Here is a 57,671-nt window from a genome sequence, read left to right on the forward strand (position 1 = left end):
ACCTGTACTCCGGCGATGCACCAGCTCAACAGAAGGACAGAACTCCGGGTAGGCAAAACTTCCTACGGCTACACGGGCAGACAGAAAAAAGTGGACACGATGTAAGCAAGCAGACCGGGTATCCTGCCCGAAAAAGCACATCAACCAAAAAGGCCTCTGGGATATCCTCAGAGGCCTTTTTTTAGATGGTTTTTGAGCTGTCTTTGATCATCTCGCTCAGCTCCAAAAGCTCTTTTTCACTGAGATCTCTCCATTTTCCGACCGGCAGGTCAAGGTGGATATTCATGATTCGGATTCGCTTCAGTTGCTTGACCGTATAGCCAAGATATTCGCACATTCTTCGAATCTGCCGATTCAGGCCCTGTTTCAGGATTATTCTAAACTTGAATTTGTTGATCAGTTCCACTTGGCACGGGTCTGTGACCGTACCCAAAATCGGGATGCCCGCACCCATTCTTTTGATAAAAAAGTCGTTAATCGGTCGGTCTACAGTCACGATGTATTCCTTTTCATGGTTGTTTTTGGACCTCAAAATTTTATTGACAATGTCTCCTTCACTGGTCAGCAGGATCAATCCTTCACTGTCTTTATCCAATCTGCCGATTGGAAAAATCCGCTCTTTGTGGCCAATAAAATCAATGATATTATTTTTTTCTCCTTTAGTATCTGTCGTGGAGACAATGCCTACCGGCTTGTTGAAAGCAATGTAGACATGTTGTTTTTTGGGTTTGCCGACCAATTGTCCATCCACCCGTACCTCATCCTGAGGGAAAACCTTGGTGCCCAATTCGGGAAGTTTTCCATTGATGGTGATCCGCTTTTGCTCCAAAAGTAAATCAGCAGCTCTTCGGGAACAAAACCCTACTTCACTGAGGTATTTGTTGATTCGGATGGAGTTGTCCTGTTCCATGGTGAATTTAAAAAGGTGATTTGAACCGAAAAATACTCGATCGAAATCACCTTGTTGAAAATAGGTTAGGAATTAGTAGACTTTATTCCAATCCATTGATTTCATATGTTGCTTTCTCAGCGATCAATCTGCCTTCTCCACTCGGATTGATTTGAGCCAAAAGTTGAAGCGCCTGTTCCCTTTTAGCCTGGAATGCCATCAGATTTGATTTGGAAATCGGTTCTGAAGGAGGAATCTCTTCTTTCAGCCAATCTTCCTGCTTTCCGTTTTTCCAGAATCGGAAACAGAGATGGGGGCCTGTCGCCAAACCTGTGCTGCCGACATAGCCAATGACCTGACCTTGACGAACACGTGTACCTGCTTTGATCCCGCTACCGATTTTGGACATGTGCAAGTATTGAGTGGTGTAGGTGCCGTTATGCTTGATTTTTACATAATTGCCATTAGCAGCAGTATACCGGGCTTCTACTACCGTACCGTCACCCACCGATCGGATTTCGGTGCCGGTTTTGGCAGCATAATCTGTCCCCAGATGTGGTTTATAGCGTTTTTGAACCGGATGAAATCGGTTGAGATTATATCTCGAACTGATCCGGGTGTATTCCAAAGGATCTCTCAAAAATGCTTTTTTCAATGAATTTCCATCCTGATCGAAGAAATTCAACTCACCGTTTTGCTCAAATGGAATGGCATGAATGGGCTTGCCTTTGTGCTCAAAGAAGGCCAATTGGAAATCGGTGACATCCACGACCTGTCCTTCAATCAGTTTCTCCTGATAGACCACTTTGAAAACGTCTCCTTTTTGAAGCGCCTGAAAATCAACGGACCAACCAAAGAGGTCCGCAAATTTGTTGATAACCTTCAAAGAAACATTCTTTTTGTCCATGTCTACATACAGGGAATTTTCAATCACTCCTCCTATCTCTCGGATTCGGTATTCTGCTGGCTTTTCCGCCTTGTAGATTTCCATGGAGTCCAGATCAAACACCACAAACTCCGCAGGATTGGGCTCATAGATGAAAAATTGGGCTTTTTCGGAGTCGGAGGGGGTAATTACCGTAAACTTCTTATTCGCAGCTATCCATCTCACATCAAAAACGCTCTTCGATTTTTTGGCGATTTCATCAATGATCTGATAGGGTACATTAAACGGGGAAAGAATGGTCGCCAAGGTTTGATTTTTGCTGACTGTACCTTCTACAATGTGGAGCCCGGTGACATCGATACCGTATAGAAAAACTTGCTTGGGAGGACTGACTAACAAACTGTCTTCGATGGGTTTTTCTGGCTCATTTGGAAGTTCACTCAGAAAAGGAAGATTTCCCTGGAAAACGGCTGCGGCACTCAAGGTGACTAAGAGGGCGGCTAAGCCTATCCATAATTTCTTCATTGATACTTGATTAGTAGGCGGTTAAACTGATTTCGGGATTCAATCAAGGAAAAAGATCACTTTTTTCCAAGATAAAGATGGTGCAGTGGCGCATTTCAACCAATTTCTATGCCGTTCCTTAGATGAGATACCCCCTGTTTTTCAATAGCTCTGATTTTTAAGTTTTTAAAATTTTCTCTAAAAATCACAGATTCTTCAGTGAAACTTCTCTTTGGCTATGAATCTTCCAAAGATAGATGGATTACTCTGAAGCAAATATTTATCTTTGACCTCCCAAAATCAGGAATAAATAAAATGCTAAGAACTCATACCTGTGGCGAACTTCGTCTCGATCATGTAAATCAAAAAGTGACATTAGCCGGCTGGGTGCAGCGGGTCAGAAATAAAGGTGGATTGATTTGGGTAGATTTACGTGACCGCTATGGGGTGACCCAATTGATTTTTGAAGAAGGCTCCACAGACAAATCCCTTTTGGAAAAAGCGGCACAACTGGGCCGGGAATTTGTCGTTCAGGCGGTGGGAGTTGTAATCGAACGGACTTCCAAGAATGACAAACTTCCTACAGGTGCTATTGAAATCAAGGCCGAAGAATTGACGGTATTGAATCCTGCGAAAGTTCCTCCTTTTATTATAGAAGACGAAACAGACGGAGGAGATGACCTCCGAATGAAGTACCGCTATTTAGATCTCAGAAGAAATGTCGTCCGGGAGAAGCTCCAACTTCGCCACAGGATGATGCAGGAGACCCGCAAGTACATGGACGGGCAGAATTTCATTGAAGTGGAAACCCCCGTTTTGATCAAATCAACACCGGAGGGAGCGCGCGACTTTGTGGTGCCAAGCCGGGTCAATCCGGGAGAGTTTTATGCTTTGCCTCAGTCTCCTCAGACGTTCAAGCAACTGTTGATGGTGAGTGGATTTGACCGGTACTTTCAAATAGTGAAATGTTTCCGGGATGAGGACCTTCGGGCAGACCGTCAGCCTGAGTTTACTCAGATCGACTGTGAAATGGCTTTTGTGACTCAGGAGGATATTTTAAACACCTTTGAAGGTTTGATCAAGCATCTCTTTTCTGCTGTCAAGGGCATAGAGCTTGGGTATGTAGAGCACATGACCTATGCAGATGCAATGAAAGGCTATGGCAATGATAAGCCGGACCTTCGTTTTGATATGAAGTTTGTGGAGCTTGATCATCTGGCCAAGGGAAAAGGATTCTCCATTTTTGATCAGGCCGAATTGATAGTCGGAATTTGTGCAAAAGGGGCTGCTGAATATACCAGAAAACAAATCGATGAGCTGACAGAATGGGTCAAAAGACCACAAATCGGAGCCAAAGGGCTTGTTTACGTCCGATACAATGCAGACGGCACGCTGAAATCCAGCGTGGATAAATTCTACTCTTCAGAGGATTTGACTTTCTGGGCTCAGGCCTTTGGTGCGCAGCCCGGAGATTTGATGTTGGTTTTGAGCGGAGAGGCAAAAACTGTCAGAAAACAGCTTTCCGAACTTCGATTGAAGATGGGTGAGGATTTGGGCTTGAGAGACCGAAATGTCTTCAAGCCGCTTTGGGTCGTTGATTTCCCGCTTTTGGAGTGGGATGAAGAGACGCAACGATTCCATGCCATGCATCATCCGTTTACTTCTCCGAAGCGTGAAGACATTCCACTTTTGGAGACAGACCCAGGTGCTGTTCGGGCCAATGCCTACGACTTAGTCATCAACGGAGTCGAAATAGGAGGCGGATCGATCCGTATTCATGACCGTGCTACTCAGCAGCTGATGTTTACTCATCTGGGCTTTTCCGACGAGGAGGCACAAAAGCAGTTTGGCTTCCTCATGGAGGCTTTTGAATACGGTGCTCCACCGCATGGAGGGATTGCCTTCGGATTTGACCGACTTTGTGCGATCTTTGGAGGCTCTGACTCGATCCGGGATTATATCGCTTTCCCAAAGAACAATTCAGGAAGAGACGTCATGATCGATTCTCCAAGCACGATTGCCGACGCCCAGTTGGAGGAACTCTCGATTCGAGTGGCATTGAAAAAATAAGCTAAAAAGGGCCTCGGCCCTTTTTGCTTTTATAGGCTCCAAGTCAGAAAATGCCGGACAGGAGGAAATCTTACCATTAGATTTGGATTTCTGCCTTCCCAACTTCCCAACCCTTTTACTTCCCAACCTCCTAACTTCCTAACCTCCTAAATTACTTTGGCGCTACCAAATAAGATCTAATTCCCATCACGATGAGCAATTGGGCTGTGGCATAAGTCCCCATGATCAGAATCCCCGATTCGGGAAAATCCCTGAAAAATCTGCTGATGGCAATAATACCGTCGGATACAAAAAATAAGACAGCTCCGATAAATACCTGCCAAAAAGAAGCTGGACTACATTTTTTAAAACGATCCCTTGCGGTAGCCACCATGCTTACAATCACCAGGATGTAAGCAATGACCGGGATTTTCAGGTTTCCCAAATTGGGATTGACTAAATAGAACACCAGGGCGGCGGCAATGTAAATCGGTAGATTATAAAAGAAGGATTTGATAAAGTTTACTTCTTCCCTTCGGAGGATCGTGTTTTGGGCTAGTTTAAATCCGATGATGTAGCAAATTTGGGCCATCAAAAATGATCCCAAACCATAGACAAAAAGACTCGGCCACATCAACAAGATGTCTCCAATCCATGAAAAAATGAGCGCTGCCAAAATGGATTTGGAAAGGAGTGTAGTGGAAATCGGTTTGGAGATCTGATAGAAATACAAAATCAACCCCAAAAGAATCAGGGGTTTGGAGTAGAATCTCAAAGAGGAATTACCCTCAATCAAGAAGGTCAAATCTGCGATGGTCGCCGCCAAAAAGACGTAAAGCCAAATTATGTTTTTGTCTCTCAATGGAATATTATTCTGTGTTGGCTACAAGTATTGAAATAAATCTCTGACAAGTTATTACTATTCAATTTTTAATACCGAATCCAAAAAATCTCTTTTTTCGAACTCAGGGGTATATTTTCCGATTTTTCTTTCGAAAGGAATCCCAAATTCAAAATTTCCCATTAAAAAAAAGACAGGTATTTCTTGAAAAGCAGAAAAATTGTTTGGCAGGAGGTGTTAAGCTTTCGTTAAAAAATGTGAAATTTGGCAGGCAAAACTTAACGTTAACTACTCAGATCTACAGAGAGTCAACTTTACCTTTGCAGGGAGTTACAATCAAAACCAACTTTACCAAAATTAAAATTTATGAGGCAAAATTTACTGAAGAATTTGCTGGCAGTGGTCATGCTCGTGATGAGCACAGGGCTGGCATTATCACAGGGGGTTACCACTTCCGGTATTTCCGGTACGGTGACCGAAGCCAATGGTCAGCCGCTTCCGGGAGCGAACGTGGTTGCAACGCACCTTCCTTCCGGTACCCGTTACGGTGCAGTATCCAATTTGGAAGGTAAGTATTCCATTCCTGGGATGCGTGTCGGTGGTCCTTACAGACTTTCTGTTTCCTTTATCGGATTTGCTACTCAGGATGTAGAAGGCATTGTCCTCTCCTTGGGTGTATTTTCCAATGTGAACGTGACCTTGGTCGAAGATGGTCAGCAGCTCTCTGAAGTTTTGGTTACAGCTAGTCCAAACAGCTTGTTTTCAAACGAAAGAACCGGGGCGAATACATCGATCGACAACAGAACCATCAGTAAGCTTCCCACTATCTCCAGAAGAATCAGTGATTTTACAAGATTGGCCCCTCAAGCCAATGGGAACTCTTTTGCTGGACAAGATGGCCGTTTGAACAATATCACTGTTGACGGTTCTTACTTCAATAACTCTTTCGGTCTTGGCGGACAGCCAGGTGACAGAACAGGTGTTTCTCCGATATCTTTGGACGCAATCGAGCAAATTTCTGTAAACGTTGCCCCATACGATGTAAGACAAGGTAACTTTACCGGTGCCGGTGTAAACACGGTAACCCGTTCAGGTACCAACGAATTCGAAGGTTCTGCTTACTATTTCTGGAGAAACAACAACAACGTAGGTACTCAAGCAGGTGAAAACACCTTCAACCCAGGTGATTTTACCTATCGTCAGATTGGTTTCCGTGTAGGTGGTCCGATCATCAAAGACAAATTGTTCTTCTTCGCATCTTTCGAAGATGATCAGGAATTGAGACCGGGTACTACTTGGAGAGCCAACAACGGCAACGAACCCATTGAAGGTAACGTCACCCGAGTTTTGGCTTCAGACCTGGATGGTTTGAGCACGTTCCTGAGAAACAACTTTAACTATGAGACAGGTCCTTACCAAGGATATGACAATGAAACCTTGGCAACCAAGTTCCTGGTAAAGTTGGATTACAACATCAACGACAAAAACAAACTTAGCGTCAGATATAACCACTTGGATTCCTCTACTGACGTATTGCTTTCTAACTCTTCTTCTCTTGGTTTTGGTAACCGTAACCTGAGACCGGAAGGCTTGAACTTCCAAAACTCCAACTACAGCATTTTGGAAAATATCCGCTCGATCGTAGCGGAATTGAACACTCGAGTGAGAACCAACATGAGCAATAGCTTGATCGTGGGTTACACCTTCCAGGATGAAAGCCGTGGCAGCCGTGGAACTTTCTTCCCAATGGTGGATATCCTGAACAATGGTTCTGTTTACACTACATTTGGTTTCGAGCCATTCACTCCAAACAACGAGTTGAGATACAAGACTTTCCAAATTCAGGATAACCTCCAGATTTTTGCCGGTAAGCACACCATCACCACCGGTTTCAGCTACGAGTACTATGAGTCTGAAAACGTATTCTTCCCAGGTTCTCAGTCTGCCTACGTGTACAACTCCTTGGAAGACTTCTACAGAGATGCCAACAACTTCCTCGCAAACGGTAACGCAACCCCATCCGGCGTAGACTTAAGAAGATTCCAGGTAAGATGGAATAACATTCCAGGCTCCGAAAAGCCAATTCAGCCATTGGAAGTTAATTATTTCGGGGTGTATGGACAGGATGAATTCCAGGCCAGAAACAACCTTAAATTAACAGTAGGTTTGAGAATTGACGTTCCATTCTTCGGTTCCACCGCGCTTAGAAATGAGGAAGTTGAAAAATTCTTCTTCAAAGATCCGGTTGGAAAATACTACAACACCAGAACAGATCAACTTCCTGAAGCCAACATCCTTTGGTCTCCAAGATTCGGATTCAACTGGGATGTGTTTGACAACCAAAAAACTCAGGTAAGAGGTGGCACAGGGATCTTCACCGGACGTCCGGCATACGTTTGGATCTCTAACCAGGTAGGTAACAACGGGATTTTGACAGGTTTCGAGCAGTTGGATTCCAGGGCTAATCAACCGCTTACCTCTAGACCATTCAATCCAGATCCCAATGCTTATAAGCCTGCTGAAGTATCGGGTACTCCAGCCGCTTCTTACGAGCTCGCTTTGACCGATCCTAACTTCAAATTCCCACAGGTATGGAGAACAAACTTTGCGGTGGATCAAAAACTTCCGGCAGGTTTGGTTGCTACAGCTGAATTTATCTACAACTCTGACGTAAACGGGGTAGCTTATTACAATGCAAACCTTCCTGTATATCAGTCTTCTTTCTCCGGTCCGGACAACAGACCAAGATGGACAAACAACCGAATTAACTCCAAAATCCCCAACGCAGTGACCTTAACCAATCAAGCAATCGGTAACTCTTGGGTAGCTTCCATATCATTGGAAAGACCATTTGCCAATGGCTTGTTTGTGAAAACGGCATACAGCTATGGTGAATCCAGAAATACGGTTGATCCTGGATCAATTGCTGCAGGTACTTGGTTTAATAATCCGGTCAACAGAGATCCTAACAATCCTACGCTTGGCTTCTCTTCCAACTTTATGGGCCACAGAATATTTGCTACCGCCAGCTATACCAAAGATATCTTCAAGTTTGGTAATACTTCAGTTTCCCTATTCTGGGAAGGCCGTACCATCGGGAATGCCAGCTATGTTTTCGGTGGTGACTTAAACGGTGATGGAGGTACTTCAAATGACTTGATTTATATTCCAAGAAGCGTAGATGAAATGAACTTCCAGCAGTACACTGCCAGCGGAAGAACATTTACTGCCGCAGAGCAGGCTGCTGCTTGGGAAGCTTATATTCAGCAAGATAAATACCTCAGCGCTAACAGAGGAAAATACGCGGAAAGAGGAGCGGTCATCATGCCAATGGTATACCGAGCTGATTTCTCTTTTGCACAGCAATTATTCACCAACATCAAGGGCAAGCGTAACTCCCTGGAATTCAGAGTGGATATCCTCAACGTGGGCAACTTGTTGAACCAGGATTGGGGTATCGGTCAGACTTTCAACTCTACCCAGCCTTTGGTAGTACCTTCAACTGCTCAAGGTGGCCCCATTGGTGCTAACGGAAGACCTCAGTACAGATTGAGAAACTTCGGCACTGAGTTGATCTCTGAAACCTTCAGACCAACCGCTGGTGTAGCTGACGTGTGGAGAATGCAGTTTGGCTTGAGATATATCTTCAATTAATTCTTAGGACCATCAATCCTTTGTAAGAGCCCCGGATTTTTCGGGGCTCTTTTTTTGGAGGGTGACATATTTTCTTGAGAGACTATTTGAACCTCATAAATACTGAGTAGAGCTAACGATGTATTTAATTTTAAGTTCTGTTCTAATTCCAGTAGAGTGCGATTTATAGGCTTATGCCCAATAAGGCCCTCACCATCCACCACATCCCGAACGAGCAAGTGATAGCGCTTCACGATCCCTGTGCCCTCTGTCAGCATAGTGCTAAGGATATCGGGAAGATTATCCGGGCAGAGCACTCCCAGTAGGACTTTGTGGATGATAGCCCCGGTCGTGTCTGTGTCGAGGCTGTAGGAATTTAGCAGCTGATCAGCCTCCAGGAGTCGGAGTTCATCACGGCTTCCACCTCTTTCTCAAATTCTACCTGCGATAGCCCATCACAGTCTAAAGCAGGATCTCCGGGATCAGCCAAGGTAGCGATCAGCGGATCAAAGATCGGGTGAATCGTGGGAAGGGGATTTACTAACTGGGTAGCTATCTTTCAGCGAATTGTGCTGTAAGATGTGAGGGGTGAATGGTAGTGGGGAGGACAGGAGATAATTCCTTGAAAACACTAATCTGTACTAGGTTATAATTTTCAAACCAAAAAATTAGGAATTAGAAAAAAGACCTACTAAGTTTGTAGCGAAAAGATTTGAAAGGGGGATGTTTAGTCTAAAAATTTAATCGATTTAAAAATAATTGAACTGAAAATCAGGTAGATATAAAAAAAGACAACTTTTTTTCGACCAAACCTCATCTTTTCGTTTTTGTGATTCTATTTATTAACAGAAAGGAGGTGTAAAAAAGATATGAGTTCGATTCTATTTTTAATAGTGTTTTTTCAATTTCTAACTGAATTGATTAAGCTGATCAGAGAAATCATGAGGCCAGATGATTTCCTATAACATTTTTTTTGTCTGATTTTTAATTTAACGTTAACAGTCTAAAAAGATGAAAAAAACAATTAAGATGTCCAATTAATCCCTCCGACTCACCTTGGAGGGATTTTTCTTTTGATAAGACTCATTTTTCAGATATCATTATTCCATCAATTGGACTCCCAATTTTTCAATAACCTCATTTTTAAACCCTATGGCCCTTAGCTGGAACGAAATCAAAGATCGCGCACTGCGATTTACCAAGGAGTGGGAAGGCGAATCCCGCGAACGCGCAGAAAAAGATACCTTCTGGAATGACTTCTTCAATGTCTTCGGGATCTCCCGTCGCCGATTGGCCACTTTTGAGGAGCCGGTCAAGAAGCTGAACAATGCCCAGGGATTTATCGACCTGTTCTGGAAGGGTACGCTCCTCGTCGAGCATAAGTCCAAGGGGCGTAGTCTGGACGCTGCTTTCGAGCAGGCTTCAGACTACTTCCACGGGATCAAGGAGCACGAGCTGCCCAAATATGTCCTGGTCTCGGACTTCGAAAATTTCCGCCTCTATGACCTGGACGAAAAGACCGAGCATAGCTTCCACCTCTCCGACTTTCATAAGAATATCAAGCTGTTCGGCTTCATTGCAGGCTATCAGAAGCGCAGCTTCAAGGATGAGGATGAAGTCAATATCGCAGCGGCCGAGCTGATGGGCAAGCTCCATGATCAGCTGGAGGAGAGCGGCTATCAGGGCCATGATCTGGAAGTCTATCTGGTCCGCTTGCTGTTCTGCCTCTTTGCGGACGATACCGGGATCTTTGAGAAAGATATATTTAAGGAATTCATCGAGGTAAAAACCTCAGAAGACGGTTCTAACCTTGGAGCCCTACTGGCACAGCTTTTCCAAACGCTTAACAGGCCAAAGGAAGCACGGAGCACCATGCTTGATGAGCATTTGAATGCTTTTCCATATGTAAACGGAAAACTCTTCGAGGAGCCGTTGATGATTCCTTCTTTCAACTCCCGGATGCGGGAGATTCTGCTGCTTTGCAGTGCGCTTAACTGGGGTAAAATTTCTCCGGCCATCTTCGGCTCCATGTTCCAGTCGGTCATGGATCCCAAGGAGCGGCGCAACTTGGGCGCGCACTACACCTCGGAAAAGAATATCCTGAAGTTGATCAAGCCGCTGTTTCTCGATGAGCTATGGGAGGAGTTTCACAAGATCAAGGGCAATAAGCGCCAGCTGCTGGAGTTCCAGATGCGTCTCGGTAAGCTGAAGTTTCTCGATCCTGCCTGTGGCTGTGGCAACTTCCTGATCATTACCTACCGGGAGATTCGACTGCTCGAGCTGGAGGTGATGAAGGAGATCTACAAAGGTCAGCAAGCCATCGGTATCCAGGAGATCCTATGCGTGGATGTGGATCAATTCTATGGGATCGAGTACGACGAGTTTCCGGCCAAGATCGCTGAGGTTGCACTCTGGCTGATGGATCATCAGATGAACCTCCGGGTTTCGGAAGAGTTCGGTCTCTACTACGCCCGCCTGCCGCTGAAGAAATCCGCCAAGATCGTCCATGGCAACGCCCTCCGGATCAACTGGGAAGATGTCGTTCCAAAGGAGGAGCTAAGCTTTATCCTGGGTAATCCGCCATTTTATGGAAAGCAATATCAATCCAAAGTGCAGAAGGAGGATATGGCTAAGGTTTTCAAAGGGGTTGATGGTGCAGGCGTTTTGGATTATGTGTCCGCTTGGTATTTAAAGGCCTCTGCTCTAATTGTATCTAGTAAAATCAGAGTAGCCTTTGTTTCTACAAACTCAATTTCGCAAGGCGAACAAACAGGAGTTTTATGGGGTTATTTAGTTAAGAATTTTGGAGTTAAAATCAATTTTGCTCATCAAACTTTTAATTGGAAGAACGAAGCCAAAGGTAACGCCGCAGTTCATGTGGTCATCATTGGATTTTCCGTTTTGGAGCAAAATCAAAAGAAGCTTTTTATTTATGATAACATAAATGGTGATCCTATTGAAGTTAGAGTTAAGAGGATTAATCCCTATTTGGTGGAAGGAAGGGATGTTTTTATCCTGAAAAGGAATAATCTTATTTCTCCACAAGCCCCAAAAATGATAAAGGGTAGTATGCCCAATGATGGTGGCTATTTTTTATTCAATGAAGAGGAAAAGAATGATTTTTTGAAAACAGAGCCGAACGCCAATGAATGGATAAGAAAATTTATCGGTGGTCGCGAATTCATAAATGGCATTTCGAGATATTGTTTATGGTTAAAGGGTATAAATCCCAACCAGCTCAGGGCAATGCCAGAGGTTTTGAAAAGAGTCGAATTAGTCAAGGATTTGCGACTTAAAAGTGACAGAGAAGCAACTAGAAAATCAGCTAAAACGCCAACGTTATTTGGGGAAGACAGGCAACCTGATTTTGATTATTTAGCACTTCCTGAGGTTTCTTCGGAGAGAAGAGAGTATATCCCAACCGAATACTACACTAGAGAAGTAATCGCTAGCAATAAAGTTTATATGGTTCCAAACTGTGGGCTTTACGGATTTGGAGTCTTGACTTCAAAAATGTTTATGGTTTGGATTATCTACGTGTCAGGCAGATTAAAGTCAGACTTTTCTATTTCAACGGGAATTGTATATCACAACTTCCCTTGGCCCAAAAATCCTTCCGACAAGAACAAAGCCCTGGTTGAGGAGAAAGCCCAAAAGGTCATTGATACTCGCGCTAAGTATCCGGACAGCAGCTTGGCAGATCTCTATGATCCGCTGCTGATGCCTGCGGATCTGGTCAGGGCCCATCAGGAACTTGATCGGGCCGTCGATCAGTGCTACCGCCCGCAGCCATTTACTACAGAAATGGCCAGAATTGAGTATCTTTTTGAATTGTATGAGGAGTATTTGACTCCGCTTTTAGGCAAAGGAAGAAAGAAATGAGTTTATTGCGGGAACCACTCAATAGGTTTTCTATAAACCTTTCCGGACCCCTCGATCGTAACTTGATCTGGAAGAATAGCCTTGTTCCATTTTGGTTTGTACGAAGCTAGATCAAGAGCGGGAAAACTCCTATTTGCCAAGCTACTAGTGAATTTTGTGGGTGGAAAAAGAATCATTAATTCAATGTTTTTGTAAAACTGTTCAACCAGTTTTATAGGAGGAAGAAAATCTGAGTCTCCTGAAACTAAAACGATTTTATCACTGACCCCATTATGACAATCCTCAACGATTTTAATGGCTAGGTTTACGTCAGTTTGTTTTTCCTCCCAATGCATAAAAACTCTTCCACAACCGCCATCGGCTCGACAAATCATTTCCTTATCTTGGTATTTACCGTAATGAAGTTTTAGTTTTTCTCCGTTTAATGCTTTGTTGCAGTTCATAAGGATGTTTTGCCTTATCTGTTTGCCTTTGTTTTTTGGTCGGGCAGTGAAATAGTTAACGCAAACCAGCTCTTCGTCTTCATTTAAAAATTCCTCGAAAAGCTTAACCAGATTAATCCAGTAAAATTTTCTCCAATCAGGTTTACTCTTGGTCATTGCTTTTAGACCGTAGTAAAAATTGAAGCCATCGACGTAAAATGAGACCCTTTTCTTCATACCAGTGGATATAAAAAAAGCCTCATTTAGAGGCTTTTGGCCAATAGGATAAAACCTATTGGGGTGCGTTGTCAATACATTGAATGACATTGCAATACTAATCCAAATACATGATTTGTCAAAGTATTGTTCCGGGTTATCCACATTTATTTTAAAATAATGTGAATAAGTGGCTTAAAATCAATTTGGACGGCTCCTTATTTTTTGAAAAAATAGCCTTACATTCCTTCACCTGAGGTAAATAGCTGTTAATATACTCTCTCCCTCCTTCTTATCCAGGTCAATCGCATAGATATGATACGACTGACTGGTAGCTATTTTGTAGTGCCGCTCGATCATGATATAGTGATTGGCGCTGAAGTTCTTTAGCCATTTTTCATCCTTTCCATCCCAGAAGATTTCTGGATTTAGGGAATTGATTTCGCAAAATCATCTTTTTTAGTTCCAGATATCCCCTTTTTTTAATGAAAAATACCCAGTAGTGGGTATTTTTTCATCCATGAAACTCCTTTTCTTTAAACAAGAATTTTAATGGAGAAAATAGTTGAGTCTGACTTTTTCAAAGCAATCGCTATAGTCAAAGCGGAATTGACCCCTCCCAAAATTTGTCCAATCTAATTTGAAAAGGTAGAAACTATAAATCCGTGTCTATGAGCTGGTTTAAGAGCAATTTTAGATCCAATGACAAGATCTCAATTACTGTGGAAGAAGTAAATCCGCAAACCGAAAATGAATTTCGATTTTTCAACTTTGTAGAACGTGAGCAGGTCTTTTTTCTGGAGAAATGGTTTGAGCAGTCCAAAAGGTTAGGCCATCAGTTTAAGCCACAGTATTCAGATGCAATAGTGCAGAAAATCAGAACTGGAACCTTCAGCAACCCACACAGTTTTCCTGAATATTTCAACTCTGAATTTGACTTTATAGCCATTGATTTCGAAACGGCCAATAATAATAGAGTGAGCGCTTGCGCTTTGGGTTTGGCATTTGTTAAAAACGACACCTTTGTGCATGAAGAGAAACACTTTATTCTCCCTCCACCTGGTGAAAAAATTCTAAGTTCTCATGAGCGATTACATGGAATTCAAGAAGAGGACCTAGAATTTGCACTTGATTTTAAAGAACTATGGGATCTAGAGTTTTCTAAATACTTTAATAATAATCTCATCGTCTTTCACAATTCGAGTATGGACTTGAGTGTCTTGAAAAGACTATTCTCCCACTACAAGATAGAGAATTACAGCATCGATTACATAGACACCATGAGGCTTGCCGAAATATCGGGTAAGCCAAAGAAACTAACTGAGCTTGCAAACCTGTTTGAAGTTCCCATCATTAAGCATCACGATCCTAAAGAAGATGCAAAGGCATGCGCTACTATTTTTACGGAACTGAAAGAGCTTGTACCTAATTATCGAGACCTTATACAGATTCTAAATCCTAATCTTATAGCAGAAAAGCAGTTCTCAAGAGCAGGAAGATTGAAGATTCAAAATGATAATTTGGATATTATCTCGGAATATTCCATTTCAAAAAAAGAGCTTGAGGATCTCCAAATCGAAGGTTCAGCATTCCTTTTCACAGGGGAGCTTACGGAGGACAGAGAGGACTGTAAGGATTTTATTATGGGGTACGGTGGTCTAATTAAATCAACCATAACGAGTAAAGTAGATTATGTGGTTGTTGGAGCTGAATACGGCTGGTCGAAAATCCAAAAAATTCACCTCCTGAATTCCGAAAGAAACCTCCGAATTAGGCTTCTTTCGAATGCTGACTTTCTACGATTGAAAGAAAGATACGAGAAGTTAAATTTCTAGGATGAAATCAAGATCAAGCAAATGGGAGATAGCCCTCTCAATTAGTGCCTATTGATCTTACAAATCAATTAATCGTCTTTTCATTTTAATTTTTAACCTTTCCGGATGCCAGACTTTCCACACCTATTGTACTCCAAAAGCCCAGATAAAATCAGAGGTTTTAAAAGAAGGAGGGGACGAGATAGAGAAAAAGAAAATCAAAAGCAGGAGCCTTTACCACCTCTATCTCAAGAAAAAAAGCGGTTTCTGGCAGCTAGACTAGATGTATATGTTTCAGCGGCGGCTAATAGGATCAAAAATAAAACGCTCGAGGTCCCTTCGAATATTGATCTAATTCAGATCAATTTTATTGTCACTTTTGATCTTAAGCTAGAAAACTACTTTCTGGGAAAATACAATTTGTCAGTTATTGAAAAATCCAACTTCAACCGAAATGTCCTCTTCCGTATAGGCAAAGGGAATGAGTTTAAAGCTTTCATTAAGGATGTTACTGCCGTAAGTAGCCTCAGAGAAGGCGAAGATCATCGAAATCAACCTTATTCCCGATTGGCTTTGATCAGTGATTTCTACCTTCTGGATTCCAATGGAAGGAAAGGCGTTTTATCAGGTCAGGAAAGTTTTATCTTGACTATCTGCGATATATTGGAAAACCCTGAAGCTAGGCTGCAGCTTAATTTTATGACCGATTATTTAAATTCAAAGGGAGTTGAAATAATTGGCAATCAGGAGGCACAAAATCTTCTTTTTCTTAAAAAAGGCTTCTCCGGACTAGATCAAATTCTTGCTGATAACTTCGATATCGTCAGACTAATCACCTCAGCGAGAGTACCCCTTGTCAAACCTGGAACGGTCGCCACGCCTATTCGCGCTTATGGATTCGAGGCAGTCATCGAAGAAGAACTGCCTATTGTTTGTGTGGTCGATACGGGTATTCAGTCATCTGTTGATCCCCTCAAGAAGTTATTAACCGGTATTTCCAGTGACCATACAGGCACTGCTCCCTTTTGGGATGATTCAGGGCATGGTACGGCAGTGGCAGGTCTAATTGCATTTGGAACAGATTTTTTTAATACCTGGTTGAGGGAAATTCCCGCTAAGGCAAGATTGGCGGTGATAAAGGCTATCCATCAAGAAAACGATGACTTGAACATTGTAGCCTTAATTAATGACATTCAGGAACTGCACCTTAGATACGGGATCAGGATTTTCAATATCTCCTTAAATCTTCCCGGTTCAAAACCTTACAACGGACCTGTAGGTAAGTTTGCTTACGAATTGGACAAGCTTGCTTATGAATTGGACATCCTTATTGTCAATTCTGTAGGCAACTATAGTTTGGATGACATGGATTATTGGGTGTTTGATGGCTCTTTGGATCCTGTTGCTCATTATCCCTCATTTTATTACCAAACGAATCCGGAAATTCCTGGTCATTCCTGTGAATTTACCAATCTACAAGAGCCTGCGGAATCCATGAACAACATTTCTGTTGGAGCCTTGGCAGGAAATTTCGAAAATGGAGTCACAGATGGGATTACCCCTGCCAGAGAATATCCAGCATATTATTCCCGGAAGTTTCATTGGGATATGTCAATCACGATAAATGGTTCAAAGCTTAAGAAAAGCCAAAAGAATAAGCACTTGGTAAAGCCAGACTTGGTGTTTGAGGGTGGGGATTATTTGAGTCAGGAAGCTGCCATGGAAGTGCTCACCAGTCCCCAAGATAATTCGCCCTACTATGGAAGACTGGCCGGGACCAGTCTGTCCACTCCTTTGGTCGCCTCCCTGATAGCCCAATTGGTAAAGGAATATCCAACACTAAAGATGACTTCCATTAAAGCGTTGCTAATTAACTCGGCTGCGTCTCCAAGTGGGACCAATCCACCTCATTTTAATTCAGCAGATGGCAAAAAATTGTATCGTAAACTTACTGGGTTTGGACGGCCAAATCCTGATCGGCTATTGGAAGGCAATCCTGATTCGATCACTTTTGTGATTGAGGACTCTATTACGTTTGATGATTTCTATTCCTTTGAGCTGAATTTTCCGGATTGGGTGTTGTCAACCCAAAATAAGATCGAACTCAGGGCTACATTGGTCTACAAATTCCTTCCAGTCCCCAACAATCATTTAGCTTATCTTCCCCTGCACATCTCTTTTGGAATATTCAAGCCAGTGGATGTTTCTATCTTGTCTAAACAGGATTTGGAGAATTTCCGATTACGATCAGGAGTCTCTTGGGCAGAGGATCACTTTGGGGTAGAGGATAGGATATTTTCCAATGTTCAGATGCTTTCTTTCCCTATTTCCAGTCAACACTTTGATCCTGATAATCCTTCAGTTTCCATAGCCATGCGTTGTCATGGCAAATCAACTATTCCAGATTGGGCTTCCAGGCATTTGCAAAATGAAGAGCATCCATTCTCATTGGTGATTAGCCTTAGGGAAATCCCAAAAACAAAGGGCTCCAACCTTTCAGGATCGCTTTATAAGGATGTCATGCTGTTGAACGGCCTTCAGGCAATTGCTGATTTGGAGGCAGGATCGTCTTTGGAGGCAGAAAATTAGACTTTACCGGAGTTACTGATTGCGGTTTTTTCTTCCTCAATCAATTTTTCCCAGATTGCCTTATCAATCTCAACTTTAGCAGGTACCAAATCAGTCTCCAACTTATACAGACTCCGCTTCATAGCCGAGATAAGGGTCTTTTGGATGCTATAGAAGGACAGCCCTTTTGCCTTCTGGATCAATCTTTTAATTCCTGATTTGCTGCCCAAGGTAAATACCCCACGCTTGAGTGTCAATTGGATTAACTCCTCGATTTCATGTTCGGCGGGAAGCTCAAATCCAATCTGGGTATCAAACCTTCTTATTAAGGCATCATCCAGCATGCCAACCTGATTGGTGGCAGCGATCACGATGGTGGACTGAGGCAGGTAGTCAAACAATTGAAGGATGGTGTTCACCACACGCTTCATTTCACCATGGTCTTGGCTGTAGTCCCTCACCTTGCCCAAGGAGTCAAACTCATCCAAAAACAGAATGTAATCCCCTGAGGCAGCCATTTTAAATATTTTCGCGAGATTTTTACTGGTTTCCCCAAGCTTGGAGGAGACGATTGCTCCAAGATTTACCACCAGTAGGATTTTTTCTAGTTCCCCGGCAATGACATAGGACGCCAAAGTCTTCCCGCAACCCGATGGACCATAAAATAGGATTTTATGAGCTATGGGTAGATCCAGTGCTTGAAGTAGGTTTTTTTTGCGATGCTCCAGAATAAAATGATCAAGCGATTCTTTGATTTGAGGAGTGCAGATTAGGTCAGATAGTCGGTAGTCCGAAGTGACTTGGTCAAGAATCAACTCATCTACCCCTTTGCTGTTTGGAGTTTCAAATCGGATTCCAGAACTGGTCTTTAGGGATCCTCCCGAGGAGTGATGGCGGATGGCTTCTTTCAGAATAGACTGTAGCTGTATGGCCAGATTGGTTTTTTTGCTTTTCCGTGCATGCTCGATCATCTCCTGAAGGGAGTCCTTCAGCTTTTCCTGGTCATTTTCAAGACCAAACCGGGCAATATCTTTGATGTAATCGAACTGTGTCACTTGCGGGAGCGCATTAAATGATTATGATTTGCGAAAATCACTCCAATAATTCTGCGATATTCACTTAAATCCGCGAAAATCGCTAAAAGTATACTTACAAAGTAAGCATTTTGTTGACAAAGTCTCTTGCCATCTATTAAAAACTAATCGAGATATTTGACTTTGAGTAAAGAATTTTTGAACCGGTGAGAAAGCAATTTGATCTGTGGATAAAAATTGAATTCAAGGACTGAATTTTTTTAACCTTAACCCAAAAATACCCACTAGTCGAGGACTAAGCTTTAAGAAACAATCCGGTAGGACTGAGCGTCAAGAATTAATTCAGAAGATTAATCTAGCGAGGTGCCATTATGCAGGGAGGCCTTTTAGCCTTGGTCGGGATCTAGGGCGGACAAATCCTACCCAGTCAAAACGAGCATTTGACTACACCAGACGAAGGGTTAAGAATCCTCCCTTATCCCTAACATTTTTGCAGTCTTTTCTATATTTTAATTCAATACATTTTCCATGGCTTCCAGTGCTTTATATCTTATTGAAGGAATGCCAAGAAGTCTATCGAAACAGTCCAATGCCGTCTTTTGCTCTTCACGGTATTTAAAGGGTTCAAGCCTTAGTCTGGAATAAATTGCTAATACCAGAATCAATGGTTCATCACCAGAATAGGCTTTCTTGCTGATATCAACCTTGTCCGGAATATTCATTTTTACAAGTAAATCCAAACATTCTTTTGGATATAAAGATGAACACTCTGTCAAAAACTCCAACAGGTATCTTGGATCGTTACTGAATTGATTGGTAGCAATATATTTTTCCATGAAGCTGTAAAGCTCTCCAAAGTTTTCAATTTTAAACACCCTTAGCACTAGCCCAGAAAATTCGTGTGAAAGATCGAATTCGTTATGTGACAAACATCTTTCCAATACTTGCACTGATCGCTGATCAACTATACCATCCTTAATCAAAAAACTTTCTGCTACCTCGATGGCACATTCTATCGCTTTCTGGCCCAGCCCCATAAAACGGTCATACATTTTGAAATCATTAATATGATCAAAGAGCCAGCTGTTTACAAAAAAGTAGCATTTATCATATAATTCTTCGTGCAATAGCATTTCTTCAAAATAGAAACCCATTCTATCATGGAACTTATTGTTAAAATACTGTGCAGGATTGATGGAACATTCTAATACCCGTGAATCTTTTTGGGCGATAAGCTTCTTGAAAATTACGAAGGAACGTTCGATATCAAAGTGGTTCAAGTAGGCAAGATGAAACATTACACCTGCCAGAATTGTAGTTGATGGATTATTTTTGGGATCAATAGCGAATTCAATCGTAGAGAGCACGTCCTCCTTGTAGTTTGGATAATCGAACAGGTAAAACAAGTTATAAATCGCTGATCCTCTTGGTGTATTGATAAAATCTGAAATCGGATGATTAGGGTTTAGCAAATCATCGCGATATCCTTCTGATTTGGCAATTCCAATCAAGAAATCCTTGATATCTTCAGTAACCTGCTTCGTGTCGATTAGGTATTTAATATGCCAAGTAACATAAAGAGTAAATTCTCTGTTTAAGGATAGCTTTATTTCCCTTCTAACAAGGTTGGCGACCTCTTTAGGGTTATATTTTGCCTTGATCAATGCAGATATACCATGAGAGATGTAACGATAAGATATACCCTTTTCATTAAACAGCTGCCCAATAAAATTACAGAAATGTTCGGGACGCCTTTCCACTACGCTTTCAAAAGATCTCGAAAGCTCAAGTATACCTCCCTTGAAAAAATCAGCAGATTTAAAATCCTCATCAATTTTCCGCATACTTTTTAACCAGGCATCGTAACTGAATTTGTTAAAATTCGCATTCGATAATGGGGAACCTACACCCCCAAACCTACTATTGCCACTATCCAGAGCTCTGTTATGATCGATTCGTCCAAAACGTCTTTCCAATACAATATATATTAGCTTTAACTCACGATCTTTTTCCAGAACTATTTCGGGAAGTGCTTTTAAAAACAAGTACTTTTTTCGGCCGATGGTGAGGCTAAATTTCTTCTTTCCATTTTCTTCATATTTCCATATCTCATAGGGATGGGTGATATTTAGTAGTAGTTTTTTAACCCTTTGGTATTGCCTTAGATCAAAAAGAGATATGGCTTTAGCAATCATTCTGCGAATGTTTAGCTGGAAAAAATCATCTTCCCCCATCAGACCATTCTTGGCTTCGATGATCAATAGTAGTTGGTAGATTTCCTCAATAAATTCACTACTCCTATCCCGCATCAATTTTGTTAAAAGAGTGAGCAAAGCAACATAGTTCGTCGAGGAATGTTTTTGGATAAGTTCTTTAAGTACTTTTCTTTCGCACGTGCTGTAATATTTAAGCAGGTAAAAATCTATTGATTTTTCATCTTCGCTGTCTTTATATAACAATCCGTTATCAAGCTGATAGGAGCCTAGCAGTTCGGAGGTAATTCCTAAATATTCAAAATAATAGGCGTGTTTGGTTTCTTCCAGAATTTCTAATTGAACAGAGAGCAAAAATTCAGCGGTCTTTTGAGGGTTTTGTTGATACAAATTATCAATAATTCTATCAAAGCGATGGTCGAATCTAAAACGTTTAGTACGGCTTTTTGTCTTCAAAATTACTGGCTTGAGCTTTCCAAATACATATTCCAGATTAAAAGGAGCTATTTTTTTTAAAGTCTCAAAATACCAAAGTTCTGTATTCTCATCGTATAGAAAGTAGTTATCAAAATAGGGTAAAAGTTTGGCATCCCAGTTTTTGACACTCGGTATAATGTCTGCTATAAACTTATTTTTTTCTCCAAAATTGCCATTTTCTAAATGATCCAAAACAAGCTTTGCATTATGGTTGATGTTTCGGTAAAGAATTCTGAACACATCATTTTGATTACCATAAAGCAGATGATTTGAAATAAAAAACTCGATCCAACCTTTTGAATTGAATAAGTCAAGAAACAATTTCCCATATTCATTCGCTAGCATATCACATACCAGCTCTTTCTCCTTCTGCGATGGATTTTCTACAAGTCCAAGTTCCAGTATAAATAAATATTTGATATGATACCTGATCTGGTCGTGATCAATTATATTTTTATAGAGTTCTATATATTTTTTATGATCGGCCTCCCTAAGGTACTCAATAACGGTCTTGATCAAAGACCTGATATACAGGTTCTGTCCTTCCTCAAAAATATAGTCGATCAGTTTTCTGTCGGAGATTACGAACCATCGAGCCAGATAATACTCATAAAATGATTGATGAAAGAAAGAAAGTTTACTTTCGTTCTGTACCAGGATTTCATGGGATACTAGATAACTTATTTCTGGTTTGAATTCTTCTAGATATTTCAGCTCAATTAGATTTGGATGCTGTTCATACATCCTTTTCACAATTGCATTTAGGCATTCGGTGAGCAATAGTTCTCTCGGGATCATCACTTGACTCCATAATTCGGAATAGAGTTTAGTCAATGAGATCCTTGACTGTTTCTGCAACAGTTGCTCTAAATTTGGAATTTTGGTGAAAAGTTCAAGATTATAAGGTATCGTAAGCAGTTCGATCAGAAGTTTATTTTTTGTTTCGAGTTTAAGTAGCTTTAAAATGTCTGTTACTTCCGTCTCAGACAACTTTCCAACCTCAATCTGCTTGATAACATGTGTGTCATTGAATTTTCTCAGATCGGCATCGTAATCAAGATCGAAACTCCTGGTCGAGATTATAATTCTTGCATTTGGCAGCTTGAGCAGTTCCTGAATAAGCTTTATATATGTCTTTAGCCATCTCCTGTCCGATGATAAGGTTTGGGATAGTGCGTCTAGTTGGTCAAGTACAACTACAAATTTTTCACCTTTGTCCCGAAGTGTGTTAAAAAGTTCATTGAATGATGCTAAATCGGTAAACAGCTGTTTAGCAAGGCCGTCCAAATTTACATCATAAAACTGGTCACACTTGATAGCAAGGACATTATATTCGTTTTCATTTGCCAATTGATAATAGACATCATGCAGAATTGTTGTTTTACCAACCCCTTTTTTACCTTTTACGACAAGCATCTTTTCTAAAATCTCCTTGCCAGGCAAATCCCTCTTTACCCATGTTACAATTTCCTGGACTGCTTGCCTCTCTACATGTGCTAGCTTATTCTTCGAAAAGTAATTTTTGAGGTTCCTAACATAGTTCGAAGCAGATAAAATTTCTTGATTCAGGTCAAACTTTTTGCCGACTACAGCACTGTGAATATCTCTTACTGCGTTTTTTATTTCTATTTCAAAGGCTTCATCATACAGGCCGAAGGTTTTTAATTCATCGATAAGATCGGCTCCATCCATAAGTTTGATGCAATCATTTGGTAATCCAAAGGTGTTTATCTGCCTATGCTTCCAACTTGCCCACCATTTGTGCTCTTGGATACTTAACTTTCCGGGCAAGCAAAGTATCCAATTGCTGACCTTAAAATCACTTGAACCTATAGCAGTCTTAAAGGATTTCCTTACCTGGGCCTTTTGTGACTCCTCGAAACCGTTGACAAAAAACTTGCATTGGATGACCTTTATTGGCTGGTTTTGAATATCTCCAATAAATACATCGACTCCACCGTCACCGATATCAACCCGTACCGATTTCACGCATTCCCCCTTAAATTTATGTTTGAATAGCGTAGTACAGATGTCTTCAAATTTGCTTCGGGCACCAGATGTGGTGTATCTATTGACCAGGGAAATCCATTCGTCCATCATATATATTTATAATTGGTTAAATCCCATAAATGGATTGGGAAGAACCTCTTAAACAGACCTATAAATACAGATAGGGAGGTTTACTCAAAAGTAACCAATTCAATAAAAAAGAGAAAATATGATTTCAAGACAATTTTTTTCCTACTTCGGATTTAAAAAACCTCGTTAAACCACTCAAAAAACCTCACTTTTTCCGCATTCACCCCCAAAATACCCAGTACTGGGTATTTTTTAGTTTCAGATTTTTCCCTTTCTTTAGCAACCAACTCACTACCATCCAATTGCCAATCCTTAACGAATCAAACGATTCCAGCATTTCTGAGATTTCTTGATTTTCCGTTTCTTCAAAATGCTTCGACTCGAGGCTAGGGCTGTCTGGAATGGGCCGGAATATTCAATCTTTCGCTGCTTGATCGCCTTCTCCTTAAGGAGAATGTAGGGGTGAGGTAGAATTGGCAGTTTTAACTGCAATCTGGGATACCGTTTTCCTAAGGCCTCTCTTTTTTGGCCAGATTGCGTTTAAAACTCTTTACGTTACCAGCAATAATAGCGGACATGACACGAACTAATAAAATTAGAAATTATGAGTGACGAAAAAATAGACAAAGAACAATCGGACTCGCAGAGTGAAAAGTCATCTGACAAAGGAAACGAAAGTCCAAAATCAAGAAAGGCTTTTTCAAAATTAAGACGTGAACTTTCTGACGAAGAATTAAATTCTCCTGCTGTTCAAAAATTGCTTTTGGACAACCTTGACCAACTCGAAAACACAAATTTTGAGTTGGAAATATTTGAAGAAAATTTTCATGCTGTTGACAAAGAAAAAGCAGTTCTTGAAGAAAAACTTAAAAGCACTAAATCATCTGAAATCTTATATACGTTCACTTTGACAATTGGTGCTGCAATTATGGGCTTAGCACCAACTTTTTGGACGACAGGTTACGGATGGTTAGTTGTAATAGTTGGTTTTCTATTAGTGCTTGGTGGTTTAATTTCTAAATTTGCAAACAGATGAGTATTCAAATAAAATATATAAAGAATAATGGTTCAGCAGACGAAGAACGTATCGTTTTTGAAGTCACTAAAGATTGTGATATAGGATATTACTTAGTTTGCGATACCTCTTACACTTCAGACGGAAAAGTTTCAAATAAATTGAGACATCCATACTGGTTTCCAGACAAAGATGTTAAAATTGGCGACCTTGTTGTTTTATATACAAAAAAAGGGACAAACAACTCAAGAGTGAACAAAGACGGTAGCACTTCTCATTTCTTTTATTGGGGTTTGGACAAAACAATTATTAATAATGACAATGACTGCATAGTCCTAATTGAATCTAAGAATTGGACAGTAAAAGGTGTTAAAGGATAGAATTACTGCTGGTAACAACTAAGCTTTCGTGCGGCTTGCAAAGCCAAGCATGAAACCGCTTCCCGAAAGCTTTCGGGACGGAGAGGTTCTTATAGGGATTGAGTCAGGATTCTTGGAGGTATTTGAGGAGGCTGTTCAAGTCAAAAAGTAAATCCTACCTACCAAAATCAACATATAGTCAAAAAATTGGATCTTTTTCAGTCCCTCCAAACTTGTTTTGGAAGGGCTTTTTTGTAGCTCGGGCATAGCTTCCCCAGCCCGACAAAAATCCGGAATCAAAATGGGATGGATTCGGATGAAAAGGTCGCCTTTGGCGGGCCCCTTTTTGGCTGTCTTTGGATGCTTATCATACTCTTCTTCTGGCATCATGAGATATCATCAACCCCAAAAATTCTCTCTTCCCCCTCCCTTTTTTCTCCTTTACCACAATAATACCCAGTACCAAAACAAGCCCTTAAGAAACAGTCCGGTGGACTGTTTTAGCGAGGGGCCAGCTTGCAGGGTTGCTTAGTTCCAGATTTTTCTCTTTCTTGAGGAACCAACTCACTACCATCCAATTGCTATCCTTTATCCAAACTAAATGATTCCAGCATTTCGGAGAATTCTTGATTTCCGCTTTCTGATAGATGCTCCGGTTCAATAGAGTACAGTAAGAATTAGAACAGAATCTCTAAGTCTACCACTGCTTGATCGCCTTCTCCTTAAGGAGAATGAGGGATGAGGTAGTGTGGGAAGAGTGAGGTAGCAAAGCCAATTGAAAATTGTTAAGGAAATAAGGGTGGAATTGCAAATCCCACCCAATCAAACGAAATTTGACTACTCCCAGAAGGATTAATCATATTCCTATTTGATGCATTTGCAAATTTTTTGAGCCGTTACTGATTCAATGTTGTAAATTTGTTAGACTTACATTAAAAAAATGAGCAGGATAAGAATTAAAAATTTTGGACCAATAAAAGAGGGCATCAAAGATAATGATGGTTGGATTGACATTAAAAAAGTAACGGTTTTTATTGGAAATCAAGGTTCAGGAAAAAGCACAGTTGCTAAACTAATTTCCACGTTCACATGGATTGAAAAGGCTCTAACACGTGGCGACTACGACAAAAGGCACTTTGAAAGAAAAAACAAACTGAAAAATCAATACTTAAAATATCACAGAATTGAAAACTATTTTTCTAATCATGAAAATCAAAATAGAACTCTTATAGAGTATTTCGGTGATTCTTTCAATATAGCTTATGAAAATGGTAATCTTTACATCGAAGATGCCAAGAATGGATATTATCCATTACCACAAATAATGTATGTTCCTGCTGAAAGAAATTTTATTGCTAATGTAAAAAAAGCAAAAGCACTTAGTCTCACTTCTGATTCGTTAATTGAATTTGTGTCCGAATACAACAATGCATTGAATTCAATGAAAGGTAGTATTAAATTGCCTATTAGTAAGGTTCAGGTTGAATATAATAGATTAAATGATATCGTATATTTAAAAGGGGATGACTATAAAATTAAATTGACTGAATCCTCAAGTGGTTATCAGTCATTAGTGCCGTTGTATCTTGTTTCCACGTATTTAGGTAATTCTGTCAAAAATCAAAGTGAAAATGATAAAGAGTTAATGACAAGTGAACAAAGAGAACGTTTTAGAAAGCAAGTACAAGCTATATTCATTAATGATGACTTGACGGAAGAGCAAAAAAGAATAGCGATTTCGGAAGAGGCAAAGAAATTTAATAAAACTGCCTTTATAAATATTGTAGAAGAACCTGAGCAAAATTTATTTCCAAGTTCACAAAAGGAGATGTTGTTTAGTTTGTTGGCAGTAAATAATATGAATAAAGGCAATAAATTAATTATGACCACGCACAGTCCATATTTGATTAATTATTTAACATTAGCAGTTAAAGCAGGTAACCTTTTTGAAAAAAGTGTGACTTCTGAAGAAAAAAGTAATTTTAAAATGGCTTTATCAAAGGTAGTTCCGATAGATTCAGTCGTTAATCATAATGATTTAGCTATTTATGAGTTGAATGAAGAAGATGGGACCATTATATTATTGGACAGTTATAGAGGTTTACCATCTGACGAAAATTATTTAAATCAAGGACTAGCAGAAAGTAATGAATTATTTGCTCAATTATTAGACCTTCAACAAGCCTTATGAGTACTAATTTTTCTGAATTGAGCTGTCAGACTTATTCCTCTGCTAAGCTTTTTGGTATTTGTGATGATCCACCACCTGCCTCAATTCCAGCTTATATAGATGAGAAGAATGGTGCGAAATGGATAGCTGTTGTTGTAAATGATGACAAATTTGAGGTGACATTTACTGCGATCGACAACTGTATTGTGATAAAAAGAGCTGACGGAAAACTAGCTAAACGTTGTGATGGTGTTTTAACTTATGATTCAACAATAATATTTGTAGAATTAAAGCAAAGGGGTGCCTTAGGGAATGAATGGGTAAAAGATGCTGAAAAACAGCTTAAGGTCACAATTGGGTATTTTGAGTTTGAAGATGAAGCTGAAAACTATGAACAAAAGAAAGCATATATAGCAAATAGTGAACGTCCAAAGTTTAAAGTAAGCCAATTAAAACGGATGGAGCAGTTTTTTAATGAAACTGGTTATGTGTTAAGAATTGAGAATAGAATTATACTTTATTGAGAACAAACCTAGTTGTCATATTGGACGAATGGTGAACAACCTTCTTCACTAAGGACTAAGTAAAGCTTTTCACCTTGAAAATCCGGAAGACGTTGACTCCCTGAATCCGGAGGGTTTTCCAAAGCAGAATTTGTTTTATTGCGCCAATTTCACCTGACATTTCGAGAATGTTGACTCTTTAAAGAAGGATTCAGGCTGGATTCCGGAGCATATTGTCCCCACATTTCAAGGTTTTTGTTTCTTGTCAATTCACTAATCATTAAGTTTTATAGCTCTTCATCTATTTTAAAATTTATTGCTCTCGAATATTCACCTAAATCAATAGCTGCCACCGTCCCTATACTTTGCTGCAAATAACGAAGCAATTGAAAGAAAAATGAGACAAGGGAGACATCAGCTTTACTAAATTCAATGTTTTCTATTGTTCTGGTATGATAGTAGTCGTTGATACGCTGTTCATAGTTTGTCGTATTAACATCCTCATCACCCACATAATCTACGAAAAAAGCACCGTAATCCACTGCGCATCCCATATCTATGCTCTGAAAACCGATTAAGTTTTTTAAATGATTTTCAACAGTCTCCGTTTTCTTAAAACTATTGGTACTTGTTAAAATACCTCCTAGGATTTTTGTCAAGGGTCTTGGGTCATATTTTTTGCCTCGATCAATTATTGAAGTAGTTGTGCGTTTTAATCGTCTTACACTTTCTATTTTTTTTCCTGCATACTCAATGTAGCTGATTGAATCTTTACCGGAAGTGATCGAGCCTTTTAGGTCAGGCTTAACTTCAAATATTGCATATACACCCTCTGCTGGAATATAGTGGATGCCATTTTGAGTCAGAACAAATGGAGTGTACTGTTGGTCATAAATCACCAAATCTATTTGATCACTAAGCTGGCCTGTACTATCTATAACAATTGCCTTATCGATGCAGTATCTATTTGGTAGGTACTTTCGCAACCATTCAATCCATGTGTCCTCTAAAGAATCTCCTTTGGAACCAGGATGTAAAATAAAATCTCTGTTTGTGCTCAGTTGAGCAGACATTTGATTTTGAAGACCGGAAAATAATTGCTTTAAACTAATTTTATCTGCCATTATCTTTAAATTTCTTTAAATGGAGGTGTGGGATAAATTGTTCTTGCTAGAGCTATCGCTCTTTCGGGTTCTACACCTTTATTGGGATATGCGTCAAGTACCAATGCAGGTATTAGACGTTGAACCAAATCAGAAAAAGTAAAACCATAGGTGCGTTCACCATTGGAACCCGTAAGTTTTACTATTTCTTCAATTTGAGTTAATGTAAAGCCCAATTCTGTTAGTGGTTCGACTAATAAAATATGGCGTGCTTCTTCATTTGGCCTGCTAAAATAGATGATCTCTGCTGCGCGGCGCCTAATTGCTGGATCGAGTGAATTGGGACGGTTGGTGCACATGATCACCGCGGCTGGGTATTTTCCATTACCTAGCGCATCTATGCCTCTTATGAAAGCGTTTACGCCTGCCTTATCTTCATGGTGCATTTGATCATTTTCCCGTGATTGGGCTAAAGCATCGGCCTCATCCACCAACAAGATTACTGCCCCTTTAGATTTTTGATCACCATCTTTAAGTTTCTTGGCTCTATCAATTGTGTAATCAAATGCTGCTGAAATAAGCTGAGTCATTTGACCTACGCGGCCTTGTCCTCTTGTAGCTAGTGATAATGGAAAAAGCTCAACATCAATTTTTTCCTCACGCGCTACTGCATCTCCAATAGTGTATGCTAATTCAGATTTACCTGAGCCAACATCTCCGGCCAAAACGATTAAAGGTGGACGTCTCAAAACGAAATTGGTAATTCTGTTTGCACCAGGATGAAAGTTGTTTGCCCAATCTTTGATGCCAAATGGATTGACCAAAAGGCCTAGGATTTTTCTTAGCGTTTCTTTAGTACCATCCAATCCAACCAACAAATTGAATCGTTCTCTCATGTTGGGATCTGGAAACGAGATAGTTTGCTCGAATAATTCCGAAAATGTAGGTTTAGTTTCACCCATGATTAGAAACTTTTAAGTGACGAACGATCAAGGGTCCTGCCTCCTGAAGAATAACTTTTATCAGAACTCATGTAACCATTGATGCCTGGTGCCGATCCAACGCTTCTTATAAAGGGTAGACTTTTTTCAAAATTGGCAAGTTCAGCCGAAGTCAAATTGCTGTAATCCGAATTCCATATCATGAATGAAGCAAAAAATGCCCCATTTATATCTGCACCTGCTCTGATTTTTCCAGGGTCATCATCAACGGATGAAAGATTTGATAGATCACGAGCTGAGTACCGCAAAGTCGGTTCGATCCAATTGTCATTGCGTTTAAATCCATAGGTGACTTCAGCCAGAAATCCCTTTTTTAAAAATTCAGTTAATTCTGCTTCATATAAAGCGATAGTTGAATCACTTGGAGAGCCATATAACCGTTGTATCCTTTTTAGGTCAGTAGCAACCTTGGAAGCCAAGTATTTGGCATGCGTTGTTGTAAAAGTAGTAGTCTGTGAATATGTGTAACTTAAACTCATAAATTGATTTGTTTAGATTTGAAATGATGAACCAAATACTTTTTGCCAGTAATAGACTGTTTTTTCTTTTGTTGTTGCATTAAGAGCTGCGTCTATAGCATCACCTGCGTCTAAAGCGGCATCAACAATAGCTTGTGCTTGAATAGAAGTATAGAGCCTGGCGGCATTGTTTTTTGGATTTACTGGGTCAACTATTTTGACGCGCTCCGAAAATGCGGAAGTAGTCGGTTTTTGAAAGTAATCGTTAAAGGCAATAAGTTCTTCAAGATTGCTTGTCGCTAGATAGGTAAAGAAGCTCTGAAGTGCTTCTGGGTAGTCTGAAAAGTCGATACCATCATCCAGAAGCTTTGCCATGATTAATTCTATCATGAACGATTTGAATTTAAAATTGGGGTTTTCCAACTTTTGTACTTTAGCCCATTTTTTCACAAGTCGTATGGTCTGAGAGAAATGGTTTGGCTGTATTGATTTCCTGTTTCTGATGAATTCTAGATGTCTAGGAATGCAAGTCGCCAAATAGGATCCATCATCTTGACTAATCAGTTTTCCGTACCAATTGGGATCTCCTTCGTAAACAATTGGCACAATATCTATGTCTAGGCCGGATCCCCTAAATGAGATTGTCACCGAGTAGGTGTTCGGTCGTACTTGTTCTGGCTGTAGATTCGGAAATGCCTTTCTAAGTTTTTTTGCCAGGTATTCAACTAATTCTTTAACATTTTTAAGGTCCTCAGAACATTTGACATAACAAGCCATGTCAATATCGTTCAGATCTCGAAGGGCAGTTCCCTTTGCCAAGCTTCCGGACAGGAGTATTTTCTTTAATGTAAAATCTGGATGTTCTCGAAGGTAATTTGTTACTTTTTCCCTGACCCTTCTCGCTTGTTCGCGATATTCATCTGCCCATTCTTTCGGAAGATTTACTTTGTCTTTGGCGTATTGGGCTATTTCATCTTGCCCCACATGTATTCTTGACATATTTATTTAGTTTATTTCTCCTTTCTCACTCCTTTAAAAGGTTCCCCGTCCTTCTTCCCATCCATAAATTTCCCGGTTTCTTTGTCTCGTTTGGTCCAGATTCCAGTTTTGGGATTTAGGACTTGGGACCGACCGGTAACTGCCCCTTTTCTTGCGTTATCGCCATATGGTTTGTTTCTTGCCATTTTTTTGGATTTAGTTCTTTACATTGACTACTAAAAGCGTTAGATTAACCTAACCTTGGAAAAGCAGTCAGCCATACTACTAAAACCATTACTAACGGTATTGGGTAGTCAATGTGTAATGTTGAAAAATGAACAAAAGTCAAGACTTGAATAGCGAATCAACGGAGAACCTCCTGGAGTATATCCAATGGAAAGACGATCCTGACTATACGGAAATTGCCAAGGAGGCATTTAGAGTGTTTACTTTCCGGTATCAGTTAGAACTTCTAAGGAAACTTACTCCAATTTGTAAAAATTGGGGATATGACAAACAGGTTGCCACAGAATTAGCTTACGAGGCCTTTAACCGCATTTGGAAATATCCCAAATTTGACCTTTCAAAATCAAAGCAAAAAGATTATGACACCGCTGTTAAGTTTTATCTCTATGCTATTGCTAAACGACTTTTAGCTGACTACAAAAAAAATGAGACAGGCGTACCGAACCCATTTACAGGAAATGAAGTAATAATTCGTGAATTGCCCGATATAGAAATATTAAGCGATGGCAATAAATTCCGTAAAGCAGAGTTGGTAAAAATGTACGAGTTATTAGATGCAGCATTGTCAAGACTTACACCAAAACACAAGATAATTTATCTAACATACAAACATTACGAATCATTGACAAACGAGGGGTACAATTTACCGAGACATTTAACAAAGAAATTACAGGACGAACTTGACCTAACGCAAAACAGTATTCGTGTTTACAAGAAACAAGCAATTGAAGCAGTTAATACACATTTAAAAATATATGGCTCAAAATAAAAAACATATTACTCCAGAGAACATAACTGAATGGTTATCTTCTACGGGTTTCCTTTTCCCAAGGAACGAAGTTGAGCTTGAAAGATTTGAAAAACTAAATGGTGATGTTGATTTCGGCTTAACAGGGATAGAGATTGACCCTGATAAAATCATTAACGGCACTTTTAGAGAGAAAAAAATCGTAAAAATGCCTTCTGATATCAATCAGGAAGAAATTAACCCATATCGTATGGCAGCACGTAATGGCAATAACTTGCCAAAGCACATTATGGACAAAATCAAGAAAAATCAAAGTAAACCAAAAGATGATTCAGACGGGTCGGAAAACACAAATATGTAAATTAGCAGAATATATTGCTAATGAGTTTTCAGACAAAAATCTTACTTTACTTGATGAGATTGCCAAGTTTGAAGATGTCCCGATTCATTTTGACAACTACGAAAACGCTTTTGACGGAATGTTGCTATATGATACAGACAGCAAAGACTTTCACATTCACATAAACATTGATAACGGGAACAAGCAAAACTCTAAACGTGGAAGATTTACACTTGCTCACGAACTCGGTCATTTTTTCTTGGACGAACATCGATTGGGTTTAAAATACGGTTTGCTTGAACCACACGCTTCATTTCATAACATCAATCACAAATCGGCAATTGAATTAGAAGCAGACTATTTTGCTAGTTGCTTACTAATGCCAAAAGACAAATTCAGAAACTTTTCTGCAGAGCACAGGAGACTAACAAGGAATAAAAAGTTCTCTCTTGATACAATTCTCGGTCTTTCAAGTAGCTTTCAAACTAGCGTATTATCCACTCTTATGCGTTTCGGAGAAGTTGGAACACATGAAATATTTGCTGTAATTTCAAAAGACAATGTTGCTAAATGGTATGTAAAAAGTGCTGATTTTCCAAATTGGACTTTTAAGTTCAGAATAGGTGACGCTGTTCCCCAAACTACAGTTGCAGGAGAGTATTTCACAAAAGAAAACAGTAAATACACAGGAATAGAATCTGTATCAGCAGATGACTGGTTTTACATACCTTCAAATGATAACAGAGCAGGCAGAAAAATGTATGAGCAATGCTTTTATTCCGAAAGCTATGGATATGTAATAAGTTTAATATGGTTTGATTGAATTATTCTTAAGTAAATACCCTACTTATACATCTATTTTACACTCTCGCTATCATCTATAGATTTTAGTGAAATTACATATGTTTCAATGCAGGGTTTTGTTATTTTTAGTAATTTGGAACCATGAATTTGAACGAGAAATTATCCCGTTTGCCAAAACCTAAGCAAGAAGAAATTGCCAAAGCCTTGGATATTATTCTGAAAATTGCTAATCCTGAGAAGGTGATCCTTTTTGGAAGTTATGCCAAAGGTAAATGGGTGGATGATATTACTATGGAAGATGGAATAACTTTCCATTATCAGAGTGATTTTGATTTTTTGGTGGTGATAAAGGATGATTCAATCAAAGAATTTGAGCTAAAAAGTAAAATTGAAAATAGGGCATTCAATTCCGTTCGAGGTATTGTAAGTCCTCTTGTCCATAGCATTGATTACATCAATGAGGGGCTTATTGTTGGACAGTACTTTTTTAAGGAAATTATCGAAGAAGGAATCTTACTTTATGATACTGGGACTTCCTCTTTTGTCTCACCAAAGGAGCTTTCGCCTTTCCAGATGTTTGAAAGAGCCCAAGAATATTTTGAGATTTGGTTCCAGATGGGTAAGGATTTTTTAATCGATGGAAATAATTGCTTGAAAAGGGGAAGTTTCAGGAAGGCAATGTTTGAATATCATCAAGCCGTCGAACATTTTTATGCTTCTATTCTTTTAGTATTAAAAGGATTTAAGCCTAAGTCTCATAATATTGAAGGTTTGAGAACTTATTCAAAACACCTTAGTAGTGAGTTATTCCTATTATTCGATTTTTCTAGTGACAACCCATCTGAACGACTTCATCTGGAAGCTTTAAAAAAAGGTTATATCGATGCTCGATACAGCCGAAAGTACAAAGTTTCCTTAGAGGACTGTGTTTTCGTCAAAAAGAAGGTAAGTAAAATGCAAGCCATAGTTAAAAACGCATGTTTATCAGAAATGCAAAAACTTAAAAACTCACTCAAATCTGAATAAATCTTCAATTTTTACTTCAAGGGCATTAGCAATTTGCAATACCAAATATGCTGAAGGATTTACCAATCCCCTTTCAAGTCGGCTAATTGCTTGATAGTCTTTCTCAATAAGGTCACCAAGTTTTCCTTGAGTTAGGTTTTTTTCCTCTCTTAAGGTTTTAATTTTTCGCCCCAATTTTATTCTAAAATCCTCCAAACCTTCCATTAGGAGGGAATTTGGGCACTATATGAAAAAATATACTAAACATATTTGTTTTATTAGGTGAGATTATTTATGTTTGATTACTTATCATCCTCATTGCCGGTCTGAGAAGCCATAAACCGTGGATGATGAATAATTTGAATTACGACATTGGAAGTGCGGCCTCCCATTTATTGGATCGAGGCTCGGGCATCTTCTCAGGCCCCAGCAATGGGACAGGGAGGCTAGCACTTCCGGTACATTGGTTGATAGCCCGTATTGGTCAGAAGACCGGGGGCTCCTTTGAGATTCTGTTTCCTAGGAAACCGAAGAATCCCATCTGAGGGTTTTACGATTCACTTTTCTACTCGGATTGCTCCTTTGCGCAGGGACACACCACTACTAATCCGAGGTTCCTTTTCCTAGTCAAACCTATTCTTTGTCGCCAGAAGTATTCCTTGGCACGGTGGAAATCCATGATTTCTTTGAAGTATCTGGCCTGCCTGCCGAAGGTAGGTATCAAGTATCAAAAAGTGGACGAACCGAAATCCGAATTCCGCAATCCGAAATTCCAATTTCTTCAATTATGTCAGCACGTTCAATCCCGACTCCCAGAGTCCTCCAGAGCACCAAGCTGCTCTTCAAAAACCTGATCAAAAACCCCACCTGATCATTTTTCGCCCCTGATTGCTCCCGTACCTACGGGACTACCACTACGAATCAGGGTGTACCACGCGTCATTAAGGAAAATCCAAAAGCTGGATTGTTACCGTGAACCCACTATCTCACCGACCTGGTGTATTTCACTCCGACGTAGGAGGAGTGTATTTCGCGCTAGCATATCTCAGCAAAGCGATATCTCGTGAAGCATAGTTCAGCGGAGCGGTATCTCTTTCCTTGTGACGCTCCAAGAAGGAGCCGATCGACTGCAGCGTATCTTTTTCCTTCTACTATCTACCTATTTCTTAACCCATTGATTGCTTGTCTTATACGGAGTCAGGATGGAATGCTATTTCCTAAAGTGAAATATCATTGAAATACAGTTGAAATAAAGCCGCCTTCGACGTCTGAAATACTTGAACCCGATTCGGAACCCCATATTTCACCGACCGCAGGGAGGTGTATTTCACTCCGACGCAGGAGGAGTATATCTCGCGCAGCATATCTCAGCGCAGCGGTATCTCGCGCAGCATATCTCTCCCTAATCCAAGCAATCATTACAAACCACTAGTAGCATGAAAAAATTTCTATTCACATGCTTCCTGGCATTGCCATGCCTTTTCGGAAGCACAACGGTACTGAGAAAAGTTGCTGAGTCACCCCCCGAACCGCCTTTACATCGATTGGCGGTTCACGTCTCTCCACATTCAGGAGACACCCATCGGGGCGGGCTATTCTCCCGTCCCGATACCTTCGCTCAGCTAGATAACTCAGCAGAAACCTCTGTTGAAGCCATCTACACCACCGATGTATCGGCCATTGACGGTGGGCCCATACTTCGGTCATCGGACATCCGACACCCGACATCCCTTCCGTCTTCCGTCTCCGCCTGCCCGCCGTGGCGGGGTCTTCCATCTACTTCGAAATTAAATTTTGGTTTAGTTGATAGCTACCTTGACATGGGTGCAGGGGAGGAGGCCACCAGTCTCCAACCCGCCCCGGTCACGGTCTTGGCTCATCCAACACCTGTCATCCCGCACCCCGCATCCGTCATCTGGGGACGAATCTCCGAATACGGCGACCGATCCCAAATCAAGCTTACCATTTACCCGGAATACTACTTTCCAAGTACCAAGGCACCGGGTTCCAACCTGCTTTATCTGCCCCTCAAACTTGGGAACATCATGGAAGGTGGCTATCCCAAAGACCGATCCTTCCAGTACAATCTTGAATCCAGAAATCAGAAACAGTGGTTTTCTTTATCCCTAGGCGAGACAAGCGCCTTTTTGGACAGATTCCTTATTGAAGCCGGTGACAGTATTCAGGTTTTTCTCAACCTGGAATCCAATGCCCTGGTATTTGCAGGTCCTGCAGCAGAGAAATTTAAACTCCAGCAGGGACTTGCCCTGATCGCAGCCGAAGCTATCGCCAGAACTACGCCTGTCCTCTATACCCAAAACCCGGAACTGGTCCTTCAGGATCCGGAATACCGCGCTCAAATGGAAGAAGCCAAAGCGAGTGCTGGGCCGGTGCTTGAGATCAAAAAGCGGAGCATGTCTGAACTTGATAGACTGGCAAATTATGATGTCTATCAGGAAGGCGGCCAGTTACTCGAGTCATGGAGCTGGATTGATTCTTTCACCGGAAGAGTCCCTGAGAATTATCAGGCCTTTTTCAGAAAGGAAGCCGAACTCAGCGCATGGAAGCAATACATGAATAAAATTTATTCCCACCTGATTTATGCTTCCAAAGAAAGTAGGGATACGCTGTTTATTGAGCGTGCAAAGGAAGTTGGACTTCATGCTATCAGAAAGGCAGAAACCTTTTTGGAGGAAAATCTGGATCCAAGTTCGGCGGCAATGATGGATTACCTCTCCGCCAAAACCAAACTTCAAAGCTTGATTTTCGACAAAGATTTGATGGATGTTGCGGAATTCATCCCACAGCACTACTGGCGGGAAAAATATCTGGTAAGCCATTTCTATGAATCCTACCAGCGAATAAGCCAGGTTGATGAGCAACTGGAGCATTGGATATCTACTGTTGAGAACCCTGACTTTCGTCAGCGCCTGATAGAAATCCGAGACCTAAAAGGCTCAGGAAAGCTAGTCTCAGGATTCGAGTTCCTGGACGATAAGGGGGATTTAAAAACCTTCGAAGAGGTAAGTCAGGCCGATTTGATTCTGGTGGAATTCTGGATCACGGGCTGCAAAGCCTGCGTGGCTTTCAATGAAAGAACCTTAGCTGTCCTGAAAGAAAAGTTTGGGGAGGACCCCAGATTTCAGATTATCACCGTCTCCGCTGATTTCAATCCGGAACTCTGGAAATCCAGCCTTGAGTCCGGCAGATATACCCAACCTGAATTCACCAATCTCTATACAGGCCCACGCAATCGAAACCACCCGTTCTTGGTCCGATACGGGATCAGTTCCTTTCCCAACCGCATCCTGATCAACCGGGAAGGCAAGTTTGTCCAAACTTCCCAAGTTCCCTTTCTGGCGCCGGATCTGATTCAACTCATCGAATCCTATTTAGAACCAAATTCATCTACTAACCCTACTAATACATTATGAAGCATTTAGCAATCCTACTGCTGCTACTTGGGTCCTGGGCTTTCCCGAGCTTGGCCCAAAATCAGGAACTGTTCCGTGGCAGAGTCATTTCGGGAGAAAGCAGGCAGGCCCTGCCTGGGGCCACCGTCAAAGTTGGGGACACCCAAACTGTCACCATCTCTGATGAAAATGGAGAATTCCGTCTCAGACTCCCTCAGGGAGCCTATAAGCTGCTCATAAGTTTCATCGGTTTTGAATCGGTCGAAATCAGTGTTTCGGTTCCTCAGTCCGAACCCACGATCATCACTTTAATTCCATCAGATCTTCAGCTTGCGGGTGTGGATGTTATGTCCACGGGCTATCAGGATATCCCCAAAGAAAGGGTGACAGGCTCCTTTGTCACAGTTGACAATGAATTGATCAATCGAAGTGTCAGTCCGGATATCATTTCCCGACTCAATAATGTCACTTCCGGGTTGCTGATCAATCCACAGGCAGGAGCGAATCAACAACTATCCATCCGTGGGCAAAGTACCTTTCTTGCCAATACCCAACCCCTGATCATCGTGGATAATTTCCCTTATGACGGTCCCCTGGAAAATATCAATCCCAATGATGTAGAAAGCATTACAGTCTTGCGGGACGCCGCTGCGGCTTCTATCTGGGGAGCTAGGGCCGGGAATGGAGTAATTGTCATCACCACAAAAAACGGAGAATATAAGCAGCCTCTTAGGGTTTCCTTCAATGCCAACACGACCATCTTTGAACAACCGGATGCCTTCTATGCCCAAAAAATGAGTCCTGCCGATTTTCTGGAGGTGGAAGAGTTACTGTTTTCCAGAAATTTCTACAATTCGGCACTGACATCGCCTAACCGCAATCCTATTTCCCCGGGAGTTGAGCTCTTGGATGCCTTGCAAAGGGGACAGATCACTCAGGATGAAGCAGACAGACAGTTGGCCGCTTTGAGAGGGCTGGATTTGAGAAATGATATAAACCAATATTTCTACCAACCCCAAATTGATCAGCAATACGCCTTTCAGGTGAGCGGAGGAGGGGAGAAGCAGCGATTTGGAATTTCTCTCGGATATGATGCAACCCGTGAAAACATTAAGGCCAATGACCGAAACCGGATTTCATTCAAAGGCAACCAGGAATTCATGCTGTGGAAAGGTCGAATTACCCTATCCAACCAACTTGCACTGATTCAAAATCGGAGTACGGTTAATAATCAAGGCCTTCAGGAGTTGGTAATTTCTCCGGGAACCGAACTTTATCCCTATGCCAGACTTACTGATGACCAAGGAAATCCCCTTCCGGTGGTTCGTGATTTTAGAAGGAGTTACGTTTTGGGAGCTGAAGAAGCGGGTTTCTTAAACTGGGAATATTTCCCATTGAATGATATTGGCCAATCAGTGGTCTCCAATAGATCCACAGAAATCCGTTGGACGAGCGGACTGGTTTTCAAACTGGCAAAAGGGCTTCAGGCAGAAGCAAGTTACCAATATTGGAACAACTCCGCTTCAAGGGAAAATTACAACAGTCCTGAAAGCTATTTCTCCAGAAATCTGATCAATACTTTTTCCCAACGGAGGCAAGATGGTTCGTTTGTTTATCCGGTGCCAAGGGGAGCGATACTGGATAGAGCATCTTCAGATGGAGTCAGCCATCAGTTTCGAAGCTTAATCCGCTACTCAGGAACCGTTGGTAAGCACAGTATAAACGCATTGGCAGGATTTGAGGCAAAAGATTACCAGTTTAATTCGTATTCCAACCGCTTTTATGGCTACAACCGAAAGCTTGCCAGCACTATACCCGTGGATTATATTAATACCTATCCCTACTCTTATAATCCTTCACTTTTAAGAAATATTCCGTTTTCTACAGGATTAATGGACTTGACTGACCGATTTCTATCTTACTATGGAAATGTCGGATATACCTATGACAACAAACTGGATGTCACCTTAAGTGCAAGAAAAGACCAGTCCAATCTTTTTGGAGTCAGAACAAATCAACGTGGAGTTCCGCTCTATTCCTTGGGTTTGGGTTGGGCAATTAGTGAGATGAGTTTCTACAAGTTTGACCAGCTGCCATATTTGAAGGTCAGAACTTCCTATGGCTATAACGGAAACATTGACAAAAGCCTGACAGGAGAAACTACAGCGCTGTTTCTGACCAGTTCTCCTTTCGGTTTTAATTCCGGAACCCCTTTCGCCAGAATCATTAATCCACCCTATCCGGACCTCCGATGGGAGCGGATTAAAATAATAAATCTGGGAGTGGATTTTGAAACCAAAAACGGCAGACTTTCAGGTTCGGCGGAATACTACTGGAAAAATGGGCTTGACCTGATAGCCAGTACCCAACTACCTCCATCCAGCGGCCTGGATTCTTTCAGAGGCAATTCTGCAAATACTGCCGGACAGGGTATGGATATTATCCTGAATACCAAAAACCTTCAGGGTGTGTGGAACTGGGATACTCAAATCCTATTCAGCACCAACAAAGAGATTGTGACAAAATACCTCCTGGAGGAACCGGTGAATAATGTGCTCATCGACGGGGGCTTTGGCTTTGGTTCAGTCTCACCGGTAGAGGGCTATCCTTTGTATCCCTTGTTCAGTTACCGATGGGCAGGGCTGAGTGCTGACACTGGAAATCCGATGGGGTATTTGGACGGAAGTCCATCCGACAATTTCCTGGCAATCATCCAGAATTCTGGAATTGAGGATTTGGTGTTTCATGGATCAGCCAGACCTACGGTTTTTGGAGCGATCCGAAATACAGTTGGGTGGAAAGGATTGTCCTTTTCATTCAACATTGCCTACAAGTTAGGCTACTACTACAGACGCAATTCGGTGCTGTATTCATCCCTTTTGGGAGGGATGCCAGGGCATTCTGATTATTCACTTCGATGGCAAAATCCCGGAGATGAGCTGATCACAGATGTGCCATCAGTCCCTCTGGTGCGAAATGTCAATCGTGATAACCTTCACCGTTTTTCTGAGGCGTTGGTCGAGCGGGGTGATCATATCCGCTTTCAGGATATCAGCATCAGTTACAGGTTTTCTGAAAATGCAAAGACTAGAAAAGTATTCAGTAATCTGGAAGTGTATTCCTACCTGAATAATCTGGGCATTATTTGGAAAGCTTCTTCCGATCCACTGGATCCTGAATTCCGAAACCTTAATCCCATGCGTTCCTTTTCACTTGGCCTCAGGGGTAATTTCTGATCCTGATCCTCCGGGAGATTTTCTCATAGGGATGGATTCAACCCGGGGGATTTTAACCTTAATTCTCTCTAATTATGAAAAATATCAATTATACAATCATCGCATTTGCACTGATAGTGATTAGTGGATGCACAGGCTTTCTAGATGAAAGGCCAAATAAGGGAATACTGATACCTACCACGGCGGAAGATATCAGGGCACTGTTGGATAATGACACAGATCTTAATGTTGTCCCGGCATTTGGCTTACTTTCTTCTGATGATTTGGTAATCAACGATCAGGGATGGGGATCCCTGAGTTCTCCCTCAGAGCAAAACGCCTACATCTGGAATGAAGAGGTGTGGGCAGGTGAGGCATCTGCCGATTGGGCCAGGCTCTATCGGGTTATTTTTGTTTCAAACATTGCCTTGGAACAGGCCGAATTGCTCCCCGCCAGCGAGGAGGTTTCAAAACTGAAAGCTGAAGCGTTATTTCATAGAGCTCATGCTCACTTTATGTTAGCGCAGGTATTTTCTCCAGCCTACTTTCAGGGAGTAACTGATCAGGAACTTGGAATCCCATTAAGACTGAACACTGAAATTCTTGAACGATCACCAAGAATTCCTCTTAGGGATTATTATAAGGTGGTAATTAATGACCTTGAAATCGCCTTTGAAAGCTTGCCTATGTCGGAGCCGTTAAAGACAAGGCCATCTAAGTTGACTGCCAAGGCTTTATTGGCAAGAGTTTACCTGACCATGGGAATGTATGACCTGGCAGAAGAGGCCGCAAACTGGATATTAGAAAGGCCTGAAGTATCACTCCTTAACTATCAGGATTTAAATCCCTCAACCACTTATCCCTTTGTGGTTTACAATTCTGAAGTGATTTTTAATTCCGTCATTTTATCCCATAGTTATGCCAGTGTGGGAAATGTCAATGTTTGGATCAATCCGGAATTGTATCAGAGATATGAGGAGGGAGATTTGCGAAAGGTATTGTTTGCGATACCCCGTGCAAATGGAGGGATTTCTTTCAAAGGACAGTACACAGGGAGAGCCGCAAGGTTTGGAGGAATTGCATTGGATGAAATGTATTTCATAAAAGCAGAATGCCTTGCCAGAAAAAATGATTCTGTGGGTGCACTTAAAACTTTAAACGATCTCCTGAAAACAAGATATAAGGTGGGGAGTTTTTCGGGCTTTGAGGGGCTTTCGGGTATAAACCTGCTCAAGAAGGTGTTGGAAGAAAAAAGGAAAAGCCTGGTTTATAGGGGGATCAATTGGATTGATTTGAGGAGGCTGAACTTTGAGCCAGCATTTCAGCGCACAATCGAAAGAAAGATTTCCGGTGTAACCTATCGATTGACTCCTTTGTCGAAAAAATATGTGTTGCCCATTCCGGATAATGAATTGAATTTAAACCCAATTGATCAAACTGATCGAAGAGATTGAACTAGTGGGGAGGTATGCCCTCCCCACAACTTTTAGGGTAAAATCCTGAAAGTACCATTTTGAATGACAGTGCCATTTGGCGAGTCATACAAGCAATCTCCAGTTGATACGCACTCATAATCCTCATCAGGTTCCCAAGTGGTCACATTGATGAATTGGCCTGGGTTTGCCGGATCTTCAGCAAACAGCTGATTCGGCACGGGATTGGCAATATTCATTGCCATGGCCAAGGTTGCTCCCAGCACCAATGCCAGTGCAGGAAGCAGTTTTTGAATTTTAATCATAACCAACGACCCTTTTTTAACCCATCAAAAAGGGACAAACCGTTTCATCCACTGCCTACTCTGAAAAGGGTTTTCGGCATCTCCCTTTTGGGGTTCATTGGTATTGACCAGTCTCTCACCCTGGCCATCGAGAGAAATGAACCTCTTTTTGTATTTTTTGCAGCCAATCCTTGCAACTATGTGGCTGCGGAGCGGTGATCCCACCTCACCGCTCCATTTTTTTAACCTTTGAGTGCGCCGCGGCGACTCGAAGGTTTGAATTAGTGTTCATTGCTTGGTCAAATTAGCAACTGCTCTGTATCCAGTCCTGCCTTCCAATAGGAAGGAATAAAACCTCGCCCCTGAGAGTGTCATCACTCACGGCTTTTAGAGTCAACTGTTGTCCTGCTTCTCCAGAAGCTGGACCCTTTATGTCGACACCCCGACAACTCGACAAACTCCATACTTCCTGACTCCCATACTTCCCAACCCCCATACTTCCTAGCTCCCATACTCCCTAACTCCCAAGCTTCCCCGCCTCCAACCTCAATCCCCAAACTGCCAACCCATTCAAGCCCAGATTTAGTATAAAGTGCTCTGCCCATCCAAGACTCTCAATGATCCCGGCACAGTTACAGGGTACCCGAGGAAAGGCTCCTACCCAGATCAGTCCCACATAAGTGATAAATACCGTCAGCAAAAGAATGCTTCCAAGGTATCCCCACCAGCGTGTGACAGAAAAAAGTAGGAGCAGGGCGATTAGCAACTCGATCCCGGGTATTGAAAAGGCCAGGTATTCTTCCAGCCAGTTGGGCATGGGTTGATTCAGAAAGGCCTTGCGACTCTGATCAAATCGGATCAGTTTTTCCAATCCGGTGTAGGCCCATATAAAAGTTAAAATTGCTGAGGGCCAGCTTGTGAAATTCAATTTCCCCTTCCTATCCATACTGCGCGATCATGTTGGGATAAAATTCTGCCAGGGAGAAAAAAATTAAAACTAAATGGTAAAATGAGCCGCTATTTTGGTAAAAATGGCTTGGAAAAGGGTAAAATTGGTGAATAGGGAGTCTTCAATTTTAGCTGAAATACAGCCAATTGCACCAAAGAATCAGTGGTAGAAGTCAATGGGTAAGACAGTCCTAAGTTTTATTTTGTTATATGAATTTTCTCAAATACTTCTCCATATTTATGGCATCTGTAGGTCAAAGTTTTTACAGGGCCATGATTTAATTCTAAGATTTCTTAATTCTAATCAAGTAAATACTTGCTAGTTAATTGATTTATATTAATTTAGGAGAGTAATTAATTTTGAGTTTTTCGAAAAACTGCTTTTCAGGTGGACAGGCTTTTGCAAGGATTTAGCCGGTCTTTTTGTAAAATTTCCTAACTAATGGATTTAAAAGGTAGAATGGTGATTTATGCCCAGGACATCATGATCTTTACGGGAAGGAGCAGATCGTTTGCCTATAATGCGTTAAACGAAGTGAGGAGGCAAATTGGCAAATCCAAATCTAAATTATTGACCTTTCAGGAGTTTGCCGATTATCATGGTATCCCAGTCGATGAACTGATTGAATCAGTTCAAAAAGGAACCCAAAAAAAAGGACCGGGTAGTTCCCGATCCTAAACTGGGTATTTCCCACCGGAATGACGATCCGGTAATCTACCTGTTGAAAGTGTACATGGCTTTCGCCATCCTGATTTTGTGTTGGGATACTATCCCTGTCCGGAAATTTTAGATTCTAGTAATGGTGGTAAGGCATTCTCGAAAAAAACTGGCTGTGACGGACCTTGTTTTTTCGGAATTCAATTCTCCCATTGGATTGATTCGTGTGTTATTCAAGGCTTTCTTGAATTGCTGGTACGCATTTGAGTTTTTCATACTGTTTAATTTTGATTCAGATGAAAACTAGTATCCTCTTTTTTGTCAAAAAAGTAACAGGTAAAATCGACCATCTTAAGGGTAAAATCAGAGCGAAAGCAGGTAATTTCAGCTTTTCGAAGCTGGTTTGGGATTATCCCATTCTATTCTTGGGTATTTTCTGGACGATTTACTTTTTGCTGGATCTGATGATCACAACGTGGGTATTGGATTTATCTATTGATGATTTTCTTATTCCTATTTTTCATTGGCTTGGTGGTTTTTTTACCATGGTAGTGTATATAGGTTTCGTATTGCCATTATTTTTTAAGCAAAAAAGACGAATCCTAGCCTTGAATATTCTTGCTATATCGGCGGCAGGATTTATCATGCTGAAATTTGGATTAACCGAAGCCTTTAAAGCCATAGAAAGGATATCGATTGCTTTTATAGTCTATGAAAGTTTAAGGCTCTTTCAATACCTGTTTGTGACCGGATTGTATTGGAAAATGATTCAGGACCTTGAGGTTCAAAAGCAGAATTTGAAATTGAAGTTCGAAATGGAAATATTGGAACTCGAAAGGAGAGCCATGAAAATGAGCCCTCATTTTTTTCTCAATACGCTAACCATTTCAATCCATGAGGCGACCAGGGCCATACCCGAATTTTGGGATATCTACGGGGATTTGCTGAAACTCATCCGCTATTCATTTAAAGATTATAAGGCATCCAATTCCTTGCAGCATGAAGTTTCTGCCGTAGCGTGCTTTTTTAGGTGTCAATCTAAGAGATTTGAAAAGATGGCTGTTGACTTCCAATGTAGCGTACCTCGGGAAATTGCCAAAACTCTCCCTTTCCCCAAATTATGTCTCTTGACAGCCATAGAGAACCTTTTTTTTTACGGAGTTTATGAGGATCCTGAAAGTCCGGCATTGGTTAGTATTGATTTGAATACAGTTAATCCGAAAGTGCCTTTTCTTTCATTTAAGATTTCCAATAAAATCGATGCCAGCAAATCTGAACAAGGGCATGGGTTTGGGCTAAATGCGCTGAAAAATATCATGAAATCCCAATTTGGGAAGAATTTTGAGATGAAAATAGAGGAAAAAGATCTGCATTATTCACTTCAAATGACTGTATGTTATGCAAACTCAACCTATCCTGAAGATCGGACTTGTGGATGATGAACAAGGCCAGTTGGATTACCTGACAAATTTGATATCCAGAAATGAAGGGTATGAAGTAGCTTTTGCCAGTACGCAGCCTCTGGAAGCGCTCCAATGGATTCAAAACAATCCCATAGATATTCTGATCCTCGATTTAATTATGCCCAAACTCGGCGGCTTAGAGTTGGCCAAAAGGATTCAGGGTCTGCAAATTCCCATTATTATTTGTTCGGCGCATGGGGATTTGGCCCTGGAAGGCTATAAAATCAAAGCCTTAAGCTTTCTGGAGAAACCCTCTTCTCCGACCGATTTGACTGATGCTTTGGAGTATGCCAGAGAAATGTCTGAAAAGTTCAAATTGCACAGAAAGGTTTTTCAGGAAAATGTAATTGTAATAGGCAATAATAAGACGCTCGAAAAAGTGGTGATTCAAACTTCCGAGGTTTGTATTCTCGAGCAAAATGCGAAATTCACTAAAATCCATTTAATCAATGGTCAAATAGTGGAGGTGAAACAAACGCTGGATACTACTCTTGGACAGATGAAGAGTTCGACTATGATGCGTGTCCATAAATCATTTGCCGTAAATGCAGCTTATCTTCATAAAGTAAAGGGCTATGAATGTGAGATGAAAAACGGAGTCACTGCAAGGATCAGCAGGTCCCACAAAAAGGAATTTTATAGGCAGATTGCCGATGGTTTCTCCATCTAGATCAATACTCCATATGGCTCAAATGACGGATTGAATATGTCTGGTAATTTGAGGATTGGGCTGAATCATTTGGATGAGCCAATCTTCATTTTCCAAGATTCCGCTTCTGCTCGAGCCATATCTCCTTTTTCCCAATTCCCGGTATATCCGATACCAAAGTTCCAGTTCATGAACCCTGGCATCCAATGGAAAAAATCTGTTGACCATCATGTGCATATGATTCATTAAGAATGTTTTGGAGTAGCTGTTCCAGATGAAAGGATGACTTCTGAGAATTTCAAGGTATTTCCGATCCTCGAAGCCAAAAGATGAGTAATTATTGAGGTAGCTGAATCTGAATTTAAACTCGCTGGTCAATTGATTTTTTTGTTCTTTACACAACCATTTGAAGTACTCAAAAAATATCTCAGCCTTATCTAAGGAATAAATTATCCAAATCCATAAACCGGTTAAAAAATTCAGTTTTTGCTGCTGAGGTATGAGAAGATTGATATTGTAATCCGGGTGAAACCGGAATAGAAATTCACTTTCCAAACAAAAAAGTTTTTCCGATTTGGCATAATCCTCAAAACCATATTTTTCAGTTTCCGGAAAATAATGGGCTTTAGTCCAGGTAATCTCTTCCAGGTCGAGATGGCAGGTCAGGGATAACAAAAATTTTGACGTTTTCTTGGGCGTATAAATCCTCAATCGGATTTCATGTTCGGTCGATTTTTGGTAAACCAAGTAATACCACTTCGCCTTATACTTGAAACCTTCTATATGAAAATAGTCCCGAATGTATTCAAGTGTTTCCAACAGATCGGAATAGGGAGTTTTTAAAATCAGATAAATCCAATTCGGGTCTGAAAAATAAATGGGATTAAAAGGAGTTTGGATCGGTAGATGATCAATTTTCTGGGTGTGCCGATAGATGAATTGTGGAAATAGCGGAACCCTACTGGAATTGGAAATCAGGTCAGATTCAATCCACGGTGCTTCATTTAGGGTCAACTCTCCAGATCGATTGAGCTCTTGCCAAAGAATTTCCTGATCTGTCGGAATTTCTTTTTCAAGCAACAATTCCCGGTCCTCTATGCCTGCCAAAAATCTGCCCGGGATCTCTGTCTGCTCCAAATGGAATAGGAAAGAATCCTTGGTCTTAAAGGAAGATCGTGCCAGCTTCCAGGATTTTGGCTGAATGATCAAATCTCCCCATTTAAGTTCTAAACCTGTTCCCAAATTTTTTCCATTTGGTGTATAAGCTAAAAATTTGTAATGATCCTGTAGCGCAATTTGCCAGAGTAGCTTCATTAGTGGATGTGTGATCTGATCTCCATGAAGCGGGTGAAGGACTACTGGGATAATTTCCTTTTTACATTGATGGTGCAAAAGGTAAATCCTGTCTCCCTCGGCTCCTAGCCAAATATCATCCAGTCCAATCTGTTTTTCTGAGACTTTGGGTAGGGGACTGATTTTCCAGTCAAACAATTCGGCTCCTTCGCAGATTGCCTGAACTTTTGGAGATTCAAAAAGATCCAATTGCGCAAAAATCAAATCCTTGGATGCATAGATGCTTTCTTTAAGCGTCTTTCCGTAATCCTGAAAATAAGAATATTGGTTAAACCTTCCCAAATAAGCAAAAGGGCGATTGCAGACCATATTTTCAATGATCGGATTTCCATCTTTTCCAATTCTGAATACAAGTTGAAGGTCATGAATACCTCTTGGTAAGCGTGCTTTGGGAACGAGCTTTTTTAGATCCAGTGAATCGGGAAGGTGATTTGGGATAGTGGCCTTAGGAGGAGGAGGTGTTTTTCCAAAAATCATCTGTTTCTCCAAAAAATCAGAATCAGATAAAAGAGCGTATAAACAGATTTGTCGGTCATCGTACCTATCCACAAACCATTTGATGAAATCTTTGGTATAGGAATTTTTGGATTCCACAAACAAGCCTCCGGATTCAGCGATAAATTCATCCAAAACTTCTTTGACTTGATAAGAAATGTGCATTTGGTCAGGAACTTCAGCATTGATGCTCTGGGCCACAGAAGAAGTATATTGGTGACTTGGATAGAAAAATCCGGTAGAAAGCAGCTCCTCCAGTTTCTCTTCATCCAGGTTTGGCTTTTTAAATTCTGGTTTTTTCCCTTGACAATCGACTGCAATGTTGTGGTATGCTATTGAAAGAAATTTGTCCAAAAAATCATTTTTTTCAATTTTGGATTGACACCATTTGGAAAGTCTCCTATCATAGGTTAACGCTTGATGATAACCAAATCTAAGGGTCAATCCCGGCATGGGTATAAAAACCTGCTCTGCAAGTTTTCCATTCAAATTGTGAGAATTTAAAGGTTTGCTTTGATGAAAATGGGGATTAAGGGAAGGTGGTCCTTGCGTGGTTTTTGACCAAGATGCCAGTCCCATTCCAGCTAATTTGCCAAATGGAGTCGGACGAAATCTTCCTCTTATGAGGTATTTTCTCACCTTGAGCTGCAATGGCTCGGGAAGAGAAGCATAGGATCTAAATGCTATTGAATTAAAAAGATCGGGGCTACTGACTTCAATTGCCGCTAAGATTTTGCTCCAGTTTTGTTCCAGTTGGTCAAGATCATTGATCTCAAAATCAAACAGTGGAATTCGGTATATCAGATTCATGGCCTTTCGTTTCCCCAATTCTAACCGAACGCTATTGTCTGAAAAAGCTAAAGGAAAAAACGGTTGCCTCAACGGAAAAATTGGTCTGTTAAGAGGTAATTTCTATCAAGAGTTAGCGTTCAGACTTTCTCCAAAGAATGCATGATAGGATAGTCAGTTTGGATTAAGCAGTGACTAAATCCTTGTCCTGCTTTTCCAATTTTTAATTAAGAGTCCACAAATTCCACAGAATCCACCCACATTTTGATTTTTAATTGGCTTGATCCAGTTTCGTAGCAAGCAATTGCAGGTAGTTGATCATCAGTCTGATGATCGAATATATCGCGAGCGATATCGGGTTAAAGCTTAGGAGCTTTTGGAGAGCGATAGGAGCAGGGCGGCTTCCAGGTCAGCCCTTGCATCCGCTGCTTTTTTGGACAATACAGAATTCGAAGACTCATAAACAACTTACTCTTGATGCAAACCAAACGGTGTGTAATCTATGCCAAGGATATCCAACGGATCACCGGGCGTAGTGTACGGTATAGTCATGAGGTGATCCGTAAAATCCGTCACCTGACCGAAAAATCGAAAGGCCAGTATGTGACCGTGGCGGAGTTCTCTGCATTTTCGGGAATATCCGAATCTGAGCTTTCGGCCTACCTCAATTAAGTTGATTCCCCCAGCTAATCCAAGGCAGTCTACATTCAAAGTCTAGAGTAACTGCAGGGAGTCTTACATTTCCTTCGGGGATTGTACCGTCTCCCTACCTCCTGGATTCGGTCCGGGTATTGCCTCAGGCAATAAAATCCCGGTAAACAGACGGTAACCAAACCGTAAAATCGTCAGGGCCGCTGTAGGGCGACTACCCATTTACTATCCATCTGTTAAAACTTACAACTGACTACGAATTATGGCAATTTTAAATCATCCTTTTCTGGGCCAGATCTCAGGCAAACTGGGCAATCTGGTCATTTATCAGCTCAACGGAACCACCATTGTCCGGGAGAAGCCGCATTGGAAAAAGAGTTATCAGCCCACCACACTTCAGCTGCTGTATCAGCAAAAATTCAAGAAAGCGACCGAAGGACTGCGACCGCTGGGCAAATTGCTCGACCGGGGGTATGGGGAGTTAATTACCCCCACCCGTAAAGGCTTTCATCTTGCCCTGTCCCATACCCTAAAATCAGCCATGGTAGAGACCGAAGACGAGCCCAGGGTCAATTTTGAAGCGGTTTTAATTTCGACAGGTTTTGTTTCTCCCTTTGAAAATTACCGTTTGGAGTGGCTTGAAGCAGGTAAAATCCAGCTTCACTGGGAGTTTCGGGGCAATTACGGGAATGCCAGAGACACTGACCAGACCTGGATTGTCCTGTATAATCCTGACCAGGGCATTGTAGAGGAGTACCGGGAGTCGGTGTTTCGGAGAAGCCAGTCCCAAGAAGTTTTGTTATCTCCCAGAATAGACCTTTCCGGGGCATTTATTTACCTGTCTTTTTATCGAAAACTCAGGAATGAAAAACTGAGGTTTTCAAACTCGGTCTGTATCAATCTGGCAACCAACACAGGCTGAAGCAAAGGGAGGAGAAATCCCCAAACGATGAATATAAAGGGTCGGAAATAAGTATTCCGGCCTTTTCTTTTTCCCCTAATCTACTTAAAACCAGTGCGAGAAGTGGTAAAAAGTGCAGAAAACGGCAAGGAATGCATGTTTGGTTGAAACTTGATTTTTGGCCTTTCATCTTGGAGGTATGTTTCACTAAAACCCATTTAACTATGGCAAAACAGACGAGTATAATCACACTGAAGGGGAGAGTCGGGAGACTGTCCTTCTACAAGACCCGAGACGGCTACCTCGCCCGGGAAAAGGGAGGGGTGGAAAAATCCAGGATCATGAATGATCCGAGGTATGCCCGAACCCGGGAAAACATGCGCGAGTTTGCAGACAATGCCAATTCCACCAAGTTGGTGAAAGATGCCCTTCGTACGGTGACCACCAAGGTGAGCGATCAGCGCTTGGGCTTGCGGCTAAATCAACGGCTGATGAAAGTGCTCAAGTCGGATGAGATCAGTATCCGTGGGGAGCGCAAGGTGAAAAACGGCAACTGGGATTTGTTGGGCGGAATGGAACTGAACATCCGTGCTTCGCTGACCAAAACCCTGCTCTTTCAAATCCAGCCGGTGGACTCAGCGGCGACCTGGGAAATTCAGATTCCGGCATTTCTGCCCACCAATGAGATAGCTTATCCGGTGGAAGCACAGGGGTTTAAAATCACCGCCACGGGCGTGGGTTTGGATTTTGACGCCAATACCCGCTCTATCCAGACTTCGGCGACTCCCATTCTTCCGGTATCGGTTCCGATGGAAGCTACGGTGCTTTCCATTGATAAGTCCCAGTTGAGTGGCACCCATTTCCTGTTTGTGCTGAGCGTAGAGTTTTACCTCAATGTCAATCAGGAGGATTATCACCTGAACAACGGGGATTACAATGCGGGTCAAATCCTAGGGGTAAGTAAAACCTGAGCTGATGCGATTGCTTCTCAAACGTAGATACACTCCCCGGGGCACTCCGGGGAGGCTTTACCTGGGACATCGCCCACTCTGCCTGATGCGGGAAGCTCCCAAGGCCTGCTATGGCGGGGAGCATAGCTGCCTGAGCGAGGGCGTGTATGAGCTCCAGCCGGAACATAGCGAAGCGGAGGGTTGGATGATCCGGGTAGGGAAACAGGGCTGGATCAAATCCCTGGGCCCGGATCATCTTCCGACCTCCGGAATCATGGCCCCCGTGACCTGCTATCGGGCAGAGGGTAGACCCTTGTTTACCCGCTTGGCTTTTCAGCGCTTGTTCGATGAACTGGGCTGCTGTTGGGAGCGGGGAGAAGTAGTGGAGTTGCAGGTAGTGTCTGTGGGAGTTCCTTACCTCAGGGAATCATGCCGGATACCCTCGTACTCCTAGGTTGGGTAGGAGCGATCTTATCGCTGTTACTCTCGGTGATCGCCTATTTTCTGAAGTTGTTGATCCAGGACTTCAGGCAAATCAGGGATCAGTTTCAGGTGCTGAAAGAAGCAGTGGTCCGACTGGAAAGCCAGCAGGAATGGGTTAGGTCTTTTCTGGGCAAAGGAGCTGTTTCGAGAAGCCTGAAGAGAACTAGTATCTAGTATCTAGTATCAAGTAGCTAGTATCAAGAAGCGAGAGGCAAGAAGCAAGAGCCAAATCTCTAATCTCTTAATCTCTTATCTCTTAATCTCAAATCTCAAATCTCAAATTTTAAATCAAAACAATGAACACACTCCAAGAACTCCAATACCGGGCCGTTGCGCCCACGCCTCCTTTCTTCCAAAAGTTGAAGAGAGTGGGATTGATCATCGCAGCCGTAGGAATAGCCGTGGTCACCGCTCCGGGATTCGTTCCCGAGCTGGTGCAGTCCATCGCAGGCTACGCCATCACGGCAGGGACTATCCTGGTCAGCATTTGTCAGTTGACCGTGGATGAAGCCCGACTCGAGGATAAGCTCCTCTCGGGAATACACCATTAACCAAACAGACCCAATACAAAACCCGGACAGGCTTCCTGTACGGGTTTTTTCTAAAGGTTTAATGTATTCCCCTTAAAAAAAGTACTTCAGATAGATGCTTTTCCATTTTTTGGGTTTTCCTAAAACCATCCTTTTTCAACTAGGTTGAAAATGGGACTCATTTTCTGGAAATATGGATCCAACAATTGGGAATATGATTTTGGTCAGAATAATTGACCGGAAATGCAATGTTCTGGCAACAAACTCTAAGTAATAACCTAATGGGATATGCTCAGACAACTATGAAAAATTCTCTAATTGAATAGAGGTATTGGATTTTAGTATAAAATACTAATTTTTTTTCTTGATAATTATTAAGAAAAAATAGTGTTTATCCATGAAAATATCATAAAAATGTTCTTAAATTTTTTTGTGTTTGAATTTTCAAAAATTTTTTTTCAATAAACTCAAAAAACTTATTTCATCAAACAATAATCAGGATGTCCTAAAGAAAAAATATTTCGTCACGCTTTAAATTCGGTTTATTTCAAAATTTTATTTTGAATAATAAAAAAAATAACAAATTTCAATACCCTATATCGGGTATTTTTTATTTTATAGTTTTTGCTGAATTTTTGACATCAGAATTGTTAACCTTTTGTTTTATGAATAAGTTTTTTACCGCCGGGATTTTATTTTCCATGTATGTGTTTTTGCAACCGAGTCAACTTTTTGCCCAGTTGCCGGGGGATGTAGCCTCCCAGATTGAAAAAATTACACCTAAGTCGGCCCAAAATTCCCCCAATGCTGCCGGCATCCAAAAGTACGGGGATTTCAATGTGAACCTGTACACCGGTATACCCGATATCAGTATTCCTATTTTTGAGATAGATGCAGGGTCGATCAAGGTTCCTATTGTTTTAACCTACCATGCCGGAGGTATCCGGTATACTGATAAGGCTTCTTGGGCTGGATTAGGTTGGTCGATCCAAGCAGGTGGGCAGGTCACCCGAACTGTTAACGGCAAAGCAGACGAATCAAATTTTTTGTCCATAACCAATGACTACAACGTAGATCCCTTTAATTTCTGCGCAAATTTTAACTACAAGGAACTAACAGCTACAGGAACCAATGACCGGGAACCGGATTTGTTTTCTTACAATTACCCCGGTGCAAGTGGACGATTTGTCCTGAGACAGGGTGGGCAACCTCCTTTGTTATTTCCTGAAAGTGCAATCAAACTTGTACGCAGTCCAAATTATTTTGACATTACCGATACTCAGGGGTTAATGTATCGTTTTGGCGCGGACTGGAATGGACAGAACGGACATCGCGAATTGTTAAGTAGCTCTTCGGGATCCATTAACACTTCAGCGATCTCAACTTGGTACCTTCAGGAAATTAAAACCCAGCATTCTGATGATTATGTGACTTTTAAGTATCAGGATCTTGGGACAATCACAACCACAGAAGTTGAAAGCAATATTACCCTGATGGACCAGTGTAATACGGGAGATGCGGTTTTGCTTCCCTGTAACTCTTACAGTCCCGTAACCACTTTTGTTTCCACCAGCAGCACAATCACCCAATTAGCGTTGGATGAAATTTATTTTAAGACGGGTAAAGTAAGATTTGTTTTAGGAACTACCCGAACAGATTTGCCGGGAAGTCCATCCATTGAACGCTTGAGCAGAATAGAAATTTATTCCAAGCTAAACGGCCAATATTACCTGGAAAAATCTTATGTATTGCTCAATTCGGGCAATTTCAAGCTTGCCTCCAACAATGGAGATGCTCGAATGAAGTTGGATGGATTGGAAATAAGAGACGGTTCGAATACACTGATAAATAAGTACAGTTTTACCTACCATACCAATACATTTTCATGGGATTTGGTAGAAGGATCTCACCGCCGGGATTTATTTGGATTCTACAATGGGAAAACCAACAACACCAATCTGATTCCTCAGGAATCGGTCCAATATCAAGCCAACAGCTCTACAGGTGTAACGAATATTTCGATCGGGGGGGCAGACAGAAGCACCGATACTACTTTTTACAAAGAAGGGGTGCTCAAAAGAATCACTTTTCCTACTGGAGGATATACCGAATTTGAGTTTGAACCTCATAAGTATTCTGATGCGGGTGTAACCAAATATGGAGCAGGTCTGAGAATCAAGAAAATCATCAAGAATGATGGGCAAAACAGCTATAGCACCCTATACCGATATGGAAACAACGACGACGGATTTGGTCATAAAAATTTTGATGTCAGAAATTTCCATTTTTTAACCACCCAATATAAGCGGGATGTCGTTTCAGGTACACCAAATCAACGTCAGTTTCGGGTTAGGTCATGGGTCTCTAATTCGGTAGTAGGTCCTGGTTTTGATGACAGTCCGGTGGTTTATACCCGAATTGCTGAATATGCCAACGGCACAAATGCAAATGGAAAAACCATTTATGAGTTTGACAATAATGTCTTGATACCCGATGGGGTATTTACGGTCCAATATTCCAATAAAACTTGGAGAAACAGAAAAAGCTGGGAAAGGGGAAAACTTACCAAAGTTCTGAAATATGATAACCTCAACGCCTTAAAGGAGGTGGTTACCAAGTCTTACACCAAGTTTAAGGGACAGACCTTGAATATCGGACAGGCAGGGGCTCAAGTAATTATAGGGGAGGAAGTTGGAGGATTTTTCTACTATTGTCCGGGTACAGGAGGGGGATACCCATATGATGGCCACCGATACATGATTGCAACGCTTACACAGGACGTTGGGGTGTATCTGGAGACTACTTCCAAGCAGACGCTCTATTATGGATCGGATTCGGTAGAAAATCTGACTACCCGCGATTTTAATCCCACCTATCTTCAGCCTAGTTTTGAAGAAACGAGTACTTCACCTAATCCCATTTCTATTCGAAAAATCATCCGTTACAATTATGATATTGTAAATGCAGGAACCGTTTACACTGGGGCCCCGGAAGCCCTGAGGCAATTACTTCTCCGAAACATGCTTACTCCGGTAGAGCAGTATACGCAAGTTAGGGAGGCTTCTAGAGCCAATGTTGTCGTGGCAGGTCAAGTTACCAATTATGCTTTGGTTTCGGGTACGTCTTGGTATTTACCGTCGCAGGCTTACTTTTTGGAAACCGCATCACCTGTTCCCAGTAGCAATTACGCTCAGGTTTCGACCTCTGGAACAAGTGCACTTTCTAGGGATTCCAGATATAGGCTTAGGATGTCTATGACCGGCTATGATACCCGTGGTAATCTGATTCAATATAACCTTTCGGATGGGAGCACTCATTCAATAATCTACGGTTACGAAGGAGAATATGTAGTAGCTGAGGCTAAAAATTCAGCTTTGGGAAACATTGCATACACCTCATTTGAAACTAATGAGAAGGGAGGATGGACCTATGCCGGGGTAGAATCGGATGTGATGCAGGGAGAGGCCAAAACCGGGAATAAGGTATACCTTCTCAATAACGGTCAGGTCAGTAAATCTGTCTCTGGGGCGTATAAACTCAGTTTTTGGATCAGAAGGAATTCAGGTACAGCGGGTACCTTGACTATTAATGGCACTGCCTATACGGGTACAATAGACAACACCTGGCGGTTGGTGGAAGTAAATGGGTCGGGAAGTGTCACCATCAGCGGCTCAGGGACCCTGATAGATGAACTGCGGGTACATCCCACAGTCTCTCAGATGACTACCTATACCCATAGACCATTGGTAGGAATCCGATCCCAAGTTGATCCCCGAAATCAGGGGACTTATTATCACTATGATCCTTTTGGCCGGTTGGAAACGGTGACCAATGACCTGGGGCATGTTTTAAAGCATTACGAATACACCTACATCAAGCCTTAATCCAACTGATATGAGACTCTTTATTTTACTTATGCTTGTTAATTTTTCGATCCCCTGTTTTTCGCAGGATTTGGCTCCAAATGGTAACCTTTCCAAGGGGGATCAAAAGATGTTCGGAATCTGGAAATATGATGTTTCCATCCAAAAAAAGGAAATACCTGCAGCTAAGAATTTTTCAGCCGATGAGGCAGGCAAAGCCGAGGAAAAGAGATTTTGGAAAAAAACCGAATCATGGGTTTGCCACCTGAAAGAGGATAAGACCTTTTTAAGGGCCTGGGTCGAAAACGGGGCTTTGCAGGAAGAGGTGGGAAACTGGGTTTTTGATGAGTCATCTATGATATTGACCTTGAAGCTTGAAAAAGAAGAGCTGGCCTATGAAGTGGTTTTTCAGGAAAAGGGACAGCGTTGGAAGCCACTTAGGAAAGAGAAGGAAGAGTTTAATGTATTGTTTTTGAAACGTTTGGGGTCATGAGATCTGGCCGGTGTGACTTTTCTGCCCCTTTGTTGACAGTCCAAATGGATGGATTTTATGGAGGTATTAAAAATTTAATTATAATCGTATGAAATCACTTTTTGCGTTCGCACTAATTTTTACCCTTTGTAAGGGTTTGTCGGCACAGGTTGTCTCTTCTTCAGCCTGTACCACAGTATTGCCCTCAGCCCCGTCCGAGACTATTACCGCAAGTAATTCAGTCAATCTCATTGCACAAAATGCCCCATCAGGATTTGCGTACCGATGGTACGATTCGAATGGTACTACCTTGCTTTCAAGCAGTCAGGTATTCAGTACACCGATAATTACAGCTTCTCGGTTATTTTATTTGGCCTATGTACACTCTTCTTCCGGATGTTTGACGACGAAGGTGCCAGTCTGGGTGTACTTCTATCCTGAAAATCTCAACTGGGTAAGAGAATACAGTTCACGGGATACCCTGACCAATGCCTTTTCCCTTCGTGGCTCAGCGCATAAGGTGTCCTATAAATCAACCAACTACCATGACGGATTGGGAAGGACTGTTCAAACTGTCCAACTCTCAGCTTCATCGGATGGTTCGGATGTGGTCGGTACCTTGGCTTTCGATGCTTTTGGAAGGCAGTATCGGGACTATTTGCCATTCCCGAATAACGACTCCGGCTCCAAAGGAAAATTCCGGACCAATGCAGCTTCCCTGAACTCGACCTACTATACCACTGCTTACAGTGATTCCAAGGGCTACGCTGACAAGACGTTTGAATCCTCCCCTTTAAATCGCGTGATCAAACAGGGGGTTCCTGGTGTAGCTTGGAATAATAAAGATGTCCAAATCAATGAGTTGACCAATACCGCGTCAGAAG

At 41.5% G+C, this 57,671-nt stretch carries 45 protein-coding genes (1 of these 45 running past the window's edge); 29 read left to right on the forward strand and 16 right to left on the reverse strand.

All coding sequences use genetic code 11. The features are described from left to right. Positions 1–181 precede the first annotated feature (181 nt). Together rluF and CLV31_RS19485 are read right to left on the reverse strand one after the other, a co-directional pair. Positions 182–910, reverse strand: a complete 729-nt coding sequence (gene rluF / locus CLV31_RS19480) for a 23S rRNA pseudouridine(2604) synthase RluF (RefSeq protein ID WP_111394762.1) — start codon at positions 908–910, stop codon at positions 182–184. A gap of 82 nt (positions 911–992) precedes the next feature. Next, positions 993–2,300 carry a peptidoglycan DD-metalloendopeptidase family protein gene (locus CLV31_RS19485; protein WP_111394763.1) on the reverse strand — a complete coding sequence of 436 codons (1,308 nt, stop codon included), beginning with the start codon at positions 2,298–2,300 and terminating at the stop codon, positions 993–995. 294 nt (positions 2,301–2,594) lie between these two features. Between CLV31_RS19485 and aspS the strand changes: the two genes are divergently transcribed. Further along, positions 2,595–4,349 carry an aspartate--tRNA ligase gene (aspS, locus tag CLV31_RS19490; protein WP_111394814.1) on the forward strand — a complete coding sequence of 585 codons (1,755 nt, stop codon included), beginning with the start codon at positions 2,595–2,597 and terminating at the stop codon, positions 4,347–4,349. Positions 4,350–4,500: 151 nt separating this feature from the next. Here aspS and CLV31_RS19495 read toward each other — a convergent pair whose 3' ends face one another. Continuing rightward, positions 4,501–5,190, reverse strand: coding sequence for a lysoplasmalogenase (locus CLV31_RS19495; RefSeq protein WP_111394764.1), 690 nt, complete (start codon positions 5,188–5,190; stop codon positions 4,501–4,503). A 345-nt stretch (positions 5,191–5,535) separates the two neighbouring features. Between CLV31_RS19495 and CLV31_RS19500 the strand changes: the two genes are divergently transcribed. From CLV31_RS19500 to CLV31_RS22135, 3 genes are all read left to right on the forward strand, one after another. Then, positions 5,536–8,823: a TonB-dependent receptor gene (locus tag CLV31_RS19500; protein ID WP_111394765.1), complete on the forward strand. Its 3,288-nt coding sequence runs from the start codon at positions 5,536–5,538 to the stop codon at positions 8,821–8,823. A gap of 173 nt (positions 8,824–8,996) precedes the next feature. Further along, on the forward strand, positions 8,997–9,128 hold the full coding sequence (locus CLV31_RS22205; RefSeq protein ID WP_262510287.1) for a hypothetical protein: 132 nt from the start codon (positions 8,997–8,999) through the stop codon (positions 9,126–9,128). Positions 9,129–9,954: 826 nt separating this feature from the next. Continuing rightward, positions 9,955–12,684, forward strand: coding sequence for a class I SAM-dependent DNA methyltransferase (locus CLV31_RS22135; protein ID WP_111394767.1), 2,730 nt, complete (start codon positions 9,955–9,957; stop codon positions 12,682–12,684). 2 nt (positions 12,685–12,686) lie between these two features. Here the strand turns inward: CLV31_RS22135 and CLV31_RS19515 are convergent, their stop codons facing one another. Further along, positions 12,687–13,343, reverse strand: a complete 657-nt coding sequence (locus tag CLV31_RS19515; protein ID WP_181452672.1) for an NYN domain-containing protein — start codon at positions 13,341–13,343, stop codon at positions 12,687–12,689. 650 nt (positions 13,344–13,993) lie between these two features. On the opposite strand from CLV31_RS19515, the gene CLV31_RS19520 reads away from it, so the two are divergent. Both CLV31_RS19520 and CLV31_RS19525 read left to right on the forward strand, forming a co-directional pair. After that, the gene (locus CLV31_RS19520; RefSeq protein ID WP_111394769.1) at positions 13,994–15,157 is read left to right on the forward strand and encodes an exonuclease domain-containing protein; all 1,164 of its coding nucleotides are present in this window, start codon (positions 13,994–13,996) and stop codon (positions 15,155–15,157) included. A gap of 399 nt (positions 15,158–15,556) precedes the next feature. Then, complete coding sequence (locus CLV31_RS19525; protein WP_181452673.1) at positions 15,557–17,725, forward strand: S8 family peptidase; 2,169 nt, start codon at positions 15,557–15,559, stop codon at positions 17,723–17,725. Here CLV31_RS19525 and CLV31_RS19530 read toward each other — a convergent pair. Further along, positions 17,722–18,759: an AAA family ATPase gene (locus tag CLV31_RS19530; RefSeq protein WP_111394771.1), complete on the reverse strand. Its 1,038-nt coding sequence runs from the start codon at positions 18,757–18,759 to the stop codon at positions 17,722–17,724. The genes CLV31_RS19525 and CLV31_RS19530 overlap by 4 nt on opposite strands. Before the next feature lie 488 nt (positions 18,760–19,247). Continuing rightward, entirely contained in the window at positions 19,248–23,528 is a 4,281-nt protein-coding gene (locus tag CLV31_RS19535) for an NACHT domain-containing protein (RefSeq protein WP_111394772.1), read from the reverse strand. 583 nt (positions 23,529–24,111) lie between these two features. Here CLV31_RS19535 and CLV31_RS19540 point away from each other — a divergent pair. Next, on the forward strand, positions 24,112–24,543 hold the full coding sequence (locus tag CLV31_RS19540; RefSeq protein ID WP_111394773.1) for a hypothetical protein: 432 nt from the start codon (positions 24,112–24,114) through the stop codon (positions 24,541–24,543). Next, on the forward strand, positions 24,540–24,902 hold the full coding sequence (locus tag CLV31_RS19545; protein ID WP_111394774.1) for a hypothetical protein: 363 nt from the start codon (positions 24,540–24,542) through the stop codon (positions 24,900–24,902). The genes CLV31_RS19540 and CLV31_RS19545 overlap by 4 nt, the downstream gene beginning before the upstream one ends. Before the next feature lie 135 nt (positions 24,903–25,037). On the opposite strand, the gene CLV31_RS19550 is transcribed toward CLV31_RS19545, so the two are convergent. Then, entirely contained in the window at positions 25,038–25,271 is a 234-nt protein-coding gene (locus tag CLV31_RS19550; protein WP_146250935.1) for a hypothetical protein, read from the reverse strand. 550 nt (positions 25,272–25,821) lie between these two features. Between CLV31_RS19550 and CLV31_RS19555 the strand changes: the two genes are divergently transcribed. Further along, complete coding sequence (locus CLV31_RS19555; RefSeq protein ID WP_111394776.1) at positions 25,822–27,072, forward strand: AAA family ATPase; 1,251 nt, start codon at positions 25,822–25,824, stop codon at positions 27,070–27,072. Then, entirely contained in the window at positions 27,069–27,575 is a 507-nt protein-coding gene (locus CLV31_RS19560; RefSeq protein ID WP_111394777.1) for a hypothetical protein, read from the forward strand. Before CLV31_RS19555 ends, CLV31_RS19560 begins: the two co-directional genes overlap by 4 nt. 266 nt (positions 27,576–27,841) lie before the next feature. Here CLV31_RS19560 and CLV31_RS19565 read toward each other — a convergent pair whose 3' ends face one another. The 5 genes from CLV31_RS19565 to CLV31_RS19585 are packed head-to-tail and all read right to left on the reverse strand — an operon-like array spanning position 27,842 to position 31,300. Further along, positions 27,842–28,678, reverse strand: a complete 837-nt coding sequence (locus CLV31_RS19565) for a DUF6602 domain-containing protein (protein WP_111394778.1) — start codon at positions 28,676–28,678, stop codon at positions 27,842–27,844. Positions 28,679–28,683: 5 nt separating this feature from the next. Beyond that, positions 28,684–29,619 carry an AAA family ATPase gene (locus CLV31_RS19570; RefSeq protein WP_111394779.1) on the reverse strand — a complete coding sequence of 312 codons (936 nt, stop codon included), beginning with the start codon at positions 29,617–29,619 and terminating at the stop codon, positions 28,684–28,686. A 2-nt stretch (positions 29,620–29,621) separates the two neighbouring features. After that, entirely contained in the window at positions 29,622–30,137 is a 516-nt protein-coding gene (locus CLV31_RS19575; protein ID WP_111394780.1) for an HORMA-1 domain-containing protein, read from the reverse strand. A 12-nt stretch (positions 30,138–30,149) separates the two neighbouring features. Continuing rightward, positions 30,150–31,115, reverse strand: coding sequence for a CBASS oligonucleotide cyclase (locus CLV31_RS19580; RefSeq protein WP_111394781.1), 966 nt, complete (start codon positions 31,113–31,115; stop codon positions 30,150–30,152). Between the two features lie 11 nt (positions 31,116–31,126). Next, entirely contained in the window at positions 31,127–31,300 is a 174-nt protein-coding gene (locus CLV31_RS19585; protein WP_111394782.1) for a hypothetical protein, read from the reverse strand. A 128-nt stretch (positions 31,301–31,428) separates the two neighbouring features. On the opposite strand from CLV31_RS19585, the gene CLV31_RS19590 reads away from it, so the two are divergent. From CLV31_RS19590 to CLV31_RS19600, 4 genes are all read left to right on the forward strand, one after another. Then, a complete protein-coding gene (locus tag CLV31_RS19590; protein ID WP_111394783.1) occupies positions 31,429–32,109 on the forward strand; it encodes an RNA polymerase sigma factor in 681 nt (226 codons plus the stop codon). After that, a complete protein-coding gene (locus tag CLV31_RS21740; RefSeq protein ID WP_146250936.1) occupies positions 32,096–32,449 on the forward strand; it encodes a hypothetical protein in 354 nt (117 codons plus the stop codon). Before CLV31_RS19590 ends, CLV31_RS21740 begins: the two co-directional genes overlap by 14 nt. Continuing rightward, positions 32,415–33,251 (forward strand): ImmA/IrrE family metallo-endopeptidase, encoded by an 837-nt coding sequence (locus CLV31_RS19595; RefSeq protein ID WP_181452674.1) that lies wholly within the window; start codon positions 32,415–32,417, stop codon positions 33,249–33,251. The genes CLV31_RS21740 and CLV31_RS19595 overlap by 35 nt, the downstream gene beginning before the upstream one ends. Positions 33,252–33,373: 122 nt before the next feature. After that, positions 33,374–34,258: a HEPN domain-containing protein gene (locus tag CLV31_RS19600; protein ID WP_111394785.1), complete on the forward strand. Its 885-nt coding sequence runs from the start codon at positions 33,374–33,376 to the stop codon at positions 34,256–34,258. Here the strand turns inward: CLV31_RS19600 and CLV31_RS19605 are convergent. Continuing rightward, a complete protein-coding gene (locus tag CLV31_RS19605) occupies positions 34,241–34,462 on the reverse strand; it encodes a helix-turn-helix transcriptional regulator (protein WP_111394786.1) in 222 nt (73 codons plus the stop codon). The two genes, CLV31_RS19600 and CLV31_RS19605, sit on opposite strands and share 18 nt — an antisense overlap. A 1,211-nt stretch (positions 34,463–35,673) precedes the next feature. Between CLV31_RS19605 and CLV31_RS19625 the strand changes: the two genes are divergently transcribed. The 3 genes from CLV31_RS19625 (at position 35,674) to CLV31_RS19635 (ending at position 42,319) form a co-directional block, all read left to right on the forward strand. After that, positions 35,674–37,671, forward strand: coding sequence for a TlpA family protein disulfide reductase (locus CLV31_RS19625; protein WP_111394790.1), 1,998 nt, complete (start codon positions 35,674–35,676; stop codon positions 37,669–37,671). Then, the gene (locus tag CLV31_RS19630; protein WP_111394791.1) at positions 37,668–40,886 is read left to right on the forward strand and encodes a SusC/RagA family TonB-linked outer membrane protein; all 3,219 of its coding nucleotides are present in this window, start codon (positions 37,668–37,670) and stop codon (positions 40,884–40,886) included. Before CLV31_RS19625 ends, CLV31_RS19630 begins: the two co-directional genes overlap by 4 nt. Positions 40,887–40,960: 74 nt before the next feature. Further along, the gene (locus CLV31_RS19635) at positions 40,961–42,319 is read left to right on the forward strand and encodes a RagB/SusD family nutrient uptake outer membrane protein (RefSeq protein WP_111394792.1); all 1,359 of its coding nucleotides are present in this window, start codon (positions 40,961–40,963) and stop codon (positions 42,317–42,319) included. Between the two features lie 32 nt (positions 42,320–42,351). Here CLV31_RS19635 and CLV31_RS19640 read toward each other — a convergent pair whose 3' ends face one another. Both CLV31_RS19640 and CLV31_RS19650 read right to left on the reverse strand, forming a co-directional pair. Beyond that, complete coding sequence (locus CLV31_RS19640; RefSeq protein ID WP_111394793.1) at positions 42,352–42,603, reverse strand: hypothetical protein; 252 nt, start codon at positions 42,601–42,603, stop codon at positions 42,352–42,354. A gap of 496 nt (positions 42,604–43,099) precedes the next feature. Then, the gene (locus tag CLV31_RS19650; RefSeq protein WP_111394795.1) at positions 43,100–43,528 is read right to left on the reverse strand and encodes a MauE/DoxX family redox-associated membrane protein; all 429 of its coding nucleotides are present in this window, start codon (positions 43,526–43,528) and stop codon (positions 43,100–43,102) included. 444 nt (positions 43,529–43,972) lie between these two features. Between CLV31_RS19650 and CLV31_RS19655 the strand changes: the two genes are divergently transcribed. From CLV31_RS19655 to CLV31_RS19665, 3 genes are all read left to right on the forward strand, one after another. After that, entirely contained in the window at positions 43,973–44,209 is a 237-nt protein-coding gene (locus CLV31_RS19655) for a hypothetical protein (RefSeq protein WP_111394796.1), read from the forward strand. Positions 44,210–44,484: 275 nt separating this feature from the next. Next, positions 44,485–45,627: a histidine kinase gene (locus CLV31_RS19660; RefSeq protein ID WP_111394797.1), complete on the forward strand. Its 1,143-nt coding sequence runs from the start codon at positions 44,485–44,487 to the stop codon at positions 45,625–45,627. Next, positions 45,587–46,321: a LytR/AlgR family response regulator transcription factor gene (locus tag CLV31_RS19665; RefSeq protein ID WP_111394798.1), complete on the forward strand. Its 735-nt coding sequence runs from the start codon at positions 45,587–45,589 to the stop codon at positions 46,319–46,321. Before CLV31_RS19660 ends, CLV31_RS19665 begins: the two co-directional genes overlap by 41 nt. A gap of 18 nt (positions 46,322–46,339) precedes the next feature. Here CLV31_RS19665 and CLV31_RS19670 read toward each other — a convergent pair whose 3' ends face one another. Continuing rightward, on the reverse strand, positions 46,340–48,958 hold the full coding sequence (locus tag CLV31_RS19670; RefSeq protein WP_146250937.1) for a lantibiotic dehydratase: 2,619 nt from the start codon (positions 48,956–48,958) through the stop codon (positions 46,340–46,342). Positions 48,959–49,414: 456 nt separating this feature from the next. Here CLV31_RS19670 and CLV31_RS19675 point away from each other — a divergent pair, with 456 nt between their 5' ends. The 9 genes from CLV31_RS19675 to CLV31_RS19715 all read left to right on the forward strand — a co-directional run. Beyond that, on the forward strand, positions 49,415–49,609 hold the full coding sequence (locus tag CLV31_RS19675) for a hypothetical protein (RefSeq protein ID WP_111394800.1): 195 nt from the start codon (positions 49,415–49,417) through the stop codon (positions 49,607–49,609). A 241-nt stretch (positions 49,610–49,850) separates the two neighbouring features. Next, entirely contained in the window at positions 49,851–50,510 is a 660-nt protein-coding gene (locus CLV31_RS19680) for a DUF6266 family protein (protein WP_111394801.1), read from the forward strand. Between the two features lie 203 nt (positions 50,511–50,713). After that, positions 50,714–51,460 (forward strand): hypothetical protein, encoded by a 747-nt coding sequence (locus tag CLV31_RS19685; RefSeq protein WP_111394802.1) that lies wholly within the window; start codon positions 50,714–50,716, stop codon positions 51,458–51,460. A gap of 4 nt (positions 51,461–51,464) precedes the next feature. Beyond that, positions 51,465–51,893, forward strand: coding sequence for a DUF5675 family protein (locus tag CLV31_RS19690; protein ID WP_146250938.1), 429 nt, complete (start codon positions 51,465–51,467; stop codon positions 51,891–51,893). Further along, positions 51,869–52,096, forward strand: coding sequence for a hypothetical protein (locus CLV31_RS19695; protein WP_111394804.1), 228 nt, complete (start codon positions 51,869–51,871; stop codon positions 52,094–52,096). Before CLV31_RS19690 ends, CLV31_RS19695 begins: the two co-directional genes overlap by 25 nt. 122 nt (positions 52,097–52,218) lie before the next feature. Next, positions 52,219–52,473, forward strand: coding sequence for a hypothetical protein (locus CLV31_RS19700; RefSeq protein WP_111393442.1), 255 nt, complete (start codon positions 52,219–52,221; stop codon positions 52,471–52,473). Positions 52,474–53,117: 644 nt separating this feature from the next. Beyond that, positions 53,118–56,336 carry an RHS repeat domain-containing protein gene (locus CLV31_RS19705; RefSeq protein ID WP_111394805.1) on the forward strand — a complete coding sequence of 1,073 codons (3,219 nt, stop codon included), beginning with the start codon at positions 53,118–53,120 and terminating at the stop codon, positions 56,334–56,336. A 10-nt stretch (positions 56,337–56,346) separates the two neighbouring features. After that, complete coding sequence (locus CLV31_RS19710; RefSeq protein ID WP_146250939.1) at positions 56,347–56,808, forward strand: hypothetical protein; 462 nt, start codon at positions 56,347–56,349, stop codon at positions 56,806–56,808. Positions 56,809–56,896: 88 nt separating this feature from the next. Further along, positions 56,897–57,671: the beginning of a DUF6443 domain-containing protein gene (locus CLV31_RS19715; protein ID WP_220084355.1), read on the forward strand. The gene runs 3,539 nt beyond the window's last position; 775 of the gene's 4,314 nt are visible here — the first part of the coding sequence; its start codon is at positions 56,897–56,899; the stop codon falls past the right edge of the window.

Source organism: Algoriphagus aquaeductus (assembly GCF_003253485.1).
In the GTDB taxonomy this organism is placed as follows: Bacteria; Bacteroidota; Bacteroidia; order Cytophagales; family Cyclobacteriaceae; genus Algoriphagus; species Algoriphagus aquaeductus.

Excerpts from the sequence above, each read along its gene's own strand:
- CLV31_RS19650 (WP_111394795.1), bottom strand. The coding sequence starts at position 43,528 with ATGGATAGGAAGGGGAAATTGAATTTCACAAGCTGGCCCTCAGCAATT.
- CLV31_RS19540 (WP_111394773.1), top strand. The coding sequence starts at position 24,112 with ATGAGTGACGAAAAAATAGACAAAGAACAATCGGACTCGCAGAGTGAA.
- CLV31_RS19575 (WP_111394780.1), bottom strand. The coding sequence starts at position 30,137 with ATGAGTTTAAGTTACACATATTCACAGACTACTACTTTTACAACAACG.
- CLV31_RS21740 (WP_146250936.1), top strand. The coding sequence starts at position 32,096 with ATGGCTCAAAATAAAAAACATATTACTCCAGAGAACATAACTGAATGG.
- CLV31_RS19500 (WP_111394765.1), top strand. The coding sequence starts at position 5,536 with ATGAGGCAAAATTTACTGAAGAATTTGCTGGCAGTGGTCATGCTCGTG.
- CLV31_RS19640 (WP_111394793.1), bottom strand. The coding sequence starts at position 42,603 with ATGATTAAAATTCAAAAACTGCTTCCTGCACTGGCATTGGTGCTGGGA.
- CLV31_RS19690 (WP_146250938.1), top strand. The coding sequence starts at position 51,465 with ATGCGATTGCTTCTCAAACGTAGATACACTCCCCGGGGCACTCCGGGG.
- CLV31_RS19710 (WP_146250939.1), top strand. The coding sequence starts at position 56,347 with ATGAGACTCTTTATTTTACTTATGCTTGTTAATTTTTCGATCCCCTGT.
- CLV31_RS22205 (WP_262510287.1), top strand. The coding sequence starts at position 8,997 with ATGCCCAATAAGGCCCTCACCATCCACCACATCCCGAACGAGCAAGTG.
- CLV31_RS19625 (WP_111394790.1), top strand. The coding sequence starts at position 35,674 with ATGAAAAAATTTCTATTCACATGCTTCCTGGCATTGCCATGCCTTTTC.
- CLV31_RS19585 (WP_111394782.1), bottom strand. The coding sequence starts at position 31,300 with ATGGCAAGAAACAAACCATATGGCGATAACGCAAGAAAAGGGGCAGTT.
- CLV31_RS19580 (WP_111394781.1), bottom strand. The coding sequence starts at position 31,115 with ATGTCAAGAATACATGTGGGGCAAGATGAAATAGCCCAATACGCCAAA.
- CLV31_RS19590 (WP_111394783.1), top strand. The coding sequence starts at position 31,429 with ATGAACAAAAGTCAAGACTTGAATAGCGAATCAACGGAGAACCTCCTG.
- CLV31_RS19595 (WP_181452674.1), top strand. The coding sequence starts at position 32,415 with ATGATTCAGACGGGTCGGAAAACACAAATATGTAAATTAGCAGAATAT.
- aspS (WP_111394814.1), top strand. The coding sequence starts at position 2,595 with ATGCTAAGAACTCATACCTGTGGCGAACTTCGTCTCGATCATGTAAAT.
- rluF (WP_111394762.1), bottom strand. The coding sequence starts at position 910 with ATGGAACAGGACAACTCCATCCGAATCAACAAATACCTCAGTGAAGTA.
- CLV31_RS19680 (WP_111394801.1), top strand. The coding sequence starts at position 49,851 with ATGGCAATTTTAAATCATCCTTTTCTGGGCCAGATCTCAGGCAAACTG.
- CLV31_RS19700 (WP_111393442.1), top strand. The coding sequence starts at position 52,219 with ATGAACACACTCCAAGAACTCCAATACCGGGCCGTTGCGCCCACGCCT.
- CLV31_RS19660 (WP_111394797.1), top strand. The coding sequence starts at position 44,485 with ATGAAAACTAGTATCCTCTTTTTTGTCAAAAAAGTAACAGGTAAAATC.
- CLV31_RS19485 (WP_111394763.1), bottom strand. The coding sequence starts at position 2,300 with ATGAAGAAATTATGGATAGGCTTAGCCGCCCTCTTAGTCACCTTGAGT.
- CLV31_RS19600 (WP_111394785.1), top strand. The coding sequence starts at position 33,374 with ATGAATTTGAACGAGAAATTATCCCGTTTGCCAAAACCTAAGCAAGAA.
- CLV31_RS19675 (WP_111394800.1), top strand. The coding sequence starts at position 49,415 with ATGCAAACCAAACGGTGTGTAATCTATGCCAAGGATATCCAACGGATC.
- CLV31_RS19670 (WP_146250937.1), bottom strand. The coding sequence starts at position 48,958 with ATGAATCTGATATACCGAATTCCACTGTTTGATTTTGAGATCAATGAT.
- CLV31_RS19555 (WP_111394776.1), top strand. The coding sequence starts at position 25,822 with ATGAGCAGGATAAGAATTAAAAATTTTGGACCAATAAAAGAGGGCATC.
- CLV31_RS19635 (WP_111394792.1), top strand. The coding sequence starts at position 40,961 with ATGAAAAATATCAATTATACAATCATCGCATTTGCACTGATAGTGATT.
- CLV31_RS19570 (WP_111394779.1), bottom strand. The coding sequence starts at position 29,619 with ATGGGTGAAACTAAACCTACATTTTCGGAATTATTCGAGCAAACTATC.
- CLV31_RS19515 (WP_181452672.1), bottom strand. The coding sequence starts at position 13,343 with ATGAAGAAAAGGGTCTCATTTTACGTCGATGGCTTCAATTTTTACTAC.
- CLV31_RS19520 (WP_111394769.1), top strand. The coding sequence starts at position 13,994 with ATGAGCTGGTTTAAGAGCAATTTTAGATCCAATGACAAGATCTCAATT.
- CLV31_RS19630 (WP_111394791.1), top strand. The coding sequence starts at position 37,668 with ATGAAGCATTTAGCAATCCTACTGCTGCTACTTGGGTCCTGGGCTTTC.
- CLV31_RS19685 (WP_111394802.1), top strand. The coding sequence starts at position 50,714 with ATGGCAAAACAGACGAGTATAATCACACTGAAGGGGAGAGTCGGGAGA.
- CLV31_RS19565 (WP_111394778.1), bottom strand. The coding sequence starts at position 28,678 with ATGGCAGATAAAATTAGTTTAAAGCAATTATTTTCCGGTCTTCAAAAT.
- CLV31_RS19665 (WP_111394798.1), top strand. The coding sequence starts at position 45,587 with ATGCAAACTCAACCTATCCTGAAGATCGGACTTGTGGATGATGAACAA.
- CLV31_RS19655 (WP_111394796.1), top strand. The coding sequence starts at position 43,973 with ATGGATTTAAAAGGTAGAATGGTGATTTATGCCCAGGACATCATGATC.
- CLV31_RS22135 (WP_111394767.1), top strand. The coding sequence starts at position 9,955 with ATGGCCCTTAGCTGGAACGAAATCAAAGATCGCGCACTGCGATTTACC.
- CLV31_RS19695 (WP_111394804.1), top strand. The coding sequence starts at position 51,869 with ATGCCGGATACCCTCGTACTCCTAGGTTGGGTAGGAGCGATCTTATCG.
- CLV31_RS19705 (WP_111394805.1), top strand. The coding sequence starts at position 53,118 with ATGAATAAGTTTTTTACCGCCGGGATTTTATTTTCCATGTATGTGTTT.
- CLV31_RS19550 (WP_146250935.1), bottom strand. The coding sequence starts at position 25,271 with ATGATGCCAGAAGAAGAGTATGATAAGCATCCAAAGACAGCCAAAAAG.
- CLV31_RS19535 (WP_111394772.1), bottom strand. The coding sequence starts at position 23,528 with ATGATGGACGAATGGATTTCCCTGGTCAATAGATACACCACATCTGGT.
- CLV31_RS19545 (WP_111394774.1), top strand. The coding sequence starts at position 24,540 with ATGAGTATTCAAATAAAATATATAAAGAATAATGGTTCAGCAGACGAA.
- CLV31_RS19560 (WP_111394777.1), top strand. The coding sequence starts at position 27,069 with ATGAGTACTAATTTTTCTGAATTGAGCTGTCAGACTTATTCCTCTGCT.
- CLV31_RS19605 (WP_111394786.1), bottom strand. The coding sequence starts at position 34,462 with ATGGAAGGTTTGGAGGATTTTAGAATAAAATTGGGGCGAAAAATTAAA.